The organism is Lysinibacillus sp. EB271-A1-10B (genome assembly GCF_058791335.1).
Genome location: NZ_JBYTDL010000005.1, coordinates 235,521 through 292,411, shown reverse-complemented (window position 1 = coordinate 292,411; position 56,891 = coordinate 235,521). Strand labels below are relative to the sequence as shown.

The following is a 56,891-nucleotide window of genomic DNA, read 5'->3' as shown; positions in this document are numbered from 1 at the left end:
TCTTAGAAGTAACAAATAAGAAGGGAACTACAGATAAAGAAGCCGAGGCGGCAGGTTTTAACCTAATTTATTCAATTGTACGAGAGCCTGACTTACGTGATAAAGAGTTACAAAAGGCATTCGAATGTGAAGAGCCTACCGATATTGTTGACAAGATTTTTTCTGATGGTGAGCTTCTTGATATTGCTGATGTTGCAATTGATTTAACAGGATTCCGAAAAGGTACAGTAAGTTTGGTTGAAGATCTAAAAAACTAATTAACAGTGATGATGAAATGTATTTCTATCATCACTACATTCAAAAAGGTTACAAAATAGAATATCTTCATGATTTAGATTTCTATTCAAAACAATTTATGGTTGCTAGTTTAGATATTGAGCTAGAAAAAGAGAATGAACGTATGCAAAAGCGAGAACAGATATTGAAAAATAACGGCGGTGCAATACCTGTTCTTTCAGTGCAAATATAGGACGGTGATACTGTGGCAAAACGTGTCATCTCAGCAATCTTAAAGTTTAAGGATGAGAATTTCAGCTCAGGTTTAAAACGAGCGAACGCGCAAGCAGGCGATTTTGGTCGTTACTTGAACGTGGTACAAAATAAAGTTGAGAATTTTAGTAGATCAGCAACTAGAGCATTTAAAGCAGTGGGTACAGGAGCTGCAGCATTAGGCGCTACAGGAATTGCTGCATTTGGTGCAGGCGTTGCGAAATCGATTCTTGATACTGATAGTGCTTTTAGTAGGTTAGAAGCTCGAACAGGCGCAACAGGGGCCGAACTGAAGGGGCTTGAGAATGTAGCTAAAGACGTGTTTAAGGCGGGTTTCGGTGAAAACATGGGCCAAGTTGCAGATGATGTTTCAACTTTAAGTGCAATGTTTTCTAATTTAAAAGGTGACGCGTTGACTGAAGTTGCAAAAGGTGCAGCTACTATCTCACAAGCTTGGGATGCAGAATCGAAAGAAGTCGGAAAAACCGTTAAATCAATGACGAGCAACTTCAAAGGGTTGAGCGAGACAAAAGCATTAGATTTAATGACACATGCCTTTCAAAAAACAGGCGATTACTCAGATGATCTACTCGATACTTTTAATGAGTATAGCGTGCATTTTGCAAAGCTTGGCTTATCTGCTGAAGAATTTACTGGGATCTTAATTTCTGGAGCTCAAAATGGAGCCTGGAACATGGACAAAGTCGGGGATGCTGTTAAAGAGTTTGGTATCCGTGCTATTGATGGTTCTGAAGGTACAAAAGAAGGATTCAAAGCTATCGGATTATCAGCCGACGAAATGGCCGGTAAATTTGCAGCTGGAGGAGACACAGCAAACAATGCCTTTGCAGCAACTATCGCAGGTTTAGCAGCTATGAAAAATCCTGTTGAACAAAATGCTGCAGGTGTTGCGCTTTTTGGTACCATGTGGGAAGATTTGCGCGAAGATGTCGTTCTCTCAATGTCTGATGGCGCGAAAGCTGTAGAAGGTTTTGAAGGTTCAACTGGACGAGCTGCAGATGCTTTACAGAATAATTTCCAAACGAAGTTGACCAAATCATGGCGAGAACTACAAACCGGGATTGCAGATGTTGTTAATGGAGCTGGAGCCCAGGAGTTTTTACAAGGTGTTGCGCAAAAAGCTGACGAACTTGTTCCAAAGATTCAGGGGATCGTTGAAAAGGCTTTTGAGTTTGGAAATACGATACGCGAAAACTGGGGGCCAATAAAAGAAACTGTAGTTGGGATCGGTACAGCTGTAGGAGCATTTGCAGTTGGTATGGGAGCCTTAAAAGTTATCACAACTGTAACAACTATGGTTCAAGGTTTCAGAACAGCTATGGGTCTTGCTACTGCAGGTCAATGGGCCATGAATACAGCCATGCTTGCAAGTCCACTCACATGGGTGGTAGTTGGTATAGCTGCAGTTATTGCCATAGGTGTAGCCTTATATCGTAACTGGGATACTGTCAAAGAAGCTGCGGGTAGCTTGTGGGCCAAGACCAAAGAAGTATTTGGTGGCATATATGATTGGGCGGTTCAAAAAATACAGCCAGTCACAGGTTTTTTTAAAGGGCTTTATGATAAGTTTATTGATTTTAAAAACGCAATATTAAGCTTTAAACCGCCCGAGTGGGTGAGTAAAATCGGCGGAGCTATAAGTGGTGCAGCGAGCAAAGTTGGAGGTTGGATTAGCGGTTCACACGCAACTGGTTTAAATTCTGTTCCTTATGACGGCTATATCGCTGAATTGCATAAAGATGAAATGGTTATTCCAGCTCGACAATCTGCAAGGATTCGTGCAGCGGGTGGATCTATCGATAATGTGGATAAGCTAGTAACTGGAAATCAAAGTGGTGCACAAAAAATAAATGTGACATCTACAACAACTGCAGGTGGAGGCAAATCAATTCAATTTGGGGATATAGTCATTCAGGGTATGAATAAAACAACTGCAGAAATAGTAGACGAGATTGTTTATTTATTAAAACTTAAATTAGCAAATATATAGGGAGGTTATGGCATGAATATTACTTTAAGCACTTTAGATCGTAAATTAGTCGTAACTTTTCCTGTAATACCTGAAGACATGGAGTGGTCCAGGACAACAAAATCGAATGTGCTATCTACTCTTACTAAAGACATTGATATGATGGAAAATCATGAGTTACGTAAAGTGAATATACAATCTTTCTTCCCTGACAATGGACGAGTTGCAGGGAAGAAATACAGCTTTCAAAAAGATACAACGTCAGGTCGTAGAGTTGTTGAAATACTTAATTGGTGGCAAGACCAAAAAACACCTTTACGACTTGTTATTACTGCTAAAGATGGACGCACATTAGTTAATCATGGTGTCAAAATCATTGAGTTTACAAAAGGGTTAGACAAAGTAAGTGACTATCCTTACACCTTGGCACTACAAGAGCACATAGTATTGAGAGGGATTTGATATGACATTTGAAGTTAGATCAAAAAACAAATCAATTTCTGAGTATATCGGAAATCTTACTTTTGGTACTTCTGAAGATACATTAGGAATGGAGGCATCATTCGATGTGGTCTATAGAGGCAAAGAAATTGTTAATGTAGGTGACATCATTCAGATATTCAAAGATAAATCACGGTTCTTTTGGGGGCGCATTGTGGATATACAAAAGAACGGTAATAATCCACGTAAAGTTACATGCTTTGATAATGCATTTTATTTAAATGAAAATGAAGCTATTATTCAATTTAAAAATATACAAGCCGACAAAGCTATTGCGCAATTACTTGATAAGTATGGAATTTCTTCTAGGAAAATTACTGCATTACCTTATAAAATTAAAAAAATTTATAAAGGTGTAAAAGTTAGTGAAATCATAAAAGATATTTTAGATCAATGCTCAAAAATTAGTGGTACCAAGTATTTTTTTGAGATGCAGGATAAGACCTTTGTTGTTGCAAAACGTGGTTACTTTGAGATTAAAAAGTATTTTAACATCATCATGAATCCAACAGTAAATGAATCAATGAAAAATATGAAAACTAAAGTCATAGTGACAAATAGTGATGGTGAAAGTACTAAGTCTTATACTTCCCTTGAAGATAAAAATGCTATAAAAAAATATGGGCTACTTACAAAAGTAGAGCAAATAGACGATAAGGAAAAGTCAAAAGCTAAAAAGATTGCTCAGGAGCTATTAAAGGATCTAAACAAGATTGAAATTACAGCTTCTTTAGATTTATTAGGAAGTATTAATATACAAGCTAATCGAGTCATTGCTTTAAAAGAAGTTACAACAGGTATTGTTGGAAAGTATTATATTAAATCGGCTAATCATTCGGTCAGCTCAGGTACCCATATTGTTAGTGTGGAAGTAGGTGAGTTTGGTGCCTGATGGAATTACAGAATTAGCGTTAATGTTTCAAGAACGTGATAACATATCGAGTGATCTAATTGTGGTAGGTAAAGTGGTTCAAGTGTCTCCTTTAAAGGTAGCAGATGGAGCTGAAATAACTGCAGATGAAGGAGATGAACTAATTGTAACCAAAACAGTTAGTACACTTATTCAAGCAGGAGAATTGAAAACAGGTGATAAGGTTCTCATGATTTCTGATAGCGGAATCTATGCTGCAATTGATAAGGTGGTGTAAGTATGTTTCCTGAAGACGATTTAGAATACATTATTGATGGCGAGCTTACTGACGAAGGTATTAATATCTTTGATGGTAAAGCTTTTTTATTTGATTATGAAACAGGCGATTTTGTGTATAAAAATGGTGCGCCTGTCCTATTAGAGGGAAAAGAAGCCCTTAAAGCATGGATAGAGAAAAGTATTCGAACTGTTAAATATCGAGCCATTGTTCACAAGAATATAGAATATGGACCACAAATAGACGATTTGATCGGCAGCGTTCTTCCAACTGATTTTGTAAAAGCTGAGATTGAACGAGAAATTACAGAGGCATTGTTGAGGAATCCTTTTATCACAGGTGTTGTTGACTTTTCTTTTGAAGTAGAGGGAAGTAAACTAATCGCCAATCTAACCGTCAATAGCACTTATGACGATGAGGTTTTGGAGGTGAATACATGAGTATAGATGTGATTCATGAACGTATGCTCAATAAGATTGACGACACTTTTGATAAATCAGACGGTGGATTCACCTATGATGTAACGAGATCCGTAGCGAATGTGGTGAGTGGACAGTCAGAAAAGTCGAATGAAACAATTGATAAATTGAATGTAGACAATTTAACAGGTGATGAATTAACTCGTTTTGTATTCCAACGTGCTGGCATTGTCAGAAAGGAAGCAACTTTTGCAACTACGCCTGTCAAATTAATAGGTAATGCTAATCAAACGGTGTTGTTAAATTCACTTGTGGCAGCTGATGAAATCTTCTATGAAACGAAGGAAACTGTTGATTTAAGTGGAAATGGAGAAGGTTATGTAGAAGTAAGGTGTCAGTTGTCTGGACCAATTGGGAATGTGCCTGTTGGCGCTATTAAAAGTTTTCCAGTAACTATTGGCGGAGTTACAAGTGTAATTAATGAAAACGCAGTAACAAATGGCTATGCTGCAGAATCGGATGATGATTTACGTCAGCGATACTATGATAAGCTGCAGCGCCCAGGGAAAGCAGGCAATAAGTATCATTATGAAGAATGGGCGAAAGAGGTTGTTGGAGTAGGGAAGGTTAAAGTATACCCTCTTTGGAATGGCCCTCTAACGATTAAAGTAGTAATTGTGGATGCCAATATTGAAATACCATCTGGGCAACTTATAAATGATGTTTTTAAGCATATAGAGAGCGAACGGCCCTTTGGCGCAATAGTTACTGTAGAAGGGGCTACAAGTCTTGAAATCAATGTTAGTGTTGATATAACAGTACAAGAGGGATTAACAAACGAAGATGTAAGAATGGCATTAGAAGCAAATATAAAACGGTATTTGAAATCATTAGCATTTGAATTGGATTATGTTTCGCGTGCTCAAATTGGAAAAATCATTTTAGAAACAGAAGGAATAGTTGATTATGTGGATTTAAGACTTAATGAAGGTACAAGCAACATAGATATTCCTGATACCAATATTCCGATTTTAGGGACGGTGACATTGGTTTGATTGAGAATTTAGTTAAATCACTACCTGATTATGAGCGTAAAAGTAAATTGATTAATCAAATACTGTTCGCAGCTGCTAAAGAATTAGAAGGTTTAGATCAACAAAATGTAGATAACTATGATGAATTGTTCATTGATACAGCAGTTAAAGCTTTGCAAATACACGCTAAGGATCTAGGAATAACGTTAGGAAGCGCAGTTAGTTTAAAACAACAGCGAGAATTGATTACAGCAAACTACAGAGCCTCTTTTGAACAAACAACAGAAGAAACGATTAAAAGTGTCGCCAGTGCGTTTAGTAATGGAGAAGTTGAAATTAATAATACAAATACGCCTGGTGTATTTGAAATAAAATTTGTGGGACGACTTGGGGTTCCTGACAATATTGAAGGATTACAACAAGTAATTTCGACTACTGTTCCAGCACATTTGATGTTCATATATACTTTTATTTTCAATACGTGGATGGCTATAGAAACACGTAAGTGGGAAGAGATTGAGCATCTTACATGGGATGAAGTTTTAAATGAGGAGTTGATTTAATGAGAGAAACAGCTAATTACAACTTTCCTGTACCTGAACGAGGTGATTATGCAAAGATTGATACTATAGCACAAACATTTGATGGAATAGATACGGAAATGAAGCGCATTGAAGAAAAGATTGATGAATCTGAGCAAACTGATACAAAGGTCGATAACCATATCAAAGATGATTTAGGTCATATTCGTTTTATTGGAGGTACTAACGCCCCTAACGCTTGGGTATGTACATCTGACAATATTCTTTGGGATACATCTACTCCACCGAAACCAAAACAAGGTAGTGCTTACAGGGTTTTTGTTAACCAAACTAATGCTAGCCCAATTATTTCATTGAAAGTACAAAGTTCAGACGGCACTAAAGTTAGTAGTACGTTCCAAGTATTGAACCCCGATGGAAGTCAATTATCAGCTAATGCTTTTGCGTCGGGAGCAATAGCAACGGTAAGTTTCAACGGTACAAATTTTTTCTTGCAGGGTAGCGGAAGCGGGGTGGTAGAGCATAATAGCGCAACATGGGCAACGCCTGGTACTTTTTATTGGACAGTCCCTAAAGGTGTATACAGAGTATTCTACAGAGCACTAGGCGCTGGTGGCGGCGGTGGTGGTAATGTTGTCGATTCATCTTACAAAGGAGGTGGCGGTGGCGGTTCTGGCGCTTTCTCTACTGGTTATTTTGATTGTAAACCAGGAGATGCTATTAGGGTTGATGTAGGTAAAGGCGGGGATTATGGACAGGCTACAGGAATTGTTGGTCAAGACGGACAAGCAGGTGGTAATTCTATTATTTTCCTTAATAATTCATCGTCTTCATTATGGATATATGGCGGTGGCGGTGGCGGTTGGGCTAAGGGTTCTTCTAAAGGGTACGGCGGAGAAGGTGCCCGAGAAAACGCTAGGGGTACCACGGGTATCATGTACCAGCCTTCGCTTTCTGTAGCGACAGGGAAATATGTAAAGAGAACGCCTCAAGCTGGATTTACAGAACTTTATTATATAACGGGTTCTGCTGGACGAGAGGGAGACCAAGCATCCAGCGCGCAATACGCTCCAGGTGGAGGGGGCGCTGGTTCTCCAGGAGACCAGGGTCCTGGAATGCCAGGCGGAACAAAAAATGGCAGCTGGGATTATTACTACGTTCCTGGTGACCCAGGACCAGGGTTCTACCTAACTGGCTACGTAGGTGGTAGAGGTGCGAATATCAATGACGGAAACCCGCACGGCGTCGAAGGGTCAAAAGGTTCTGGCGGTGGCGGTGGCGGTTGGCAATACTCTAACAGTGCTGGTGGTAGAGGTGGAGACGGTAGAATCGAATTTTATTGGTAGGAGGGGCAAATATGATAATTATTCCTAATTCAGAAAATGCAAAAGTCAAAGTATTAAGCGTGTTTTCGTTTGGCGAAATCGCGGTCGAGTATGACGCAAGCAATTTCCCACAACCCGAAAACATAAAAGGCAAAACACCAGAGTTATTCTATGACAAGGGAACCAAAGAACTGTATTACGAGTATATTGATATTCCTAAAACAGCATTAGAGATATTACAAGAAGAAACTCAACAATTGAAATTAGCAATTGCTGAAACAGCAGAAGTGCAACAACGAGATAAAACAGAGAATCAATTAGCTGTTGCTGACTTAGTAGATACATTAATAAACAAGGAGGTTTTATAATAATGGCTAAATTATATTGGGATTTAATTAAAGAGAATTTACGAACAGTTGACCAGGTGCCGTTGTTGTGGCGAGAAGCTGTACAAAAATTAATAGATGCAGATAAGTAAACGCAGCATAAGCTAGCGTTATTTTTATTGTCTAAAATAGCAGGAAATCCTTTCCTTTTGTCGAACTATGTTAAGGGAAGGGTGATTAACTAAGTGAACAATATAAGTGATATGCGAAAACTTGAGATATTAAAAAAAGTGACTTTTTATTTACTAATAATTTACATTATTTTATTTGTATTAATTTCTGTTGAAGGGATATATAAACTATGCATTCCGTTTGGGGTTACCACCAGCCTAATTATGATGTTAGCTTTAATAGGAGAATACAAAAAAAGAAAATTTATGAGATTGACTGAAAAACTGGAAATTAATAAAAAGGCGTCATTTTTTGTAATTACAACAGATGGAGTTAATTACGAATTAAATCAAAAAATAAAAAAAGAAAAAAGAAAAAAACGAGTGAATGCTATTTATCTTGTAAGATGTATATTAAAAAGATACGATGACAAGCCTTGCTTACCACCAGAGGTAAATAAATTGATATTGAAAGATTTATTAACAATTTCAAAGTGGTTAAAGCAAAGTGGTGATATAGATTTAATTACTTTTACCCATGGTGATATGCATAAAATTTTGAGCCGAAATTTTATATTAGAGCCAGTTTCTTCAGTAAAAAAAATTTCATGTTTGAGATGGTGTGCTATAACTTTAGAAAGTAGGGGACTTTTATTAGAGAAGCCGAATGACTATCGTTATTACAAACTTACAGTAAAAAATAAAAATTAATATGTGCTTGAAAAGCCTTCTACAGTTTATTGTAGAGGGCTTTTATATTGTGAAAAGGGAAGTGTTGTAATGGAAAAATGGATCGCTGCAGTAAGTGGAGCAATTGGCACATTGGTGTCATATTCAGTTGATGGTCTAGGAATGGCTGTAACTGTTTTAATCGGCTTTATGGCTATTGACTATATCACAGGAATTATGAGTGGGATCGTTAATCAAAACTTAAATAGCCGAGTAGGTTTCAACGGCGCTATGCGAAAAATTTATTACTTATTACTAGTAGGTTCGGTGTACATGCTTTCATTAGTAATACCAGGTATCGAGTACGCAGGGGATGGGGCAGCAATTGCATTCTGTGTGCTCGAATTTATTTCGATAACAGAAAACGGTACAAAGATGGGCTTACCAATGCCTGACTTTATTAAAAATATTTTAGCAATCGTTAAGGATAAAACAGGAGAGGGTGAAGCGAAATGACTAAAAGATACGTAGGTTCTAGTGGTCACGGATTAAAAATCAGAGGTGCAAAACATTTTATCGATGAGGTAGATGAGGCGCGTAAAGTAACAAATGAAGTACATCGTATCTTAACATCGGAGTACAACGGTGCTGGTTCAGTGTTCCATGATGATACTTGGACTACACAAAATCAAAATCTCCAAACCATCGTAAATTATCACAATAAACAAGCGCGAGAGCTAGATTGGAGCATTCATTTCAACGCTGCAAGTGTAACTGATGCTCCGCGTGGTGTAGAGGTACTGTATTATGATATGAAGGATTTATCAGCTAAAGTAAGTGCTGAAATTGCAAAAGTATCAGGGCTAAAAGATCGTGGGCCAAAACAACGTACAGAGTTATATTTCCTTAAAAACACCAACAAGCCTGCTATCTTAATTGAAGTATGTTTTGTTGACAGCAAAGCAGACGTTGAACTGTACCAAAAAAACTTTAATGCTATTTGTACTGCTATAGCAGATTCATTAGCTACTTATTTATGCTATACAAAAAAAGAGGAAGAAAAAGAGGCACAAGAAGCGAAAGTAATGCTAAATGATGCTAAGACTATCCCAGCTGTGATTATAGATGGTAGGACGCATGTTCAAGTACGTGATGTAGCCGAGCTATTAGGATTGAAACTTGTTTATAACAATGAGAGCAAAATAACAAAATTGTATGAAGTAAATTGATAACTCAAAAGCCCAGGTACTCAATTAATTTTGAGCGCCTGGGCTTTTTTTTGTTTATTCATCATATGGTCTAAACTTTTTTCGTAACGTTTCAAGTTCATCTTTTTTCTCTAGTAGCATGCTTTTTAAGAACATTTTTGGTTGTTCTTTAGCTGCTATTAACTTTCCGTCTTTTACTAATTTACCGAGACGAACTTTAGATATTTCCAATATCTCAGCTGCTTCAGCTGCAGAAACCAATTCCGCATTTAAAAATTCAAGAAGTTCCTCAGTTGATCCAAATGTGTATTCCATTTACCTCACCTCGCTTTAAACATAAACAGAATAAGTCTTGTGATGTGAATTAAGATTGTGATTACGTACAGTGCAATTAATACATAATCTAAAGCTGATGGATTCTGAAAATCAACGTATACCATTACTATGATTGTACTGGCAATTAATAAAGCAATGTTTGTGTAACCTAATCTTTGAAGCAATTTTTTCATACATGTAAGTGGATGTGATATAATTTGATTGAGAAGGAGGGTTTAACCTCCTTCCAGTGTTACTTGCGACGTTTCTTCTTGCCCGGAGAGCGTCGCTTTTTCTTTTTTCCTTGTGTCATGTCGTAAATGTCTTTAAAGCCTGATGTGATGGCTTTGAATGTTGTTGCGACAAGTGCGACTGTTGCAAGGATTTTCTCAAATTCATCCACTCTTGTTCACCTCCTTTCTATATTCTTATTATACTATACCTATTAAATAAAGTAAATAGCTTTATGTAAATTATTTTACTCTTTTGCTAAAAATTTTCAATAAAAAAGCCACTCAAATGAGTGACCTAGATTCCTAATAATTGCTTTTTCTTCGCGTCAAATTCTTCTTGATTAATTAATTCATCCTCTAATAGTTCCTTCAATTCTCGAATTTCATCGGCAACATCGTACATGTCCTTTTCCTTCTTAGCAGATGGAGCAGACGCAGTTTTTGCCATTGTCTTTAAGTTCTCGATACCTGATTTAATTTCAAGTGCAATATGCGCGGGCACATCGTCAATGATAGCTACGTTTCCAGTAGATACGATTTCAATTTTTGAGTAAACAAGTTTGTTAGAAATGTTGATACTACTTATTGAAGACAAAGGAATACTCGTTTCATCGTTAGATACGATCCCTTTGATTTCGTGTAATAAGATTCGTTGGTCAGTTACATAAAGCTGTTTTGTGCCTTTAACAGATGCACATACAGCAAGTAGTGCTTCACCTTGTTCTGTCAGTCTATCGTCAAACATTTGAATTTGTTTCGCCATTGCTTTCTTCTTTCCAAAGCCTGCAAATTTTATTGTTTCTGCTATTGTATCCATGTCATGCACTCCTTACAGAATAATGTAATTTAATTCTATAGAAAATCTTGCCAATAGTACATATAAAAAAAGACAGACAACCGTAATTAGTTATCTGCTTTAAATCTTCGTACCGTCTTCCATTATGAAATTAATCTCCAATTTAACGTCCAAAGCCTCAGCGATCTTAATTAAATCTGTTATTGAATATGATTCGTTTTTCATTTTGCGAGATAGATTGGATTGAGTTGTTTCAATCTTTTCTGCTAATTGAGTTGCGTTCATATCAGATTCAACCAGTAATCTTTTTACCTTCTTTGTAATCTCCATGCATTCACCTCATTTAATATTATTTCTAAACATATTATAGCACATTTTGAAAATAAATATGCATTAAAATCATAAAACAGTTGTAATATACATTTTAATCATTTATTATGTATTTAACAAATAATTTATCGAAATGAGGTATTTTAAATGCAAACTTATGAATCGCACACAAAAGAATATTGGGTAGGTGCATTAAATTTAAACATCGATTTGGAAAGAGATTATGCAAGTAAGGCTGAACAGGTAAAACCTACAGCCATTGAATCTATGAGAAAGTATCAAGCTGGACAAATAACACTAAAAGAATTTAGTGAGGAAATTTCTGAATATAGCTTCTGCCAAAAGCGAGCAAATGAAGCTAGCCAAATAATCAATAAGAGCCAGAAAGCGCTCGAATGGTTTGATTCTTTAATCACATGTTCAATCTGCAGTAAAACTTTTGAGGAATCAGAAGTGAATATCGTGGATTATTCAGATGATGTTTGTGTAAATTGCGAACCAAATTACAAAGGTGTTTAAGGACTGAACAGGGAGCATTCATTGAGTGCTCTCGATTGAGTTTTTAAATAAAAGGTAGGTGAATAAATTGAAAACCATTCAACAACGTCAGAAATACCTTCAAGCAAAAATGAACCAACATAATGAAATTACGGATGCTCATAAGTATCAAAATCGATTGAAGTGGATTATTAGATATCATAGATTGCTTACAGATTTAGAAGTAAAAGAGATACGTGAAAATTTACGTAAAGCATTTAAGTAAAAACGAACAATATTCATTCAATGGATCCTAGAAAGTTCGGAATTAGAAAGCGGGGTGAAAACGATGGCATTTGAATACTTAGCGACTTACAAATCATTTGAATCAATAGTAGATATGGACACAGCTGTTGAGGAACACATGGCGGCACACTATTATGATTTGACTGAATCAGAACGTGCCATCGTTTTCAAGCTTGCTAGTCACGCTTTAGAACATCCAGGGGCTTGTCACTTAAAGGCTGCAACAATTGCTGCATCATTGGAGATTAGCACAAAGACAGTTTATCGAGCTATTTCAAAGTTGGAATCACTAGGAATCGTTAAGAAAGAAACGACTGTTAAAAGCAAAGGTGGACAAGGAGCAAGTATTTATATCATTTTGCCTTACAATGTCCCAGCGTCAATGTCCGAGCGTGAAAATGCTGAAAAACCTTGTGAGAGTAAGGTTGAAGTGCAACAATCTGAAAACCTATCTTTAAACTCTTTTAATCTTTTAAGTTCTAAACAAGCAAATAATATTATGAGCCTTGAAAATGAATTGGCTTTGCAAGCTGAAAAGAAAAAAGAATACATGAACGAGTACCAGGTGATGTTATTCGATTTCATGAATAGCTTGCCTTTAGCAGATAACTTAAAAGATGAATTACATAAATGTGTATTAGCTACTCAGGTTCAAAATGCACCTGACTTCATTAGAGCTAAGAATGTGATATTCAAAATCGCTATGGATATTAAGGAAGGTGTACTAACAATTGCAAGCACTTTAAGAGCTGTGTTTGTAGGGGCATATAGCAAGGCTGTAGAGCGATTAAGTAATAAATCGAATAAATCATCATATATAGAAGAGACGCAACATAGAGAACGTCCTGTACAGTTTTATAACTGGCTTAATGAACGTGATGATCGTACACAAATAAATAGCAGACCAAACTTAGAAAATTGGCTGGAATGGTAGAGAGGGGAAAATAAGATATGAAAGAACAAAAGCAAATGACTATGTATGACATTTTGGAAGAACCAATTAAAAAACCTTCCACAGATGTTAATAAAGCTGTTGATAAGAAGGGATATATAGAATCTCGTGTAAGAGTGTATATTGTGCGGAGATAAGAAAAAGACCACCTTATTATCGGTGGTCTTGTGTGAAAAAATGTGTAAAAAATGTGTAAAAAGATTTGATTTTAATTGTAGTGATACGCACATTGGGAAATTCATTAAAATGTTATAAATACTGATATACCAATGTTTAAAGAGCATTTCAATTTTTCTTGTGTCGTCAGATGTATTCATAATTTATTCGTGGGATGGTTACGAACCACGTGAAGCAAATGCAATCATATCAATGTTCATGCTTATTTGTAAATAGCTACGTGTAAAAAATTATAGTGCTAACGATAATAATTTGATCTTGTTCAAAGTTTTTTAATGACAATGCCTATGAAAAGGGGCTTGTACACTTACTAGAAAATTATGCAGAAATAGCAGATGAGAAGTAACCTCGAAAGGTTTGAAGTCGTGGATATGTCTGGTCACTTGTTAAAACAGTACTTTTAACAAGTGACCATTTCAGTAGTTTAAAACGCTAAATAATTAAGCGGATTTTGGGGCAGGGTGAATGGAGGCTCTATTGATAGTGGGGGAGGGATATATCCAATGATTATGAACAGCACTTTTAGAAATTACTCCTCTAAAGTATTTTTAATTTCTTCTATTTCAAAAATTAAATCGTTAACTTGTTTCTTGAATTCATCTGTATATTCTAATTCCTCTTCCATTTCTTTCGTATACTCTAAGGCATTTAGAGTGAAATCCAAAGCAAAAACAAATAGACTGTCACATAGATTAGAAATGATTGTATCAACATTTCCTATAGTTGCATTTTGATGTTCTTGTGAATAAGAAGATTGGTTTAAATCGATTTTATCATTATTCATGGTATTCCTCCTTTTTGGGAACGGCACTAATCTCATATGCATCATATGCATTAAATGTAAAAAGGGGGACTAAAATGAACATTTTCTGTAGATTTTTATTAGCAAGAAATAAATGAGTATTGCACGTCTAACCATAAAGGGAGTAATACTTCTAAAGCACTCGCGGGTTGTTTTTATTCAGCAATTCAAGACGTTACTCAAACTTCCAAAATATCCTGTTACTCAAAGTAGTGGGCTAGTAGAAAATTTAAAAAAGTAAGAGCGAATTAAACCTGTTATGAGGTACTGACATTTTCACTGTCAGGTTTTTTAGTTTTTACATATATTACTTAAAATTAGATGTCAGAAAAATAACTTCGCTAAATTGTAAAAAAATTTTTTGTTATGTTAGAAAAAGAAATCAAATTGTAAAAACAGCGTAGTTTAGCGGTTTAAAGCGACAAATTGATTGAAAAGAAAAAATATTTTGCTGGAATTAATAGTCAGAAGATTCATAATGTTGTTGACGAACCTTGCTAATAGCGATAATATAGCGATACGTTCACACTTCGCTTGGATAAAGTGTGATAAATATCAGAGATTAAAATCGGGGGGATTATTTGTGAAAAGCAATTTAAAAAAGCTTTCGTTCCTGTTATTTGGATTAGTTTTAATGCTTGCTGCTTGTGGTAGCAGTGGTTCTAGTTCGTCGGATTCGAAAGGGAACGAAACGAATAATGCAAGTGAGGGCGGCACGACAGATGATAAAACATATAAGATCGGGATTACTCAAATTGTGGAGCATCCATCTTTAAATGCTGCAACTGAAGGTTTCAAAAAAGCGATTGAAGAATCTGGCTTAAAAGTAGATTACGATCAACAAATAGCGCAAGGTGATAACAGTCTTAACACGACGATTGCAAACAATCTAGTAAGTGCCAACGTAGATTTAATCTTTGCGAACTCTACGCCGTCTGCACAAGCGGCAGCAACAGCAACTAGTGATATTCCAATTATCTTTACTTCTGTAACAGATGCTGTTGGCGCACAGCTCATCGATTCTATAGAGAAGCCAGGGAAAAATGTAACAGGAACAATCGATTTACATCCTGATACTATTTCGAAAACAGTGGCGTTCTTAAAGGATTTGGGTGCGAAAAAAGTAGGTATGGTTTACAACGCTGGTGAGCAAAACTCAGTAGCACAAGTAAAAGAAGTGAAAAAAGTGATGGATGAGCAAGGCTTAACAGTAGTTGAGGCATCTGCGGCAACGTCTGCAGAAGTAAAACAAGCTGCTGAATCGTTAATCGGTAAAGCTGATGCATTCTATATTATTACTGATAATACAGTAGTTTCGGCACTTGAGTCTGTCATTGATGTAGCAAATGCTAATAAATTACCATTAGTTGTTGGAGAGCTTGACTCTGTGGCACGTGGTGGCTTAGGTGCATATGGTTTTGAATATTTTGACATCGGTTATGAAGCAGGACAAATGGCTGTGAAGATTCTAAAAGGTGAAGCAACTCCTGCTGATATTCCAGCTCAATATCCACAAAAGCTAAAACTATTAATCAATAAAAAAGTAGCAGATGATTTAGGAATCGACATTAAAGATTCTTGGGGTGCGGAGCTTTTAGAAAAGTAATGACCTGACATGATCATCTTATGGAGCGAAGCGGGGGAGAACTAAAACTGCCCCCGCTTTATCTTCTTTTAGAATAAAAAAATTTAAAGGGCTTTTATGTAAGAAAGAGTCCTATAGTAAATCGTATTAGATCAGGAAATGCCCATTAAATTAGTACATCATCATAGCGTAGGGTTGATTTCCGTTCCGACTGGGCGCTTTGTTGTTGCTGTCGCTACGCTTTCGCACAGATAAAACATTTGCTGCCGCTACGTTAACACTACGCTTTCGCACAGAGCAAAGCTTCCTGGGGGCGTCCGATGAGCCGCTTCACTCGCTCCAGGGTCTCATCTGTGACGCTGATCCCCAAGGAGTCGTCCAGTCTCCACTCCAATCAACTTATATACATTGAAAGTATTAATAAATATCATCTCCAACTTTTGGTGATGAGCCATTATTGAACAAATGGATTTAGTAAAGCTTTCTACAAGTGAGCACGGAACATACTTCTAGCAATATGAACGTTGGAAGAAGATTTTATCACAGACGTCGCGCTAAATCCTTAGATTATATTATGTATGGCTTTCAATTATCTTAATTTTGAGCTCCATCGTTTTAGAGAATGGATCTCAGATAAGAATTTTTAATAAAAATTTGTTTAAGAAATTATTAGGAGATGATTCAACTATGTTTATAGCAATATTTGGCGCAACGGAGCAAGGAATCATCTATGCGATTATGGCACTTGGTGTGTATTTAACATTCCGCGTGTTAGATTTTCCGGATTTAACGGTTGATGGAAGCTTTGTAACAGGGGCGGCTACAGCGGCGACGATGATTCTGCTTGGCTACCACCCGATCTTAGCGACTTTAGTGGCAATTGTTGCTGGATTTATTGCTGGATGTATGACAGGAATTCTTCACACGAAGGGGAAAATTAATCCTCTATTATCGGGGATTTTAATGATGATTGCTTTGTATTCTATTAACCTACGTATTATGGGATCCACTGCAGAGAATACGATAGGTCGTCCGAATATTCCATTATTAAATTCAGAAACTTTATTTTCAAAGTTTCAAGCATTTTGGAGTAATTTGGGAATCGATACGGCATTAAATAACTTACTAAAAGGCTTCGGCGTTCAGCAACTACCTTCAACATGGAGTACGATAATCGTAGTATTAATTATCACGATTTTAATTAAGTTCATTGCAGACTGGTTCTTGAAAACAGAAATCGGCCTGGCTATTCGAGCAACTGGTGATAATAAGCGTATGATTCGTAGCTTCTCGGCAAACACAGATACTCTTATTATTCTTGGGCTAGGACTTTCTAATGCACTTGTCGCATTTTCGGGAGCTTTAATCGCGCAATATTCGAAGTTCTCAGATGTAAGTATGGGGATCGGGATGATTGTTATCGGTCTGGCATCTGTTATTATCGGCGAAGCAATCTTCGGTACAAAAACAATTATGCGTACAACTTTCGCCGTCATTGCCGGAGCTATCATTTACCGCATTATTTTAGCGCTGGCATTACGAGTAGATTTCCTTGATTCAGGAGATATGAAATTAATAACAGCTATCATTGTTATTATTGCGTTGATTTTACCTCAATTAATCAATAAGAGTAAGGAGCGCAAACGTAGGGTGAAGCGCGCAGCGGAGAAAACACGAGTAAAGACGGTTGAGCAGGGAGGGAAGGGCCTTGCTTAAATTACACGGTATTAATAAGGTTTTCAATGAAGGTACGCCTGATGAAAAAATTGCACTTGCAGAAATTAATTTGCACTTAAAGCCAGGGGATTTCGTCACAATTATCGGCAGTAATGGTGCTGGTAAATCGACTATGATGAATATGATTTCTGGCGCACTAACACCAGACTTCGGTATGGTTTCAATTGATGGAAATGAGGTTACGTCTTTACCAGAATATAAGCGCTCCCATTACATCGGTCGCGTATTCCAGGATCCGATGGCTGGTACAGCACCAACAATGACGATTGAGGAAAATTTAGCATTAGCTTACTCACGTAATAAGACTAGAGGTATGCGCTTCGGCGTAGATAAAAAGCGTCGAGAATTTTTTAAGGAGTCGTTGGAGATGTTGGGCTTAAATTTGGAAAATCGTCTGTCTGCAAAAGTTGGCTTACTGTCGGGAGGGGAGCGTCAGGCGCTGTCTCTTTTAATGGCGACCTTCACGAAGCCTTCGATTTTATTGTTAGATGAGCATACGGCGGCACTCGACCCATCTCGTGCCGAGTTAATCACACGTATTACGAAATACTTAGTTGAAAAAGATAACTTAACGACATTAATGGTCACGCACAATATGCAACAAGCTTTAGACTTAGGAAATCGACTGATTATGATGGATAAAGGTCAAATCATTTTAGAGGTTGGCGAGGATCGCAAGCATGAATTAACCATCCCAGATTTAATGGCAGAGTTCGAACGTATCCGCGGCGAAAAAATGAACTCAGACCGTGCGTTACTAGGATAATAAATGATAAAACGCTCATACATTTAGTGTGGGCGTTTTTTGATGGGTGCCGATATTTTTGGGAAGTTGGGTGAATTAAAAACTGAAAATTTAGTTAAGTTCAAGGGAGTGCATTATAATCTAGCTAAAGGAGGTGAAAATATGTTACTTAAAAAGCGCGAAGTTTCATCAAAGCAACGCGTGTTAGAAATGATCGAGAGGCGTTTACCGAAATCTCACGCTAAGTATTATTATTTTCAAGAAATGCTAGGAAGAACAAGGGCTGGCATTGTTGGCGAGCAAAGAGTAGATCGAGAATGGCGGGAAATCTATTTGGAACATACGTATTATTTATTGCATGATGTAGAGCTTAAGGCTGAGAGTGCTGCTGGATCGACACATCAAATGGACACATTATTTATGTCCCAACATTTTGTGCTAATCGTTGAAATCAAAAATATCGTTGGGCGTGTAGAATATATGGAAGATAAGCATCAATTTATTCGAATTACGTCTGATGACAAAGTAGATGGTTTTCGCAATCCTTTTGATCAAGTGAAGCGACACGCCAGAATGTTGCGTAGATTATTTCAAATGAGTGGGCATCATATACCGATTGAATATATAGTCGTTTCTTCAAATCCGAATATGATTATGACGTCCAGTTTGTCCGCGCAACCGATTATTCATGTGAGTGGCTTGGCTGAAAGGATAGATCAACTGTTCAAGCAGCATCAACAAGTCTGTCTAAGTGAAAAAAATTTGAGAGAAATATCAGAGCATATTTTAAAGATGCATACACCAACTCAATGGACCCTAGATATTATGGTTGATGAATTGAAGACGGGGGCACTATGCTCGCAGTGTCATTTTGACCATGTCCTACGTTACACCCATGGGAAATGGCTTTGTAGCAATTGCCAATCGATTGATAATCAATCAATGCTAATCGCATTACATGATTTTCGATTAATGCTGAGCAACAATATTACAAATGCTCAGTTTCGTAAGTTTTTTGATATTGACTCAGAGAAGGCGGTTTATTATTTATTAAAAAAGTTAAAATTTGAAGAGATAGGTGAAAATAAAAATAGGGAATATGTAATTCCTGCCAATTTATTAGAGTAATTGTAAGCGGCGCAAACTATCGGTGCGGTCAGATAGTGTCGCTTGTAAGGTAAATGTCGATATTTTCTTAAAGTTAGTCGATAAAACTATGAAAAGTCTCGATAAACAAGAGAAAAGTTTCGATAAATCTCAAAAGTGTCTCGATAAACCTCTCATCCACACAAAAAAGCCACACTCACATAGCAAGTGTGACTTTTTATTTTAGACTAGTAAGCCGAATAATTGAATGTCGTTGTTTACTTCTTTGTATTTGAAGCCGAATTCATTCATGCGTACTAGTAATCCTTCGTAATCTTTGCGATTGCCGAGTTCGATGCCGACTAAGGCAGGACCACTTTCTTTGTTGTTTTTCTTTGTATATTCGAAAGTTGTAATGTCGTCATTTGGTCCTACAACGCTTGTTAAGAACTGGCGAAGGGCGCCGGCACGTTGTGGGAAGCTTACGATGAAATAGTATAGTAAGCCTTCGTGAATTAAAGACTTTTCTTTAATCTCCTGCATACGACCGATATCATTATTACCACCACTAATGATGATAACGACTGATTTGCCTTTAATTTCCTCTTTGTAAGAATCGAGGGCTGCTACTGATAATGCTCCAGCAGGCTCTGCGATAATGGCGTGTTTATTGTAAAGATCTAAGATTGTTGTACATACTTTTCCTTCTGGTACTAGTACGATGTCGTCTAAGTAGCGACGACAAACATCATATGTGTGATTGCCGACGCATTTTACCGCGGCCCCATCTACGAATTTGTCAATCCAATCAAGTGCCACCGTACCGCCTTCTGCAAATGCAGCTTTCATACTGCCTGCTCCAGCAGGTTCTACACCGATAATTTTGCTATGAGGAGAAAGATTTTTCACATAGGCAGAAACACCGGACATTAAGCCACCACCACCAATACTACCAAATACGTAGTCAATTGGCTCCTCCATGTCATTCATAATTTCAACAGCGACCGTACCTTGACCAGCAATGACATCAAAATCATCAAATGGGTGGATAAAGATTTTATCGTGCTCTTCACAGTAAGCTAATGCACCTTCTGCAGAATCATCAAAAGTATCACCTGCTAAAATAATTTCTACAAAATCACGACCAAACATACGAACTTGGTCGATTTTTTGTTTAGGTGTTGTTTGAGGCATAAAAATGCTTGCTTGAATTTTCAATTGTGCACAGGCGTAGGCAACACCTTGAGCATGATTGCCCGCACTTGCGCAAACAACGCCAGTTTTACGAGCTTCTTCTTCAATTTTTTTAATCTTATAATAGGCACCACGAAGTTTAAATGAGCGTACATGCTGTAAATCTTCGCGTTTAAAATAAATATTAGCTCCGTATTTCTCGGATAAATAGTCATTTTTTTGTAGCGGTGTGTGCACCACTACGTCTTTTAAGAAATGATGTGCAATCAAGATATTTTCTACTTGCACGGTTCTAGTGTCAGCAACTTCCATAATATTCATCCTCCGTATACGTATAAAACATTTATCTATGATAGCACACTTTATAAGCTTTTTGTCATTAATTTTTAGTAAATTCTAAATTTTCGGTGTCTATTTAATGCAAAATAGATTTATTCGAGAATTTTTTGGAGAAATAAAGGATGCACACATTTCCTCATAACGGGAATGGTCCAGCATATACTAGAATACCTTAGGACAAGTAGGAGGGTATGTAATTGGAAATCATTCAAGGAATTCTATCTACATACATTCAATTTTTCGATTGGGAAATGTGGAAAGAAATTTTGACTGACCCTGTATCGTGGGGGTTAATATCAACACTTATTATAATAGAAGGTTTGCTTTCGGCTGATAACGCACTTGTATTAGCAGTGCTAGTGAAGCATTTGCCAACCAAGCAACGTAAACGAGCATTAATGTACGGAATGTTTGGGGCCTATTTTTTCCGATTTTTATTTATTGGGATAGGCGTTTACTTGGTAGAATTCTGGTATATTAAATTGCTAGGAGCTCTGTATTTAGGTTGGCTATGTGTCGCTCATTTCTTACAGATTGGTGAAGCTGATAGTGCTAAGGAAATGAAAAAAACAGGGTTGATGGTTCGCATTTTTGGAACGTTTTGGGCAACCGTTATTTCTGTAGAACTGATGGATATTGCCTTTTCAATTGATGCGATTTTTGCGGCCTTTGCGATATCCAATCAAATTTGGATATTACTTATCGGGGGAATGTTAGGTATTTTAATGATGCGAACGATTGCAGGCTTATTTTTAATCATTATTGAAAAAATACCAGAATTAGAGGCAACGGCATTTATTATAATTGGCATTATTGCACTGAAAATGCTAGCTAGCGTCATCGGTATTCACGTTCCACATTATATGTTTTTCGTTGTGCTAATTATTATATTTGCTATAACCTTCATGATTCATTTCTTAAAGAAAATGAGGACCGCTTAACATAAAAGCGGATCTGTTCTCCATTTAGAAAGAGGACAGATCCGCTTTATTGTCAATTAAAGCTTTTATTTTACATAATGATCAGGATTCACAATATAGAACTTTTCAATATTAAGCCAGCTTTCGCTCATTGGTTCACCGTCATCGACGCGTTTTTCTGTTTCTTGCATCATCCAAGCAGTTTGGGATGCATGTGCTTGCAAGGCATTAATTTTATCTGCCTTCATTTCACTTATATTGACGACAACATGTGGCTCCCCATTTTTTTCAATCGTATCATTTGCAAAGGCACAGCCCAATACTTGTGGACGGGCGGCTTTTGGCATACGACGAACAGCTTCTACTACGGCACGTGCTGTTGCCTCATGGTCAGGATGCACTGCAAAACCAGGTAAGAATGTAAAGATAAGAGAAGGCATTAACTCTTCTATTAAACCTTCAACAAGCTTCACCATTTTTTCATCGTCTTCAAATTCAATTGTTTTATCACGGAAACCAAGCATACGTAAATCTTGTATGCCCATAGCATCTGCCGCTGCAATAAGCTCCTTACGTCGAATTTCTGGTAAGGATTCACGTGTTGCAAAAGGTGGATTTCCTAAATTACGACCCATCTCGCCTAGAGTTAAACAGGCATATGTAACAGGTGTATTCATTTTCTTCGCATAGTAGGCAATTGTTCCAGCAATTGAAAAAGCCTCATCATCTGGGTGAGGGTAAACAATTAAAATATGACGTTGTGGTTGTAAATTCAAAAAGTCGTCCCCCTTAATAAGCAAATGGCGTTTCGCTAATTTCAAGTGCAATCGCCAATTTACCTGAGTAATCTAGTCCAGCCATTAATAAACGGCCTAAATCATCTAATTCAAAATGTGTGATGCCCTGTGCATAAACCCAGCCGTGCGCCATTTTCAAGCCAACACGATGGGGTGAATCATCTACCACTTTAGCAAGTTCATAGTTGATTTTAGCATTACGAATAAAAGCACCTGCATTAAAAAATTTTTCATCAAAGTGTGCTGCATAAGAACCGTTCGTCGTCTCAAGATGGATATAAACGTCTTTGTTGGCGAAAGAATTCAATAATTCCTGTAACGTCTTTACTTGTACCTCTTGCATCTTAACACTCCTCTCGATTATTTCTCCTTTAAGTATAGTAAAAATAATTCACAAAGGGAAATTGAATGCCTCTAGAAGGCTTGGTCATTTTCAGAGGATATTCAAAAATCTCCTGAATTAGAGGCTCAGTCTAAGACGCCATGTCCTATGTAACGACTGAGCGACAAACATCATGCCGCTACGCTTTCGCGCAAAAGATATTATGCTGATGTATAATTGATGGCATCCTTTATTCTATGAAGATTTATCAAGCAATATTCTTGAAAAAATTATTGAAATATATCAATATAATAAAGGTGAACGCAATTTTGTACAAAATGTGTCGTTTTGTATTGTATGCGGTTTCACAAACGAAAAGATACTGCGACCACGATTTCTTCCTTAATTGACGGATAAGCAGCTCATAATTGTTGAAGGGAATTTTAAACTAGGTAATAACGAATTCTATCTTGGTACAATAGATGACGTTCCTTTAACATTTTATGCATGGCCACGCCAAGGGAAGAAGACGTAAAGCTCATTATCATAATATAGTAAAAAGCCGCGATTCTCTTTTATGACGGAGAATCGCGGCTTTTTATAATGTTTGGTTTTTGGGAGTATGTATTTGTTAATATCGGTTGAGTTTTCGTTCAATGGAATCTAGACGATTGTTGAGATTTTGTAGATGCTTATGCATGTGTCTAAACTGTAAATTTTGATTTTGTGCGTTTGAGGTTCTTGCTTGTTCCTGTTGCTCTTCCTCCTGCAATGCTAAAATGGTGGAGAGGGTTGCTAATGAATATCCTATTGTTAAAATCATTGAAGATATTACTTCTACTTTGGTAGAGGTTATATCTCCAGCTAGAATACCTGTACCTTCACCTAGGAGACCTGCTTCTTGACCACCCAGATTAGTTGGATCAACATTTATGTTTTGTTGTTTACGTCTTTTCATTTTTCTCCCTCCCATATACAGCTAATATATGGCATAAGAAGAAGTAGCGTATCTTGTCCTGAGCTTTTTACATTTGAGTAATAATCCCCTAGGTTCTAAGTGTAAATTTCTTAATCTTCCGTCAATTTATTTGATTTTTATGAAAAAGTAGAGGAATATAGTAAAAATAAACAATCGTTTTTAGGGGAGGATAGATGTGAATAAAGACTTTAAATATTGTAAAGAATCAAGGGTCATGCGTACAAGTCGTGTTTTTCCGAATGATATTAACAATCATAATACACTGTTTGGTGGTCGATTAATGAGTGATATCGATCAAGTAGCTTCAATTTCTGCTGCGAAGCATAGTCGTAGAGATTGTGTAACAGCCTCAACGGATTCAGTAGACTTCTTGCACCCAATACGCCAAACTGATTCTGTATATTTCGAATCGTATGTATCGTGGACAGGAACATCTTCAATGGAGGTTTTCGTAAAGATTATTTCTGAGAATTTGAAAACGGGTGAACGAAAGGTAGCGGCTACAGCATTATTAACCTTTGTTGCTTTAGATGAAAATAATAAACCAACTCCTGTTCCATCTGTCATTCCGGAAACAGTAGAGGAGACAAAGCTACATGAAACCGCGGCTTTACGAGCAAAAGCGCGTGCAGAACGTAAAAAGGAAAGTAAGGCTTTGGCCAAATTCATTTCGATGAACAATCCATGGGATTAACGGATCGAAATGATGGAGAACCACTATATGTAAAAGAGGCATCTGATATTCAGATGCCTCTTTCGTCTTTAAATTTCAGTCACGGTTACTTGTGGTGCGCCAAAACGAGATTTAGCACCGTGCATAACAGGTCCTACATAGTCATTTAATGCCCAACCGTGAGCGATTGCAGCTGAAACAAATTCTTTTGCTTCAATTACAGCCTCTTTTACTGAAAGACCGTTTGCTAAGTTAGCTGTTACTGAAGCGGCAAATGTACAGCCAGCCCCATGGTTATAAGTAGAAGCAACTTTTCCAGATTCTAATAAGTAGAATTTTTCACCGTCGAAAAATAAGTCAGTCGCTTTTTCAGTAGCTAGCGCTTTTCCACCTTTAATCACAACAGCTTTAGCACCAAGTTCATGGATTTTACGAGCTGTTGTCTTCATTTCCTCGATTGTTTTTGGTGTTCCAGTCCCGGCTAATTGTCCAGCCTCAAACAGGTTAGGTGTAGTAACTGCAGCTAATGGTAAAAGATGTTGAATCATTGCATCTGTATTACCAGGGTTCAATACTTCATCTTCTCCCTTACATACCATTACAGGGTCAATAACAACATTTGTCGTACCAGATTTCGCTATAGCATCACCTGCAATACGAATAATCTCTTCCGTTGACAGCATACCAGTTTTTATTGCGTCAATGCCTGTTGACAGAGCCGTATCGATTTGTTTTTGCAAAAGCTCTGTCGGTAATGGCGTTACGTTATGAGTCCAACCGTTTGGATCCATTGTTACGACAACCGTTAATGCCACCATGCCATATGTGCCGTGCTCTTGAAATGTTTTAAGGTCGGCTTGCATACCTGCGCCACCTGATGTATCTGAACCAGCAATCGTTAAAGTTTTTTTAAGAACCATGTGGAAGATCTCCTTTATAGATGGAATTTTTAAAATTATCATCTAGTATAGTCTTATTCTGGGTGCATAAAAATAGTCAGAAATATATATTTTTACAAGGTCAGTTTAACTTTTATCAGTAAAAGTCCCCCACCTTTATATAGGAAGGGAGTTCACAAAGGGTGTTAGCGTAGCATCATCGCATCCATCTATAACTGACCTGCATGAAGCAATACGGTCCTAATGATGGCCTAAACTAAAAGCTGATTTTGGACTTAATGATGCCAAGGCATAATTGAATTGAAGCTTGAATTCGACATTGTTTTTTTGTACCGTTGTAAGAAGAGAAAGGGGCTTATATTAAGATGAAACAAGCATTCCCGAATGATTGGCAATCAATACTTACAGAAGAAATAGAAAAAACATACTATACAAAGCTATGTCAATTTGTAGAACATGAATATTCAACACAAGTAATTTATCCGCCGGTGAATGATATAATGAATGCATTTTATACAACAGCTTATCAAGATGTGAAGGTCGTAATTTTAGGTCAGGATCCTTATCATGGACCAAACCAAGCACATGGCTTAAGCTTTTCGGTCATGCCAGGAATCCCACATCCACCAAGCTTACGAAATATGCTAAAAGAGTTACAGGATGATCTTGGCTGTCCAGTCCCTGCAGACGGAACATTAACAAAATGGGCACAGCAAGGAGTAATGTTATTAAATACTGTATTAACTGTTCGAGCAGGCCAGGCGAATTCCCATAAAGAACAAGGCTGGGAGCAATTCACGGATGCGGTCATCGATAAATTAGCATCTAGAGATAAACCCGTTATTTTTGTACTTTGGGGTAGACCAGCACAACGAAAAAAACAATTAATTCGTCAATACTCAACGCAACATATTATTTTAGAAGCGCCTCATCCTAGTCCACTAAGTGCTTATCGAGGCTTTTTTGGCAGTAAACCATACTCGAAAATCAATGCACAGTTAGAGGAATGGGGAGAGCAACCGATTGATTGGTGCCTAGCTTAGTAATCTTTATCTTTATTCAGTAAATACTTTTGTAGCGATAGCTATAATTGTTTTCTGTGCCAAAGCGAAATTGAAGCGCTTATCGTTTCGTGTTACATTTAATAATAGAAGAAAGTGGGGGACAACGATGAAGGTGAATTGTTTCAAATGTCAATATTTTAAAGTAACATGGGACCCACAAACTCCACGGGCTTGTGTAGCGTATGGCTTTAAAACAAAGCAAATACCATCCGTTGTCGTTAAACAATCCTCTGGCACGGACTGTCTGAAATTTGTGCCAAAAGCAGAAAGTAGGAGAATGCAATGATTCCTTATCAAGCCGTTATTCAACAACTTGAAAAACAATTATCCGGTGTCAAAAATACTAGAGATGAACAGCAAATTCGTGAAGCCTTAACAGCAATCCGAGCATTATGCGATGTGGTATTAGACGCATCTGACGGCATTGCTAAAGCGCAGTCAAAACATTTGCCACAAATGCTAGTGTCAGAGCCGAAGCAACCAAGTTTATATTCAGCAAAAATTGAAGAAGAAGACGGAGCGAATGGCGATTCAATTTTTGATTTTTAATTATCTTCATTTAGCGAATGCTCCCACCGCTGAAGGTGGCTAGATGAAAAGGAACTCAGTCTAAGAACGCCACGTCCTGTGGCAATTTATCTGTAGCGACAGCTACAATTACGCCAAGGCGAAATTGATAAAAGGTAGGGAAATGATATGAAAAAATTTATCGTGACAGGTGCACTTCATGGCTTTTTAGCAGTGGCACTAGGTGCATTCGGTGCACATGCTTTAAAAGAAGTTCTAGACGATTATAGTCGTGGGATTTGGGAAACAGCTGTGCAGTACCAGATGTTTCAAGCTACGGCTATCCTTATCATTGGACTATTGATGAGCTCTAAAATACTAGGTGAGGTGAAGCAGTTAAATTTAGCGGGAACCTTTTTCAACCTAGGGATTGTCTTCTTTTCAGGAAGCTTATATGTACTGGCAATTAGCGGCGTTAAAGTTCTAGGCGCCATCACACCAATTGGTGGTGTTCTATTTTTAACTGGCTGGGTTCTAATTATAGTAGCTGCGCTAAAACATGCTCGATAATATTACAAAAACACTCCTTTACACTATGTGTGAGGGGGTTTTTTTACGGATAAATACTAGTAAACAATCAAGAGAATTTTTCTTCCGGATCAACAATATAATTACTATAGAATGGTAGTTTTAATCCCTATTGTTTTTGTAAGGATTTATAGTACACTATAATTATCAAATAAGTTCGACAAATAAGAAGTGAGGTTTTGTGATATGGAGAAGCTTTTTACTTTACTAGATAATAATTATGATGAAATGGTAGAGATTCGTCGTCATCTACATGAATATCCGGAATTATCCTTTGAGGAAGTGGAAACACCAGCGTATGTAGCAGCTTTTCATCGCGCGTTAGGACATGAGGTTCGTGAGCATGTAGGTGGACGGGGTGTTGTTGCAACTTTACATGGAGGAAAACCAGGTAAAACAGTAGCATTACGCGCTGATTTTGATGCATTAGCCATTCAGGAGGAAAATGACGTTCCTTATAAGTCAAAAGTAGATGGTAAAATGCATGCATGTGGACATGATGGTCATACTGCGACGTTACTAGTGCTTGCTAAAGTGCTTCACGCAATGAAAGATGACATTGCGGGCAATGTAGTTTTCATTCATCAGCATGCAGAAGAAATGGCGCCAGGTGGAGCAAAACCTATGATTGAAGATGGCTGCCTAGAAGGAGTAGACGTTATTTTCGGTACACATTTATGGGCACCAACGCCATTGGGCGATATATTGGTGAGAGGTGGGGCAATTATGGCTGCCGCGGATAAAGTGGAAATTACGATTCAAGGTAAAGGTGGTCACGGTGCGGAGCCCCATCATTCTATTGATGCAGTTACTCTTGCGTCACAGTTTGTAGTAAATGCACAGCAGATTATATCTCGACGTATCGATCCATTAAAATCAGCCGTCTTAACAATTGGTCATTTTGAGGCCATTAATCCTTTTAATGTGATTGCAGAGCGAGTAGTATTAGCTGGAACAGTCCGAACTTTTGAGGAGTCGGTACGCAAACAAATGGAGCAAGAGCTTGAGGCCGTTTTAAATGCCACTTGTTTAGCCTTTGGTGCAAGCTATAATTATCGTTATACGAGGGGCTATCCACCAGTTTACAACCATGTGAAAGAAACAGAGTTTGTTGCACAACTTGCGGTAGATATACCAGGAGTAGAAAATATTATAACGTGCCCACCATTTATGATTGGTGAGGATTTTGGATATTATTTAGAGAATGTACCAGGTACATTTTTCTTCACAGGTGCTAAAAAGCCAGAATGGGAAGTGGCATATCCTCATCATCATGCACGCTTTGATTTTGATGAGCGTGCAATGTTGATTGCTGCCAAAACTTTAGGAAAAGCAACATTGCAATTTTTACATGAAAATCAGTAGTTAGCTCTCTTAGGGCTTTCAATAAAAATCGGCATGCTAGGATATCCTACCATGCCGATTTTTTTATTTAATGGTAAATGCCCACGTAGATTCCTCATTTCATACGAAAAACATTTGCGGGCAATCAAAGCATGAGACCTAATTGGGAGTCACAACGAAACTGCATTGCAACGAAGTATGAGCAAGAAGTAGCGAAGGAGCACCCCTTTGCTCGGTCCTCCTTGCTATTGAGGAGTGGAAATTTAGAAAATACGAACTTATGAATAGCTCATTTCAATTATGGATTTTGGTTAAAGTATGCCATTTCCTCATCATATTCAGCAAAATCAAAGTAAATCATTGGGAATAGGAAACGATGGTTCGATTTGAGTTCACGTAAAATAACATGATCTCGACCAGCAGCTTCTACAACGCCTCGTACTACTTTCGTGTTTTTCCCTGGCTCAATCGCATGCTCGAAGGAAAAATGGAAAGTACCAGGTTTTCCACGATTCAAACGGAAAATATTTTCAATATACGATTGCTCCCGTCCAGGTTGGCGTGCTCCAGGAAGTACCTGTGGAGGCACTTGAGGCATTTGTTGTTGTTGCGTTGTCGGTGTCCAATAATAAGGCATCATAAGTTATCAACCTTCTTTCTTTTAGATTTGAGGACAATCTTCTTCGGTTGGCGAGAAGAAGCAATGAGCTTTGAATCTTCCCGTGTTCCACTGACCATACCATTGTGCTGGATAATCTCCCTCAGGTCTGAAAAACCATAGTAAACGAGTTGCTGGATGGAATCTTTCGCCTTGAATAACTCTCCTTGCTAATCGAAGGTCTTGATCACGTGCTCGCTGATAAAAGTAGCCTTTTAGTGTCGCTTCAAAGCCCCCAGGACGCTGATATACCATTTGTTCAATTGTACGAACATCCGTAAAATCTAAACAATCTGCTCGTACACGATTGACGCCCACATTGCCGACCATTAGCATACCTAAGTTCCCTTCACCCTCTGCCTCGGCACGCATAAGCCTTGCTAGCATGGCTGTTTGTGCATCATTCGTTTTGATAACAGCGATTTTCACTCCTCCTCGCAGACAGTATATGCATGATGGTATCGTAGACATGTTCAATTTCGATGAAAGAAATTCACAATTAAAAATGGCTTAGCATATATTAATAATGACGAGTCGTATGTAAAAGAAGCGAAAAAAATTTTTTGATTCATGACTATAACGTGGAGTTGAATCGCACAGGCCGTGTATGTTTATCCTTCATTTCTTTACTACGTTAGTTCCAGAAATCTGTGAAGCTAATTCCCAAGGAATCTCCCAGCTATTAAATGGCATGCTTTTCAACTTTGGCGTGGCGTTACGCTTATAAAAATGGGTAAATAGAGAATAGAAAATATAGCGGGAAACGTGAGATGGACATTGCATGTGTATTGAATACATGTGAGGTGATAGGGTATGGAGATTGGTGTGTGGGTAGGCATTTTGTTGAGTGCTGTGCTGGCATTTTTAGTGGGGAGTTTTTACGGACAGCCACTCCATTGGTATCTTTTTATACTAATAATCATAGTCGGATTTTTCATCAATACGATTATATTAATTTTGAAGGTTAAAGATGAAAGGTCTTGAAGCGCAGCACAGGCATACGAAAATAAGAAAGTGTCATCCATTACGATGACACTTTCTTATTTTTTTGATTGAGTAGATGGAATCTGATGTTTTGCAAGTATATTAAAAATAAACGGTGACATACTAAAGTTGGAAATGTTTTTTTGCTTTCATAAAGGAGTGTTATAATGCATACTTTTGGTACGTTTGTAGCAATTATCATAAGTGCATTCATCGCCGTTGGGATAGCAGAATACTATCAGCAACCGTATAATTGGTATTTAGTTTTCCTAATGATTCTAGCTGGTTTTTTTATTCATACAATTATTTTAATATTGGAATCAGAGAACAGCGAAGAAAGCGAATATTAAAAAATGCGAGTCCGATTGGTGGACTCGCATTTTTATATTTAATTAAACAGTTAAGAATTTCACAAGTTTTTCTTGATCAAGAAGGTTACCAACGAAGAATGCACCAAACTCACCGTAGCGAGCTGAAACTTCATCAAAACGCATTTCATATACTAATTTTTTAAACTGTAGTACGTCATCTGCGAATAGTGTAACGCCCCATTCATGATCGTCGAAGCCAACAGAACCAGTAATGATTTGTTTAACTTTACCAGCATAGCCACGACCAATCATACCGTGAGAACGCATTAGCGATTTGCGGTCATCCATTGAAAGCATATACCAGTTGTCATCGCCTTGACGACGTTTATCCATTGGATAGAAGCATACATGCTTAGCGCGTGGAAGTTCAGGATATAGACGAGCACGCACATGTGGATTTTGGTATGGATCTTCGTCTGAATCACCTGCTAAATAGTTAGAAAGCTCTACAACAGATACATATGAATATGTAGGAATTGTAAAATCAGCAATCGCTAATTTATTGAATTCAGCTTCAAGCTCTTGTAGTTCTTCCATTGTTTCACGTAAAGTCATAATCATAAAGTCAGCTTTTTGACCAACGATTGCGTAAAATGCATGGGCACCTGTTTTAGCGATATCAGCTTCGTTTAATTTTTCTAAATAGGCAATGAATTCTTCTACTGCTGCTTGGCGTTCTTCAGCAGAAACTAGTTTCCATGAAGCCCAATCGATTGAGCGGAAATCATGTAAAGCGTACCAACCATCTAAAGTAATAGCTGCTTCATTCATTATTAAAAACACTCCTTTATAAGTGAATATCATTCGAAATTTAGTTTATCATAGTTTGTACAAAATCCCTAAGTTCATGATTGCATTTCACGAATTTGACACCTTCCATAGATAATGTATTCTAAAGAGAAGAGATGTAAATAGAGGAGCTCCAATCATGAAAAGTATTTTACAACAGCCGATTTGGCGTTTTTACGATCAATCTATTAGCGCGAAGCAAAGATCGCCACTTGAATCCTTTGCAACAGACGATACTTTATGTCAGCTAGTAGGGCAATTAGCCTCTCCGCCAACTATTCGTACATGGGTACATGATGCATCTGTTGTGCTTGGTATTCAGGATCACCGTCTACCATATGTGCAGCAGGGCATGGACTTGCTTAAAGCACAAGGCTATCAACCTATTGTACGCAATTCAGGCGGATTAGCAGTTGTGCTGGATGAAGGTGTACTGAATATTTCTATTGTATTATCTGAACAAACGGAAGCGCTAAGTATTGATGATGGCTATGATGTAATGGTAGCTTTAGTAAAAAGCTTGTTCCCAGAAGTAGCAGATCAAATTGAAGCCTATGAAATTGTAGGCTCTTATTGTCCAGGTTCCTATGATTTAAGTATTAAAGGAAAGAAATTTGCTGGTATTTCTCAGAGACGTTTACGTCAAGGTGTGGCTGTGCAAATTTATTTATGTGTTGAAGGAAGCGGTTCAGATCGAGCTGCACTCATTCGTGACTTTTATGAGGAAAGTCTAAAAGGAGAGGAAACGAAATTTACGTATCCTAATATTGTCCCTGATGTGATGGCGTCATTATCTGAACTAATGGATGTATCATTAACGGTGGAAGCTGTTGTTATTCGTTTACAGCAACTTCTTAACAATATGGCAGAAGAAATTCGAGTTGAATCTTTTCATGATGAAGAAATAACGCTATATGCGTTTTATTTACAACGTATTTTTGAACGAAATACGAAAATGCTTAAACCGAATTGATGAAGTGAAAGACTCCAGAAGATGTCAGTGAGATATTATGCAAAGAAAAAAGCGATGCTGCTAATTAAGCGCATCGCCATTTTCTTGAGGATAAGGGCTACTTACAACAAGGTTTCCGTTTTTCTCCATCTTGAAGACAGGTGCAATTCGTTCATCCTCTTCATCTAGTGTAACTAGTCGTCTAGCACGGTTCATAATTTGAACAAATTGCTCATAATCTTTTCGAATAGCTCTATTTTCTTCTTCTAGCTGTGTAATGGTTTTCTCTAGTTTTTTATTTTTCTCAGATGTTACGTGTACTAGTTGTCTCCATTTTGTAGACTCATTACCTATTTCACCAGAGTGCTGTAAACGTAATAAATAGGCTATGACAATATCAAGATTTAATGCAGATAGAGGAATTGATTTACCTTCTGCAGCACTACTATTAACTGTAAACATACTAGAAGCACGGCGTCTTGCCGGAGCTCCCAACACTCGCATTCTTTCTTTTCTTTCTTTTTTTGCTTCTGATAATTGTTCCTCGTATTCTTTACGAACAACAGCATTCCAACGAAAACCACATGCAGCAGCAGTACGGTTCAAAGCATCTCCAGCTTCTTCAAAGGCATTTAACTGTGTACTACCTTCCGTCACATGGCGAATGACCGCCTCTGCTAACAATTCATCGTTTTCTTCTAACCAAGCATCTTGTCTAACTTTACTCATATTAAAATCCTCCCACCTTTATTTGGAACTTTTTATTTACAACTAGCATGACCAATCTTTTAACCTTTTATTCATCCATGTGGAAGGAATTATGCTTGAATACAAGGGGAATAATGCGATACAATACCCGATGTAGGTTTGTACGTATGCTACATACTTAAATATGTGAAAGTCATACGTTCAATAGAAACAGATTTTTGATTTGAATCAATTATGCCTCGGCATAATTGCGTCCGGAATCAGCTTTGTGCTAGCACAAAGAACTCCATTTTGATTCCGTGACATCCGCCGGAGGCTTTAACTTCTTTCAGCGGGATGTTTGGACACCCGTTGAAAAGTGATTTAAAACCGTATTCATCTCGCCACCTGTAGAGGTGGGAGACTTTCTGCTGAAAGAAGTTAAAAAAATAATATATAGAAAGGGTTGTTGACAAAATGGCAAACGAATTTAAAGTTTGCGATGAATGTCAGGCCGTTAACTTAAAAACGTTAATTCCAAAATTAAAGGAAATCGATCCTGATGCAACCATCGAAATTGGCTGTCATTCTTACTGTGGCCCAGGACGTAAAAAAACATTTACCTTTGTAAATAGCCGTCCTGTTGCTGCATTAACGGAAGAAGAACTAATGGAAAAGGTTTTAGCAAAGTTAAAAAAATAGGTAAAACAAAAAGCTATCTTCGCTAGTCTAGTTGGAGATAGTTTTTGTTTGGATTTTTATTGTTGATGGATAGAATCGATGAAGTGACGGAAGGAAGAGTTAGAGCGACGGAAAGAATCGCCGAAGTGACGGAAAGAAGAGTCAGAGAGACGGAAAGAACCGGCAAAGCGACGGAAAACCTTGATGAAACGACGGAAGGTTCATGTTCACCGTCGCCTCATCACGTGGAAATTAGGTCAATAGAAACCTAAAATAAGACGAGAATACAGTGAGTTAGGTTGATAGTCTCTATAATTAAAAGGCAATATGTATGCTAGTCCTGTATTTATCGCATATAATAGAACAAATAGGAAACGGGGGTGCTGTACAATTGACACATTATGCAAAAGCTAAATTACAAGAGGAAAAAGTATTCAAGGATCCAGTGCATCGTTATGTGCATGTACGGGATCAAGTGATTTGGGATCTAGTTGGTACGAAAGAGTTTCAGCGACTACGTCGAATTCGCCAGCTCGGTACAACATTTTTAGTATTCCACGGAGCAGAGCATAGTCGCTTTAGTCACTCACTTGGCGTTTACGAAATTGTACGCCGCATAGTAGATGATATATTTGCAGGTCGTCCGGAATGGGATGAGGATGAACGCCTGCTTGTGCTTTGTGCAGCCCTTTTACACGATTTAGGGCATGGGCCATTTTCACATGCCTTTGAAAATGTTTTTGAGCTTGATCATGAATTTTATACAAGACAAATTTTGCTCGGTGATACAGAAGTGAATGCCGTATTAAAAAAAGTATCGGCTGACTTCCCGGAGAAAGTATCACAGGTCATTGAAAAAACATATCCGAATAAGCAGGTCGTCAGTTTAATATCGAGTCAAATCGACGCTGATCGTATGGATTACCTACAGCGTGACGCTTATTTCACAGGCGTAAGCTACGGTCATTTTGATATGGAGCGTATATTAAGAGTAATGCGTCCAAGGAAAAATCAGGTCGTTATCAAGGCAACGGGTATGCATGCGGTAGAGGATTATATAATGAGCCGCTATCAAATGTACTTGCAAATTTATTTCCACCCAGTATCTCGCAGTGCGGAGGTTGTATTAAATAATATTTTAAAACGAGCTAAGCAACTAAGCTTAGCTGGCTATAAATTTAAGCACGAACCTACACACTTTTTAGCATTTTTCCGCAACTCCATTACGCTAGATGACTATCTTGCATTAGATGAGAGTATTCTTTTTACATATTTTCAACTTTGGATGCAAGAAGATGATGTTATATTAAGTGACTTAAGTCGCCGCTTTGTTAACCGAAAGCTATTTCAGTACATCGATTTAGATCCAGGTGTAGAGCTAGATAAATATCAAAAACTACAAGAACTCTTCAAGCAAGCTGATTTAAATCCAGAATATTATCTTGTCCACGATACGACAGCAGATTTACCGTATGACTTTTATCGACCAGGAGAAGAGGAAGTCCGTGTTCCTATTTTCTTAGAAATGAAAAATGGAGAGCTACGAGAGCTATCACGTGAATCTATTATTGTTGATTCTATTTCTGGTCGCATGAAACGAGATCATAAAGTATATTTCCCACTAGATTTTCTAGAGGACAATAGTACCCATCCTGCTGTGAAGAAACAAATATTAGCCTTGCTGCAAGGTGAGGGGAAAAATTAATAAAAAATTTTTATGTATAAAAATATGTATAAAAAAATAAATGGAATTAATAGTATTCCAACGTGTCTATAGTGAAAAACAGTGAAAGTACTCTAATTGAGTTATTTTCACTGTTTTTTTGTCGTTGTATAAAGATGAAAAAAGTGGAAACTATATAGAAATTTTTAGAATTTTATAAATAAAAAGTCCAGGATTGTTTAGAATTTGTTTAGTATAATCGTTTATAATGAGTCGAAAACCCTAAAATCGGTTGTGCCTATTATTAAGGGTATCACAAAAGTACTATGGATATATTCTAATTGTACATCGCACATACATAAGTCATCGTAAGTGCCTATTCGTGAGTACTTATTCGAGTGTATTCATATAAACGACCATTGAATAGAAGGAAAGAGGGACCAACCTATTGTTTGCGGCATGCTTTTCGAGACGAAAGGATGCAACGTCGTCAGCAAACACCAATAGGTAACTCTCTGAACTTAGAAAAGGAGAGAAACATGCGAAAATTTAAAAAACTAAACATAGCAATAATCTTAATGCTACTCGTATTCCAAACAGTCCTTTCACCGATTTCGGTGTTTGCGATTGACGGAGCACAAACTTTAGCACATTCAGTTGAATCTGGAGATGTGGGTAGTAGTGATAACACGAGAGTAGGTGAATCGCCTGAAACCTCAACTGAACCTGAAAAAGGTGATGGTTCTATTACTGGTACCACGGGAGTAATTGAACTGCCTGAAACCTCAACTGAATCTGAAAAAGGTGATGGTCCTATTACTGGTTCCGAGGGCGTAGTTGAACTACCTGAAACCTCAACTGGATCTGAAAAAGGTGATGATCCTGTTACTGGTTCTACGGGTGTAGGTAAACTCCCTGAAACACAAACTGAACCTGAAAAAGGCGATGTTAGTGGTGAAGGAGAAAATCCAAAAGAAGATAAGGATGATGAAACTACACCCCCATCGTATGATCAAATTATGTCTGTTGATGTAATTAAAAATGTTGAGTTTACTGTGGATGGAAAAAAGGTAAGTCCAAATGAAAGTATTAATGTTTCTAACGGACAATCTGCAGAGTTTAAATTTCATTTAGAACTAGAAGCGGGACATAACTATGGTCCGGGTACAACATTAACGTACACTTTACCGGATATTTTTGAAAATATCACTTTCCCGAAAGGAACAGCTTACGGTGAGGTAGGTACAATTTCAAAAAGTGGAAATGACATTGTAATTACATTCAACGAAGCTTTACGAGATGATGTAGGAACGGGTGTAGCCCTTGAGCCAGGTGCGTACTTTAGCGTACAAGCGAACTTTGCAAGCGGTAATACGGAATGGGAAGAAACAATTAGTTTACCCGGCACTGAAAACATTAAGTTGAATTTCCAACCTAAAACGAGCGGTAAACCGGTGTCCAAATCAGGTGTAGCAGATAATGGTGGGAAAAATAGTAAGTTTATTGACTGGACAGTAGATGTTAATACAGATTTACGAGTTAATGAAGCATCAGGCACTTCAGATTTTGTTGATACACTAGAAGGGGCGCATACATTTAAGCAAGATTCTGTAAAAATTACAAAGTTAAATGTATCACCAAATGGCGCGATAACAGTCTCTAATGACCCTGTCATTGTGACTCCAATCTTCGATAACAATAAAATGACAATTGCATTGCCGAATGAAAAGCATACTGCTTACCGCATTACGTATCAAACAGAAGTTGGTGACCCAGGTAACGTTAATAATGCTATCTTTGAAAATGAGGCAACTTATAATGGGAAATCTACTACTGTATCAGTAAACGTGAGCTTTGGTGATCCATTAGCAAAAACGCATACAGGTCCTACTGCTAGTGATTTAAGAACATATTGGACAATTAAGTATAACTTCAATAACCGCAATATTTCACAGGAAAACGCAGTACTAACGGACATCTGGACTGATACTCAAGAATTAGTAGGAGAGGTACAAGTGTTTGAGGCAGATGGTAATACTCCTGCCGCTATTTCTTATAAAGTGGATAAAGATGGAAATAGTTTTAAATTAAAATTTAATGCTCCTGTAACAAAACCGTATGTTATCAAATATGTAACAAAGCCAAAAGATGGTGTGTATCCAACTGAGAGTTTTACGGTAAAAAATGAAGTATCACGCCCAGATATGTCAAAACCGGTAGAAGATTATTCTAATTATAATAAAATAAATCTATTACTAAATAAATCTGCAAATGGTATTGACTATCAAAATAAAACAATGTCATGGAAGATTGTGGCGAACCAAGCTGGTTATAATTTAGCTGCTGGAACTGTGTTTACTGATGATTTTACAGATCGAAACCTTACTTTAAAAGTTGATACTTTGGAAGTGAAAATAGGTAATAAGCCTTTAGTTAGTGGTAAAGATTATACGCTAACAAATAAAGATAAAGCTGGTTTTGAAATTACTTTAAACGATGAAATAAATGAGCCTATCGTAATTACGTATGATACTGAATACGATATTCGACATGCTGGATCAAATACAATTGAATATCATAATAAAGTAACAATGACAAATGATAATTTGCCGAAATCTCCTTCTGCTTCAGCAGAACAAGAGATTCGGACTGAACAAAAAACAAATGGTAAAAAAGAAGGTCATTATAATTACGAAACAAAAACCTTCTACTGGGATGTTGAATTTAACTTTAACTACAATTCTTTAAAAAATGCTGTATTTGAGGATAAATTACCAGATACACAAAAAGTTCAAAATATTGTAGTGCAAAAAGGTGAACTAAATGCAAGTGGTGTTTTCACAGGAACAGAAACAATAGAGATTCCAAACACTTCAGGTAAACCGAACGAAATTAAGCTTGAGCTAGGGGATATTAATAGTCCTTATAAAGTGACATATGAATCAGTAGATGAAGATGGCATATTCCCACATGGGAACCCAGTACGTATTACGAATACAGCTACATTAACAAGCGATGAAGGTGAGAATGCTTCGTGGTCAAAAACAGTTGATGTAAATCATACAGATAAAATTTTAAACAAAATGGGTCATCAAGCTGATCGTGGTTCTGCAGTAGCTAAGTGGAATTTTGAGTTTAACTACGCACAATCAAAATTAGACAATGTAGTCATTACCGACACAGTGGGTAAAGATGAAGATGGTAACCCAGAACAAATGATTTTAGAAGATACATTTAGAATTTATAAAGTTGCATTGTCTGGAACAACTCCAAGTAATCCAGCTGAAAAAAAGACACTTTTAGATCCAAGTGAGTATACATTAAATGTAGATATGAAAAACGGTACGTTCACTCTTAATTTAGGTGATGTAACTGCAGCATACTATATAGAATACGAAACAGTATTTACAGGAGAATCAGGCTCTGATGCTGAAAATGAAGTAGAAGTAAGCTATCAAGGTGGCAGTCAAACAAGTGGAAAAGATAGCTGGTCAATTGCTGATTTTAATTACGGTAACCAAGCATCAACAGTTAAAGTACCATTTGTCATTTTAAAAACGAATGCTGCAACAGGCGAAGTAATGCAAGATGTTGAGTTTACTTTATACAGCCAATACACAGGAAATAAACCATTAGTTAGCGCAAAAACAGATGAAAACGGTGTATTAGACTTCGGATTAAAATTAGCTGAGGGTAAATATACATTAAAAGAAACAAAAGTTGATGGTTTTGAAAATCCGGATGTAATCTTTACATTAAATCGAGATGAAAAAGCAACATCAGGTCCTTTTGAGGGTAAACAAATTGTTGAAATCGCCAACATACCAGAAAGTCCATTGAAATGTTCACTGTTTGAATTAACAGTATACGATATTGACGGTAAATTAGTGGATGGAACAGTAACATTAGTAAGTAAAGCGACGGGATTATCAGAAAATCATACTGTTAAAAACGGTAAAGTTACTTTTACTCCAGACCAAGTTAAAGCAGGTCAGTACGATGTTATTTATAATGGTGAGACGTTAAAAACGATTACTGTAGAGTACAGTGAAAACTGTAACGCGAGTATTCAACCAGCACCTAAGTGCGAAAACTTCACAATCGTAGTTAAAGATACAGACGGCAACATCCGTACAAATATTAAAGAGTTAACATTAAAATCAGGTACTACAGAAGTAAAGGCATCAACTGATGCATCAGGTAAGTTTATTTTTGAATCAAACAAAACTAATGTTGATAATGGCGTGAAGCCAGGTGAATATACTGTATACGAAGGTAACCAATTCTTGGGGACAGTAACTTTAACGTATACAAAAGACTGTGGGCATGAATTTATTGTTGAACAGGCACCAAAATGCGAAGAGTTTAAATTAACTGTAAAAGATGTTGATGGTAATAATATTACTGACGGTACTTCAACAATCATTGTTAAAGATGCTGACGGTAACGAAATTATTAGCACAAAAACTACGACAGGTGTTATTGAATTAACTGATTTAGAACCAGGTATTTATACAGTTGAAGTAAATGGTGAAAAAATTGGTACTTTCGAAACGAATATCGAATGTGAAAAAACAGTTCAACCAGCACCAAAATGTGAGCTATTCACATTAACAGTGAAGGATGAAAATGGCAATCCGCGTCCTAATGTTAGCAATATCACAATCAAAGATAAAGCAACAGGAGCAATTATTGCTACTAATCAAACGACAAATGAATTAGGTCAAATTACGATTCAATCTAAAGACATTCCTTCAGGTGAATATAGTGTATATCAAGGCGATCTATTCATTGGTCAAATAACAGTTAAATATTCAGTTAAATGTGAAGCAGAAGTATCAGCAGCACCTGCTTGTCCTTCATTTACATTAACAGTACTAACTGAACTTGGAACGCCTAATGTGAATGCAAAGATAACAATAAAAGATGCTAAAGGTAATATCGTTAAAGATGCAGACGGTAATGAAGTTCTCACAACTAGTATTGCAGGAACGGTTCTATTGCCAAATGAAGCTATTAAACAAGGTACGTACAATGTATATGATGGTACTAGTTTAATTGGCTCATTTACTGTAAAAGATACATGCGCTGCAACAGTAAAACCTAAATCAACAAGTGGCGGAGGCGGTGGTGGCTGGACACCTAACCCAGATCCAGGGAAACCAGTTGATCCAGATCCAGAAAAACCAGTTGACCCAAAACCGGATCCGGAAAAACCAGTTGATCCAGAGAAACCGACTCCAGAACCAGAAAAGCCGGTTGATCCAGAAAAACCAACAAAACCAAAACCAGATCCAGAGAAGCCAGTTAATCCAACAAATCCAGGTGGTTCAGGTAACGAAACAGATCCAAAAGATCCAACAAACCCAACAAAACCTGAAAAACCAACTGTAGAAGAAGTTATTGATCAAGGAAAAGAATTAAAGCCATACAATCCTTCTACAGCGGATAAAGATACATTAGATGAATATAATGGTTTCCTCGATAAATACAACAAGTTATCTAAAGAGGAACAGGCAGAAGTAGATAAATATCTGGATATTGATAAAATCAAAGCAGATGCAAAAGAAATGGAAGCGCAGTTAAACGCGCAAGGCAAGCTGCCACAAACAAATGGAGCAAACCAAACAGCTCTTACGCTAATTGGTGTAGCGCTTGTTCTAGGTGCATTATTCTTATTGCGCCGTCGCAATACAGAAGTGAAATAATTTTCAATAAGAAAACCCCAGGATCGTAAAAATCTTGGGGTTTTTCTTATGCTAGAAGGTTTCTGATAGTTTTGCAGGTGCTTTGTCGAATGGATATTGCTCGACAAATTCTGCTTGTACGGCAAGTCGTTTCGTACCCTCATCAGCACATGTAACGAGGGTTAGAAGCGTTTTATCAGGGATATCATCAATAACATAAACATCTGTTGCAGCGATGATTTCCTTAGTTGTGATCTTATACTCATAAATATTCGTTAAATCCGTTAAATATATCGTATCTCCTATGCTAGCTTTATATAAGGGGCCAAATAAAATATCTTTTTCTTCAAAATAATGACCTGCTAATGCGTAGTTTCCTTGTCCAAGTTTTTGAGTAGGCTTCATCGTGCCTGCTCCAACGGCAAGAGCGGCGTTACCAACTCCTTTGACGATAGGTAGTTTCATATCCACACTAGGGACTGCGATACTACCGATGACAGGCATTTTGCTGGCGGTTGTCTGCGCTTTTAAAACTTCCGCTATGGAAAGGGATTGCACGGCTTCAAATTCAAAATCGGCATCTGCATTTTTGTTTTTGGCCATCTCCTCAGCGCTGTAATCAGTTGTATTTAATTGTTTACTCAAATGGGCAATAGTTGCATGTTGAATGGGGTTAATAAAAATAAGTAAGAGGCCAACGATAAGCATACAAATGAGTAGTGGCAGTTTAAATTTATTCATGTCATAAAACACATCCTAGTATTGAAATTACGAGTTGCCGGTAGTGGTCCTATTCCGTATATAGAACCGAAAAACGCCTGTAACAAGCTTCTAAACGAAGGCTACCATACGTTAAAAATGGGTAGAGCTTTATATGCTCTACCCGTTCTAATCTTTATTTATCGCTGAAGCGTACGCCTGCAACACCGTAATGGTTTTTAGACATTTCTTCGATGAAGACTGTTACATTTTCTGGTGGCGCATTCACTGTACGAGAAACGGCTTCTGTTACTTCCTTTACGAGTGCACGTTTTTGTTCTTCAGTACGACCTTCAAGCATTTTCACTGTTACGTATGGCATAATATTGCCTCCTTTATTGAATAATGTTGTATAGTTAGTTTATAAGAAAGTATTATATAAACTTCTTACTTATATGTAGGCATTTGCGCTATGCTATTAGCGTTCATTACGACGCTAATACGCATAACAATGCTTTAATTTTATAATAGCAGAATGGAGGTAGTTAAAGTATGGCAAATGAAGAAAAACCAAAACAAAAAATGGGCTTTACTATTATTAAAAATGATCCAACAGACGGACATAAGGGATTTGGTATCGGTTCGCTTTCGCTTGAAAACGTATCGCCAGTCATTATCGATATAGAAGAGGGGACGGCATCAGTTGAAATCGGTGCTATGCATGCTCGCAGTGATGTGGAACGAGGTATTAAATTTACGACAGATCGCGCTGATTCAGAAGGTGGAAAAGCGTATTGGCTAGTATGGGTGACAATCGATCATAAAGCGGATGGACCTTACTATGCGGGTGTAACTGCGTGTGAAATGGTAGTTAATCGTGAAAAACGTCGTGGCTACAAAATTTTAGCTGATCATGTGAATAGAATGGATAAATCTATGAAGCGTCACATTATGGTAGAGCATATGGATGCGCCGTCTAAAAAGGTGTTAGCTTCTTTCTTAGCCGAGCTCAACCCTGACTTATGGGCACGCAGTGAGGAGCAATTGCGTCAAGGTTTATTTGTTTAATAGACCTACAATGATTGAACAATCTGTGACATTTCATAATCGCTTTCATATAAGGTTGAAAGTGAGTTTGAAACCAAGTAAACTTGATAAAGAACTTACATTTTAGTAAGCTAGGACACTTGGTTCTGCGAATGTGATGAGCGCTATGCGGCATTTGAACAACCCAAACCCAAACCCAAGCCAAATGCCCCATGATTCTCATCTACTTCGCGAACCATAAAAAGAAAAGCTTTCTGTTCCCACGGACACAGCTCCGGGGAAGAGAAAGCTTTTCTTTTTAGTTTATGTCTGTTACTTTGTCGAGAGCCTTCGCTAATAAAACGCTTATTGCAGATAAAGGTTCCGCATGATTCGTTAATTTTTAAAAATGTTGAATGGGAGCATATTCCAGAACTCTCCCCACGTATCGGTATCGAGAATATCAAAGTTTGAAGAACATTTTTCGGTTGGTACATCTTTAGCATCCATATAGATCAGACGTTGTTGAGGGCAGGCATTTGTCGCTAGTTTACCTGATTCAATATCGATGACCGCACCTTTAACGCCTTTCGGTTTTTTAAAATCCTCGTTCTTTGTTCCTTTATTGACAGTCTCCATAAAGTCGATCCAAATTTGCTTAGTAGCAGCGGTATCTTCTCTTTCTGTTAGATTTTTCCCTTGATCATAGCCGTTCCATACGCCGGCAGTTAAGCTAGGTGTAAATCCAATCAGCCACTGATCGCTATTAGTAGAGCCAGATTTTGCTGCATACGTATGCGTCATACGAGAGCGAATGCTAATCCCTGTAGCGGGAGAATAATCACTAAAGACTGGATCGAAAATACCTGTCATCATCTCTGTTAAGATATACGTATTTTCTTTTGAGAGAACTGTTTCAGCTTCTTTACTAACTTCTTTATTTTCGTAGATAGTATCGCCGTTAGCATTTTTAATAGAAACAATAGTAGTAGGCGTAGTTTTTTTCCCTTGCGATGCTAAAATATTATAAGCATTCGTCATTTCATATAATGTTGTTTCGGTCGTTCCAAGTGCCATGGATAAATTGTCCTTCTTACCAATAGTCACGTCGAAGCGATCAGCCATTTCGTGAAATGGTTTAAAGCCAATCTCCTCTAAAGTTTTAACAGCGTAAATATTATCAGAAATAGCGATAGCTTGTGCCATTGACATATCATGGTTTGCAAATTGACCGTTAACATTTTTAGGTGAATATGTGGCCCGTCCATGATCATAAGTGAAAGTTGTCTCACCTACATCTAAAAGTGTTAATGGTGTATAACCATTCTCTAAAGCTGCCGCATATAAAATAGGTTTAATGGTCGAGCCTGGCTGACGTTTTGCCTGTGTAACCCTGTTAAATGAACTTGCAGCATAGTCACGACCTCCAACTAATGCTGTAACGGAGCCTGTATTGGATTTCATACTAACAAAAGCAGTTTGAAGATCATCAGCAGGCATATGTTTAGCTACAGCTTCTTCAGCTGCCTTTTGATGTTCTAGATTAATCGTTGTTTGGATAGTCCAGCCACCCTCACTAATGTCGAGATTTTTTGATTTCAAAATTTCACTAGCCTCTTGCCATGCTACGTCAAGGAAAAATGGTGCTACAGATTTTGTGGCTACCCAGCTATCATTCTTTAAGACAAGCTTTTCACTTTCTGCACGTGTTTTTTCATCTTGCGTAATAGCACCCTGATCAGTCATCAATTTTAAAATAACGTGTTGGCGATTAGTTGCCTTCTCTAAATTGACAATAGGGGAGTAAATACTTGGCCCTTTTGGAACACCGGTTAACATTGCTGCTTCCGCAAGTGTTAAATCTTTTGCAGACTTTCCATAATAAAATCGGCTTGCAGCTTCTACGCCGTACATACCGTGGCCGTAGTAAACAGTATTTAAGTAACCTTCTAGTATTTCATCTTTATCATAAAAAACTTCTAATCTATAAGCATACAGTGCTTCATTTAATTTTCGTGTCCACGATTTCTCATGTGAAAGATATAGATTCCGAGCATATTGTTGTGTAATTGTACTTGCTCCTTGAACTTTACTTCCAGCCTTAATATCAACTAATATTGCACCAGCGATACGAGAAAAATCCAAACCGCCATGCTTATAAAAATCTTTATCCTCAACAGCTACTACTGCTTGCTTTAAATAGGGAGACATCTCATCAAGACTAACCCAGTAACGTCGTTCATTCGCAAAGTGATCCCCAATTTGGTTCTCATTTTCATCTAAGAAAATAGAGGCTTTAGGTACGGTTAAAGGCGGGGCACCGGCCACTTGAACATAGACGCGTAAAGCTATAAATGCTACTACAATTGCGGATGTAAAGGCAACAAAATAGGTAAGTGCTTTACGTGTACGCTTTGAACGTTTTTGCTTACGTTGATAGCTTTTTCTCTTCATCCGACTTCACCTCGTTTTCTCACACTTGCGTATAGTATGTGTTTGAACATTCATATTTAATCGAAATTATTGGTAAAAACTATTGCACTTTATTCAAAAACATCTATACTTTTTTTGTACTGTTTGAAATGCTAGCATTCGACAAAAGAATAGCACATTGTAGATTTTAATCGAATTCTGCTAGACGTTCCAATAATGTATACGAGGATACAGGGATAGAGGTTTCATTACATTCCTGTAAGCCCTTAATAGAGGTTCATTATCACAAGTTATAAAATAGATATCATGTGGAAAAATGATTGGTGGGAGATTGGAAACCCCCAATTGGAACGGAAATCAATTTAGTAATGAACTGATGTAAATGAATGTAATAGGATTAATTTCTAAAAGTGGAGGTCTATTAATGAGATTTGATGAAGCTTATTCAGGAAATGTTTTTATAAAAAGTCATCCTACGTATGAGGATGCTCAGGCGGTCATTTATGGTATGCCAATGGACTGGACAGTTAGTTACCGTCCGGGCTCACGTTTTGGCCCTCAGCGTATTCGTGAAGTATCCATTGGTCTAGAAGAATACAGCCCATACTTAGACCGTGAGTTAGAAGAAGTGAAATATTTTGATGCGGGTGATATTCCGTTACCATTCGGCAACGCACAACGCTCGTTAGATGAAATTGAAAAGTATATCGAGACGCTTTTAGCGGATGGTAAAATCCCTGTAGGTATGGGTGGCGAACATTTAGTATCTTGGCCTGTTATGAAAGCTGTATCAGCAAAATATGATGACTTAGCAATTATTCACTTCGATGCACATACAGACTTACGTGTAGAATATGAAGGAGAGCCCCTTTCACACTCAACACCTATTCGCAAAATTGCTGAACATATCGGACCGAAAAATGTATATTCATTTGGTATTCGTTCAGGTATGAAAGAAGAATTCGAATGGGCGAAGGAAAATGGCATGCACATTTCAAAATTCGAAGTGCTAGAGCCATTAAAAGAGGTATTACCGTCTTTAGCGGGTCGCAACGTTTACGTAACGATTGATATAGATGTACTTGACCCAGCACATGCGCCAGGTACAGGAACAGTAGATTGCGGAGGCATTACATCAAAAGAATTACTAGCGTCTATCCATGCAATTGCAGCGAGTAATGTCAATGTAGTGGGCTTTGACCTAGTTGAAGTTGCACCAATCTACGACACATCGGAAATGACAGTAAATACAGCTTCGAAGTTATTGAGAGAAATGATTTTAGGCTGGGTAAAATAAATAAGGTTTTCTAGTGTTTATATAAACTGGTTGGAGTGGGGTTAGCAATAAGCTAGCCCCATTTTTCTTTAAACTTTGACTAAATACAGATACTGTTTGCACCATCATCTCCTAGAGAATGTGTCCATAAACTGTATGGATCATTTCAGCAGTATTTCCTAATCGTTCGGCAATGGCTTTTACTTGGATATCATTATTCATAAGAATTGTTGCATGTGTATGCGGAAATCCTTTTTTGCTTAGAGCAAAGTTGTCACCAACTCTGAAATTTAAGGTTAGTTGATAAGTGGGGAAATTTCGGACTGCAGACTGTTAATAACTAAAAAAATTATGGCGAGAAAAATACTCACAATAAGCGTATAGGGCTATAAGGAGATAAGAAAGGGGTTAATCCCTAAATCATTGTTTAATGACTTTTAGGATAACCCCGAAATATATTAATGTTTTGAAGTATAAACTTTACCGTTTATCGTTACTTTAGAAGCTGAGATTAGTATTTCTTTATTTGCTTCATAATATGGATTTAAAATTTTATCGAAAGCATCCCATTTTGCATTTGATTTTTCATAGTCACCTTTTTTAGCAAGAGCTGTTGCTTCTTCATATAGCTTTTTTAATTCTTTTTGATCATTTGACTTGATTTCGAAATCAAAGTTAGAAAAGAAATCTTCAAAGCTGATTGGCTTAAAATAAGGATCAAGCAATTCATTGAATTCACCCCATAGCTTGTCAGATAATTGTTCGTTTTTATCTGTATCAGCTTTTTTAGCATCATTGTATAAAGTTTTTAGTTTTGGCATAGCTTCAACCGGGATATCTAATTCCAAATCTGAGATGTATTCTTCAAATGTTATCGGTGGATTTAGAGCATCTAAGTAAGGCTGAAGAACCTTCTGGAATTCATCGAATTTTTCTTGTGCGTCCTCTTCTTTATTAGATTTTTCTAGTTTTATCCACTGTTTATAAATATCTTTCAGTTGCTTTTTATCTTTTTCTTTAATAACTATATTTTTTTCACTAAATCCATACTCTTCAATGAACTCTTCAAAAGATATAGGTACCCAGCTAGTTAAAATATACGGCTTTGTGATTTTATCCATTTCAAGATTAACTTTTTCTACTTCATCATATTTCTCTTCTTTTTCTAACTTCTTTATTTGATTAAATAACTTTTCTAATTTTGCTAGGTCTTCTTTTGTTATTTCTTTAGGTAAGCTTTTTTTATATGTGTCAAACGTATAGAAGTCTGAATAATCTTGTACTAAGCTACCTTCTACAGAGATTTCCTGACCTTCTACTAAGTTCATTTTTTCTAATTGCTTATCTGAAAATTTCTGAAGGTCGATATAATAGTTTTTGCCGTCTTTCCCTTTAATTGAGATGCTATCTCCGTAAACACTTTTAATAGTGCCTTTAATTTGTTGTTCAGCTTTAACAGTTATTTCGTTTGTTGTTTTCGTTGTTGTAGTTGCCTCAGCTTGATATGGCGTGAAGACAGCCATCCCTATTGTTAGTGCTGATACAATCATCCATGATTTTTTAGTTGTTTTTTTCATAATTATTTCTCCTCTTGTTTAAATGGTTTAATTACTAATTATTGGACGTCTTTCCAGCTATAAAAAGTTAGTTAAAGTTAAAAAATTTTTAAAATAGTTGGAAGTTATAGATTGATAATTAAATCGAAGGCGGAAAAAGAGGCTATACATTTAATGAATGCTGAGTTAGAACTAAGGAAATAATTCTCTTTAATTGTGGTGCTGGAAGAAGGTGCTAGTAAAGTACTTCGATAGAACCTTTATTTCGAAAAGAAGCGGGTGAGTAGGGGTAACTTTAAGCTCTAACTACAGAAACTATTTGTTCATCCAATTCCTAGAGAAAGTAGCCGTAAACTGTATGGATCTCATAGGAGCATATTGTTAAAAAAGAAAGGCGCCATTCCAAATACATCGGATAGCGCCTTGATATTTCATAGAGTTCTATTAAGGATTCGTTGACCAAAGTCCAGCATGTTTTAAGACAACACGTGGGTGAAGTTTTAGTTGTGCAACCATTAAATCTGCTAAATCTTCTGCTTGCATCACTTTTTCTGGATTGCCGTCTGTTAAGTTTAGTTCAACAGCCATATCTGTAGCAACTGTACTTGGCGTTAATGTTGTAACGCGAATATTTTTCTTACGCACTTCAAGCATTAATGACTCACTTAGTCCGATAACTGCAGCTTTTGAAGCCGAGTATGCGCTTGTAATTGGTGCACCTTTTTGACCAGCAGTTGAGGAAATATTAATGATATCGCCTGTGTTGCGCTCGATCATCTCCGGTAATACAGCACGTGTTGTGTAATACACACCTTTTACGTTGACATCGATAATATTTGTCCATTCTTCAGGCGTTAAGTCCATGAAGCCACCGAATTTAGAAATACCTGCATTGTTTACTAAAATATCAATCGCGCCAAGCTCACCGCGAATAGATTCAACGGCTGTAGTAATAGAGTCTAAATCCGCTACGTTTGCCGCAGCGATGGCTACCTTCACATCATATTGTTTTAGTTCCTCTGCTACTTGTTGTAAATTTTCAAGCGTACGTCCAACAAGACCTACGTGAATACCTTCTTGCGCAAATGCTACTGCTGTTGCGCGTCCAATTCCACGTCCAGCTCCTGTAATTAACGCCACTTTACCTGCGATTGCTTGCATGTTTTTCTCTCCTTTAGATAAGATCGTTTTATTTAGACGAAAAAATAGATTAAGATTTGTCTTTAAGACTAACCTCATTTTACTACGGTTTTCTACATTGTGAAGAGTGCACTTTTTTGTGCGGAGGTTACTAAAAGTTACTTATATGAAAAGGGAGTTAGCTTTATGTCAGATAAATTAAGAGAAGAGATAAAAGAGAGAATAATAAATAACGATTACCATTGTGAAAAAGAACTTACCTTATCGATCATAAGCGGTAAATGGAAAGTTGTTATTCTGTGGCATTTAGGCGTCGAAGGACCGCATCGCTTCAGTGAGCTTCAAAGACTTTTTCCGAAAATATCTCATAAGATATTATCAAACCAATTACGTGAACTGATGGAAGATGGGATTGTTCACCGAGAAGTGTTTCCAGAAGTTCCTCCGAAAGTCGAGTATTCAATGACTGAACTAGGGATGACGTTATTACCAATCGTTGAAATGATGTATGAATGGGGAAAACAGAGAATTAATCAAATTAAACAAGAAAGTGAATAAGGAAAATAAAGGTGATTTCGATTTGAATTGCCGTGCTGTTAGCGAAAGTGAAACGTCATCGCAAATACAGCTTGATATGAGGCTAAAGGTGGGGCGTAATGAGACCATTTTTAGCCCCAATTGCTTTTGTAATTTGGTTAACATGATCCGATAGATAATGGGAGTTTACGGACTTTCTTGGTGAAAAAAAGCTCATTTACAAAGTGAGTTTTTTTCATTTCTTTGGAAACTTTTTGATTAGTATTACATATCTTATTGCATAGCTAGGAAAATATTGTTATATCATAGGTAACTAATGTTACCTATCGAGGGAGGGGAATTTTTTTGGCACCTAAAGTACAGAAGAAATTTTAATGGATTGTGCTTTTGAAATGGCTAGAAAAAATGGGTTTGATAGTGTTAATGCAAGAGATTTAGCAAAAGAATTAGGGGTTGTTCGACAAAGCCTATATTTTATAGCGAAAGAATGTTTCGAGGCATACAAGAAAGTTCTTTTTGGGGAATGGGGTTAGCTTATATAAAGTTTGCGCGAGAGGAAAAAAAGTTATTTGAGCTGTTATTCCTATCCAATAAATATAAGATCACTAGCTTTTCAGAATTAGTAAATGAGGTAGAAAACCAAGGAATTATAGCGCTAATTTCAAACCTCTGCTAAGTCTCTATTTATAGATATATGGTTAACTACGCATGGTATTGCGATAAATACTTGCGATTTAGACAGCTCGGAAATTGAGGGTATTTTAAAAGACGTTTTTGAAGGTGTAAAACAAAAATTATTGAATGGAGAGAATAAATGAAAATGAAAAATTCACCTATTCTTTTATCGATACTATTCACTTTGCTTGCACTTGTTTTTCCTGCCATAGCTGGTGTAATTGTAACTGCCAAAAATATAAGTAGCTTAAGCTCTATATTTTTGATTCAATTTATTGCCACTGCAGGTGGTGTTCTAGTTACTCTTTGGATCATGAAAAAAAGTAAATTCTCTTTCCGGGATTTCGGATTTAGAACATTTAAAGCAGAGGCATGGATAGCTGTTATCATTGTTTCTGAACTGGTTGCATTCATTAATGGTATTACAGATCAAGATGGTTTTTCTGCGCAATATTTATTTATTTTGCTTCTACTTGTTATTGCCGTTGGTTTTTGTGAAGAGCTTATTTTCCGAGGTCTAATTTTTAACTATTTATCAGCTAAAGGGCTTAAAGTAGCTATTTTAGGTTCCTCTATTTTGTTTGGTATTGGACATCTTGCAAATTTAGCTTCCGGTGCAGATTTTTTAATGACATTATTACAAATTACTTATGCATTCCTCTTTGGGCTAGTTTGTGCAGAAATTGTTGCAAAGACAAAAAGTATTATTTTTCCGATTATCTGGCACGCTATGCACGATTTTATTGCATTCATGACTGATAAAAGTGAGCCGGATGTTCTTGCTGTTTCTATTTATGTCTTTCAATGTCTAGTGCTAATTGGTCTCGCAATTTATTTCTGGAGAGTTTTATTCTCTAAGAAAGATGGAGAGAGCAATAAAAAAGGGAAGCCTGAAAGCTACGTTTAAACAAGATAAAAAGGCATTTACTCATTCATTTGAGTGGATGCTTTTTTGATGAGCTAATGTTGAAGCGTCTTCTTTGTTTATCCGAATAGGTAAAGCTCCTTACAGGGCAGCGTCGATACTAATGGTGGAGGGAGGTTCTGTGAACATTTTACCCTCGGAGAGTAAGGTTTTTATTCAGATTGAACATCGACAAGTTGTTATCTATAAAGTTAGTAGGGCATCAGTGAAAGATTTTGTTCTGCTAAAAGCAATCTTTGGGGAGTTCAAGGACTTTCTTTGGAAAAAAGCTCATTTACCAAGTTGAACTCTTTTTGCTTTTTCAAAAACTTTCGATTAGTATCACATATCTTATTGACATAGACAGGAAAATATTGTTACTTTATAGGTAACGAGCGTTACCTATAAAGGGGGGCGAATTTTTTTGGCACCAAAAGAGAGATTTACAGAGGAAATTTTATTGGATTGTGCTTTTGAAATGACTAGGAAAAGTGGCATTGATAGTGTGAATGCAAGGGATTTGGGAAAAGAATTAGGTTGTTCGACAAAGCCTATTTTTCGATTATTCTCAAGTATGGACGATTTGAAGTATGCCATATATGAAAGAGCTAGCAATCTTTATAACGAAAGAATGTTTAAAGGCTTGCAAGAAAGTTCTTTTTTAGGAATGGGGTTAGCTTATATTAACTTTGCTCGCGAAGAAAATAAGTTATTTGAGCTATTATTCCTATCTAATAAATATAAGATCACGAGCTTTTCGGATTTAATAAATGACGTAGAAAATCAAGGAATTATAGCGCTAATTTCTAATTTAACGGGATTAACTCAAACCTCTGCTAAATCTCTATTTATTGATATATGGTTAACTACGCACGGTATAGCAACAATGTGTGCGACAAATACATGCGATTTAGATAGCTCGGAAATTGAGGGTATTTTAAAAGACGTTTTTGAAGGAGTAAAACTAAAATTATTGAATGGAGAAAATAAATGAAAATGAAAAATTCACCTATTCTTTTATCGATGCTATTTACTTTGCTAGCACTTATTTTTCCTTTCATAGCTGGTGTAATTATAGCTGTCAAAAATATAAGTAGCTTAAGCTCTATAACTTTGATTCAATTTATTGCCTTTGCAGTTGGTGTACTAGTTACTCTTTGGATCATGAAAAAAAGTAAATTCTCTTTCCAAGATTTCGGATTTAGAAAGTTTAAAGTAGAGGCGTGGATGGCTGTTATCGTTATTTCTGAGTTGACTGCATTCTTTAGTGGTATTACAGATCGAGATGGTTTTTCTGCACAATATGTATTTATTTTGTTTCTATTTGTTATTGCCGTTGGTCTTTTTGAAGAGTTTATTTTCCGTGGCCTAATTCTCAAATATTTATCAGCGAAAGGGCTTGAAACGGCTATTATAGGCTCCTCTATTTTGTTTGGAATTGGACATTTTGTAAATGTACTTTCCGGTCAGGATTTTTTATTGACATTAATGCAAGTAGCATTTGCATGCCTCTTTGGGTTAGTTTGTGCAGAAATTGTTGCAAAGACAAAAAGTATTATGTTCCCGATTATCTGGCACGCTTCGCATGATTTTATTGCTATTCTGACCGATAAAAGTGAGCCGAATGTTCTTGCTGTTTCTATTTATATCTTTCATTGTCTAGTGTTAATTGGTCTCGCTATTTATTTCTGGAAAGCTTTATTTCCTAAAAAGGCGGTTATGAATTTAAAAAATCCAGAGAGTTACGTTTAAACTCGACAGTCAAAAAGGCATCTACTCATTCATTTGAGTAGATGCCTTTTTGGCTAGTATCTTTAAGTCCAAGCCTCTAATCCAACATTGCCTCCTGTAATGAGGAAACATACTTTTTCGTTTTTATGAATAGGTAAAGCTCCTTGCAGGGCAGCGCCAATTCCAATAGAAGAGGAGGGTTCTGCGATAATTTTACCCTCGGAGAGTAAGGTTTTCATCCCACGTTGGATCAAAGACTCATCTACACTTACAACCTCATCGACAAGCTGTTGAACAATTGGAAAATTTCGTTCCCCTGGCTGTAAAGTTAGTAGGGCATCTGCCAAAGATTTGTGTTCGGCTAAAAGCAATCTTTCACCAGCTTCTAAGCTTTTTGTGTAACGCGAAACAACAGCGGGCTCCACACCAATTATTTTGATATGAGGGGCTATGGATTTGACAGCAGTTGCAATGCCACTTAATAATCCACCACCACCAATAGGAACAACTATAGTATCGACAACTGGAAGCTGTGCTACTATTTCCAAGCCTACTGTTCCTTGTCCTGCCATAATATCGTAATCATCATAAGGATGTATGTTGTAATAGCCATAATCACGACTAAGCTTTTCAGTTAGGGTATGTCTTTCTGTTAGCTTACACTGTACAACTTCTGCACCTAAGGCACGTATTCCATCAACCTTAACGGTAGGAGCTGAATCAGGTAGAACAATTGTTGCCTTACTATTTAACAGTTTGGCAGCAAAGACAACACCTTTGCCATGATTACCTGAGGATGCAGCAACTACGCCTTTTTGTAATTGTTCTAATGGTGTGGAAAGCATTTTATTGAGAGCCCCTCGAAGCTTAAAGGAGTTTGTTTTTTGCATATTCTCGGCTTTTATGTAGACGTGACATCCTAAAAGATGATCGAGACCGTTTAATTGAATAATAGGCGTTTCAAAAATATAAGGAGAAATTCTTCGTTTAGCAGCATGAATTTGTTCAAGTGTTAACATATAGCAACCCTCATTTCAACAAAATGATGAAAAATTCAGACTTTATAACATAACTGTAGATTTACTGGGGATTTGTGTCAATACTTAAATGGTAAGTAATTCTGAACAAACATCGGATAGAATACTTACTTCTATCTTGAAAAAATATGAGTATTCATCCTATAATAAAAAGGTTATAGTAAAAACATTAAAAGGGAGCGTCCATAATGGCGAACGAAGCAAGATCGCAGGTGAACATTAAGCTCATTTCTACGATTCGACCGATTGACGGGGAATCTGAAGGTTATGAAATGTTGCTAACAGGGCAGCTACTTGAAAAAGCAGGAAGCATATATTTGAAATATGAAGAGGTGCAGGAGGATAAAACCATCCGCACAACTATGAAGCTAGGCAATGAACAGGCATTAATTATGCGTAATGGAGCAATAAAAATGCGACTACCACTTAACATAATTAAACAACAAATGGGTCATTATGAAAGTGAATTAGGTTCAATGCCACTCGTCATAGACACGAAAGAAATGACGTTTACAAAGCAGGCAGTAAGCGGAGATTTCCATGTACAGTACGATTTACTAATGGGTGGGCAATCCGTTGGCAATTATACATTAGACATTACATTTACGGAGGTACAATGATGAACGCAGTAGAACAAGTACAACAAGCCATTAAAGTAGCAATTGCGCAGGCTGTTGAAAAAGCTGGTTTAGTCGAAGCTGGCACAGAGTTAAATATTCACCTAGAAACACCTAAGGATAAGGCGAATGGGGACTATGCAACAAACATTGCAATGCAATTAACGAAGTTAGCAAAAAAACCACCTCGTGCAATTGCAGAAGCAATTTTAGAAAACCTAGACACAGCAGGTACAGATATTGAAAAAATCGATATTGCTGGCCCTGGATTCATGAATATTACTGTGCGTAAAGATTTCCTAACAGGTGTAGTAAAAGCAGTGCTTGAGCAAGGTGTAGATTATGGCCGTTCAAATGCTGGCGCAGGAGAAAAAATTCAAGTTGAATTTGTATCTGCAAATCCAACAGGAGATCTTCATTTAGGTCATGCACGTGGAGCTTCTGTAGGGGATTCATTATGCAATGTGTTAGATATGGCAGGTTACGCAGTATCTCGTGAATACTACATTAACGATGCAGGTAACCAAATTAATAACTTAGCGTATTCACTTGAAGCGCGTTATAAGCAAGCTTTAGGATTGGATGCTGAGATGCCAGAGGATGGCTACCACGGTCAAGATATTATTGAAATCGCTGGTAAACTAGTAGGAGAGCATGGCGATGCAATTTTATCAAAATCTGAAGAAGAACGTTTTGCATTCTTCCGTCAACATGGTTTAGCGTTAGAATTAGCCAAGTTAAAAACAGACCTTGCAAACTTCCGTGTAAACTTTGATGAGTGGTATTCAGAAACATCACTATACGAAAACGGCAAAATCGAAGTAGCGTTAGATAAACTGAAAGCGAATGGCCATGTATTTGAAGAAGACGGTGCAACTTGGTTCCGTTCGACAACTTTTGGTGACGATAAAGACCGCGTATTAATTAAAAATGATGGCTCTTTCACATATCTGACTCCAGATATCGCATACCATGAAGATAAAATTGTACGTGGCTTCGATAAATTAATTAATATTTGGGGCGCTGATCACCACGGCTATATCCCACGTATGAAAGCTGCTATTCAGGCGCTTGGTTACGACCGTGATACACTTGAAGTAGAAATCATCCAAATGGTTCAACTTTATAAAAACGGTGAGAAATTCAAAATGTCTAAACGTACAGGGAACGCTGTTACAATGCGTGAGCTTGTAGAAGAAGTTGGCTTAGACGCAGTTCGTTACTTCTTCGTGAAAACTGCAGGCGATTCTCACATGGACTTTGACCTTGACCTTGCCGTATCTCAATCAAACGAAAACCCAGTGTATTACGCACAATATGCGCATGCACGTATTTCTTCAATTTTACGCTCAGCAAATGAGCAAGGCTTTGCTGCAACAACAGATCATTTAAGCCTTTTAACTGCTGAAAAAGAAATCGATTTACTGAAAAAAGTGGGCGACTTCCCGAAAATGGTAGCAGATGCTGCGAAGCACCGTACACCACACCGTATCGCCAACTACATTCAAGAAACAGCAGCTGCATTCCACAGCTTCTATAACGCTGAAAAAGTGTTAGATGCTTCAAATAAAGAGCTAACAGAAGCTCGTTTAGCTCTTATCACTGCTGTGCGTACAACAATTGCCAACGCACTACGCTTAATCGGCGTATCAGCACCAGAAAAAATGTAATAATCGTCTTTCCAGCCCCCGGCACGATCATGTGCCGGGGGTTTTTTTCTGTTTTAGGAAGCAAGAGCGGTTGAGGTGACGGAAAGAGTGGCCGGGGTGACGGAAAGAACGGTTGAGGTGACGGAAAGAG

General features: G+C 37.3%; 65 protein-coding genes (1 of these 65 only partly in view). 45 read left to right on the top strand and 20 right to left on the bottom strand.

Features of this window, described 5'->3' with window-relative positions:
* The 15 genes from AC3WSK_RS10260 to AC3WSK_RS10190 form a co-directional block, all read left to right on the top strand.
* Positions 1 to 257, top strand: the 3' portion of a protein-coding gene (locus AC3WSK_RS10260) for a phage tail assembly chaperone (RefSeq protein ID WP_492414677.1). Its footprint begins 145 nt before the window's first position; the window shows 257 of its 402 coding nt (coding positions 146-402); its start codon lies off the left edge, out of view; the stop codon is at positions 255 to 257.
* Between the two features lie 17 nt (positions 258 to 274).
* On the top strand, positions 275 to 469 hold the full coding sequence (locus AC3WSK_RS10255; protein WP_492414676.1) for a hypothetical protein: 195 nt from the start codon (positions 275 to 277) through the stop codon (positions 467 to 469).
* Positions 470 to 481: 12 nt separating this feature from the next.
* Positions 482 to 2,500 (top strand): phage tail tape measure protein, encoded by a 2,019-nt coding sequence (locus tag AC3WSK_RS10250; RefSeq protein WP_492414675.1) that lies wholly within the window; start codon positions 482 to 484, stop codon positions 2,498 to 2,500.
* A gap of 12 nt (positions 2,501 to 2,512) precedes the next feature.
* Positions 2,513 to 2,941 carry a hypothetical protein gene (locus AC3WSK_RS10245; protein WP_492414674.1) on the top strand — a complete coding sequence of 143 codons (429 nt, stop codon included), beginning with the start codon at positions 2,513 to 2,515 and terminating at the stop codon, positions 2,939 to 2,941.
* Position 2,942: 1 nt separating this feature from the next.
* On the top strand, positions 2,943 to 3,872 hold the full coding sequence (locus tag AC3WSK_RS10240; RefSeq protein WP_492414673.1) for an XkdQ/YqbQ family protein: 930 nt from the start codon (positions 2,943 to 2,945) through the stop codon (positions 3,870 to 3,872).
* Positions 3,865 to 4,128, top strand: coding sequence for a hypothetical protein (locus AC3WSK_RS10235; protein WP_492414672.1), 264 nt, complete (start codon positions 3,865 to 3,867; stop codon positions 4,126 to 4,128). The genes AC3WSK_RS10240 and AC3WSK_RS10235 overlap by 8 nt, the downstream gene beginning before the upstream one ends.
* Before the next feature lie 2 nt (positions 4,129 to 4,130).
* Positions 4,131 to 4,568, top strand: a complete 438-nt coding sequence (locus tag AC3WSK_RS10230; protein ID WP_492414671.1) for a DUF2634 domain-containing protein — start codon at positions 4,131 to 4,133, stop codon at positions 4,566 to 4,568.
* Entirely contained in the window at positions 4,565 to 5,602 is a 1,038-nt protein-coding gene (locus AC3WSK_RS10225; RefSeq protein ID WP_492414670.1) for a baseplate J/gp47 family protein, read from the top strand. The genes AC3WSK_RS10230 and AC3WSK_RS10225 overlap by 4 nt, the downstream gene beginning before the upstream one ends.
* Entirely contained in the window at positions 5,599 to 6,144 is a 546-nt protein-coding gene (locus tag AC3WSK_RS10220) for a putative phage tail protein (RefSeq protein WP_492414669.1), read from the top strand. The genes AC3WSK_RS10225 and AC3WSK_RS10220 overlap by 4 nt, the downstream gene beginning before the upstream one ends.
* Entirely contained in the window at positions 6,144 to 7,469 is a 1,326-nt protein-coding gene (locus tag AC3WSK_RS10215) for a glycine-rich domain-containing protein (protein WP_492414668.1), read from the top strand. Before AC3WSK_RS10220 ends, AC3WSK_RS10215 begins: the two co-directional genes overlap by 1 nt.
* An 11-nt stretch (positions 7,470 to 7,480) precedes the next feature.
* Positions 7,481 to 7,816, top strand: coding sequence for a hypothetical protein (locus AC3WSK_RS10210; protein ID WP_492414667.1), 336 nt, complete (start codon positions 7,481 to 7,483; stop codon positions 7,814 to 7,816).
* A 2-nt stretch (positions 7,817 to 7,818) separates the two neighbouring features.
* A complete protein-coding gene (locus AC3WSK_RS10205; protein WP_205756646.1) occupies positions 7,819 to 7,926 on the top strand; it encodes a CD1375 family protein in 108 nt (35 codons plus the stop codon).
* Positions 7,927 to 8,019: 93 nt separating this feature from the next.
* Entirely contained in the window at positions 8,020 to 8,655 is a 636-nt protein-coding gene (locus tag AC3WSK_RS10200) for a hypothetical protein (RefSeq protein ID WP_492414666.1), read from the top strand.
* A 69-nt stretch (positions 8,656 to 8,724) separates the two neighbouring features.
* A complete protein-coding gene (locus AC3WSK_RS10195) occupies positions 8,725 to 9,129 on the top strand; it encodes a phage holin family protein (RefSeq protein ID WP_492414665.1) in 405 nt (134 codons plus the stop codon).
* Entirely contained in the window at positions 9,126 to 9,842 is a 717-nt protein-coding gene (locus AC3WSK_RS10190) for an N-acetylmuramoyl-L-alanine amidase (RefSeq protein WP_492414664.1), read from the top strand. The genes AC3WSK_RS10195 and AC3WSK_RS10190 overlap by 4 nt, the downstream gene beginning before the upstream one ends.
* 54 nt (positions 9,843 to 9,896) lie before the next feature.
* Here AC3WSK_RS10190 and AC3WSK_RS10185 read toward each other — a convergent pair whose 3' ends face one another.
* The 4 genes from AC3WSK_RS10185 to AC3WSK_RS10170 all read right to left on the bottom strand — a co-directional run bounded on the left by AC3WSK_RS10185 (position 9,897) and on the right by AC3WSK_RS10170 (position 11,495).
* Complete coding sequence (locus tag AC3WSK_RS10185) at positions 9,897 to 10,136, bottom strand: DNA-binding protein (protein WP_492414663.1); 240 nt, start codon at positions 10,134 to 10,136, stop codon at positions 9,897 to 9,899.
* 253 nt (positions 10,137 to 10,389) lie between these two features.
* Positions 10,390 to 10,539, bottom strand: coding sequence for a hypothetical protein (locus AC3WSK_RS10180; protein ID WP_492414662.1), 150 nt, complete (start codon positions 10,537 to 10,539; stop codon positions 10,390 to 10,392).
* Between the two features lie 125 nt (positions 10,540 to 10,664).
* Entirely contained in the window at positions 10,665 to 11,186 is a 522-nt protein-coding gene (locus tag AC3WSK_RS10175; protein WP_492414661.1) for a PH domain-containing protein, read from the bottom strand.
* 99 nt (positions 11,187 to 11,285) lie between these two features.
* Positions 11,286 to 11,495 (bottom strand): helix-turn-helix domain-containing protein, encoded by a 210-nt coding sequence (locus AC3WSK_RS10170; protein WP_370080604.1) that lies wholly within the window; start codon positions 11,493 to 11,495, stop codon positions 11,286 to 11,288.
* A 147-nt stretch (positions 11,496 to 11,642) separates the two neighbouring features.
* Between AC3WSK_RS10170 and AC3WSK_RS10165 the strand changes: the two genes are divergently transcribed.
* The 4 genes from AC3WSK_RS10165 to AC3WSK_RS10150 all read left to right on the top strand — a co-directional run bounded on the left by AC3WSK_RS10165 (position 11,643) and on the right by AC3WSK_RS10150 (position 13,367).
* Positions 11,643 to 12,014, top strand: a complete 372-nt coding sequence (locus AC3WSK_RS10165) for a hypothetical protein (protein WP_492414660.1) — start codon at positions 11,643 to 11,645, stop codon at positions 12,012 to 12,014.
* 67 nt (positions 12,015 to 12,081) lie between these two features.
* On the top strand, positions 12,082 to 12,258 hold the full coding sequence (locus AC3WSK_RS10160; protein WP_492414659.1) for a hypothetical protein: 177 nt from the start codon (positions 12,082 to 12,084) through the stop codon (positions 12,256 to 12,258).
* 63 nt (positions 12,259 to 12,321) lie between these two features.
* Entirely contained in the window at positions 12,322 to 13,212 is an 891-nt protein-coding gene (locus AC3WSK_RS10155) for a helix-turn-helix domain-containing protein (protein WP_492414658.1), read from the top strand.
* Between the two features lie 17 nt (positions 13,213 to 13,229).
* Positions 13,230 to 13,367 carry a hypothetical protein gene (locus tag AC3WSK_RS10150; protein ID WP_492414657.1) on the top strand — a complete coding sequence of 46 codons (138 nt, stop codon included), beginning with the start codon at positions 13,230 to 13,232 and terminating at the stop codon, positions 13,365 to 13,367.
* A gap of 569 nt (positions 13,368 to 13,936) precedes the next feature.
* Here the strand turns inward: AC3WSK_RS10150 and AC3WSK_RS10145 are convergent.
* Positions 13,937 to 14,191 (bottom strand): hypothetical protein, encoded by a 255-nt coding sequence (locus AC3WSK_RS10145; protein WP_079559326.1) that lies wholly within the window; start codon positions 14,189 to 14,191, stop codon positions 13,937 to 13,939.
* Positions 14,192 to 14,792: 601 nt separating this feature from the next.
* Between AC3WSK_RS10145 and AC3WSK_RS10140 the strand changes: the two genes are divergently transcribed.
* From AC3WSK_RS10140 to AC3WSK_RS10125, 4 genes are all read left to right on the top strand, one after another.
* Positions 14,793 to 15,815, top strand: coding sequence for an ABC transporter substrate-binding protein (locus tag AC3WSK_RS10140; protein WP_079559327.1), 1,023 nt, complete (start codon positions 14,793 to 14,795; stop codon positions 15,813 to 15,815).
* 666 nt (positions 15,816 to 16,481) lie between these two features.
* Positions 16,482 to 17,510, top strand: coding sequence for an ABC transporter permease (locus AC3WSK_RS10135; RefSeq protein ID WP_427481597.1), 1,029 nt, complete (start codon positions 16,482 to 16,484; stop codon positions 17,508 to 17,510).
* A complete protein-coding gene (locus tag AC3WSK_RS10130; RefSeq protein ID WP_427481599.1) occupies positions 17,503 to 18,297 on the top strand; it encodes an ABC transporter ATP-binding protein in 795 nt (264 codons plus the stop codon). The genes AC3WSK_RS10135 and AC3WSK_RS10130 overlap by 8 nt, the downstream gene beginning before the upstream one ends.
* A gap of 141 nt (positions 18,298 to 18,438) precedes the next feature.
* Positions 18,439 to 19,404: a nuclease-related domain-containing protein gene (locus AC3WSK_RS10125; protein ID WP_492414656.1), complete on the top strand. Its 966-nt coding sequence runs from the start codon at positions 18,439 to 18,441 to the stop codon at positions 19,402 to 19,404.
* A gap of 201 nt (positions 19,405 to 19,605) precedes the next feature.
* On the opposite strand, the gene ilvA is transcribed toward AC3WSK_RS10125, so the two are convergent.
* Entirely contained in the window at positions 19,606 to 20,868 is a 1,263-nt protein-coding gene (ilvA, locus tag AC3WSK_RS10120) for a threonine ammonia-lyase IlvA (RefSeq protein WP_079559331.1), read from the bottom strand.
* A 224-nt stretch (positions 20,869 to 21,092) separates the two neighbouring features.
* On the opposite strand from ilvA, the gene AC3WSK_RS10115 reads away from it, so the two are divergent.
* Positions 21,093 to 21,836 (top strand): TerC family protein, encoded by a 744-nt coding sequence (locus AC3WSK_RS10115; protein ID WP_079559332.1) that lies wholly within the window; start codon positions 21,093 to 21,095, stop codon positions 21,834 to 21,836.
* Positions 21,837 to 21,901: 65 nt separating this feature from the next.
* Here AC3WSK_RS10115 and bshB2 read toward each other — a convergent pair whose 3' ends face one another.
* The 3 genes from bshB2 to AC3WSK_RS10100 all read right to left on the bottom strand — a co-directional run bounded on the left by bshB2 (position 21,902) and on the right by AC3WSK_RS10100 (position 23,892).
* Positions 21,902 to 22,591, bottom strand: a complete 690-nt coding sequence (bshB2, locus tag AC3WSK_RS10110) for a bacillithiol biosynthesis deacetylase BshB2 (RefSeq protein ID WP_492414655.1) — start codon at positions 22,589 to 22,591, stop codon at positions 21,902 to 21,904.
* 13 nt (positions 22,592 to 22,604) lie between these two features.
* Positions 22,605 to 22,955: a YojF family protein gene (locus AC3WSK_RS10105; RefSeq protein ID WP_079559334.1), complete on the bottom strand. Its 351-nt coding sequence runs from the start codon at positions 22,953 to 22,955 to the stop codon at positions 22,605 to 22,607.
* Between the two features lie 610 nt (positions 22,956 to 23,565).
* On the bottom strand, positions 23,566 to 23,892 hold the full coding sequence (locus AC3WSK_RS10100) for a hypothetical protein (RefSeq protein ID WP_240518152.1): 327 nt from the start codon (positions 23,890 to 23,892) through the stop codon (positions 23,566 to 23,568).
* A gap of 235 nt (positions 23,893 to 24,127) precedes the next feature.
* Here AC3WSK_RS10100 and AC3WSK_RS10095 point away from each other — a divergent pair, with 235 nt between their 5' ends.
* Positions 24,128 to 24,607, top strand: coding sequence for an acyl-CoA thioesterase (locus AC3WSK_RS10095; protein WP_240518172.1), 480 nt, complete (start codon positions 24,128 to 24,130; stop codon positions 24,605 to 24,607).
* 68 nt (positions 24,608 to 24,675) lie between these two features.
* On the opposite strand, the gene thiD is transcribed toward AC3WSK_RS10095, so the two are convergent.
* On the bottom strand, positions 24,676 to 25,506 hold the full coding sequence (gene thiD / locus AC3WSK_RS10090) for a bifunctional hydroxymethylpyrimidine kinase/phosphomethylpyrimidine kinase (protein WP_079559336.1): 831 nt from the start codon (positions 25,504 to 25,506) through the stop codon (positions 24,676 to 24,678).
* 344 nt (positions 25,507 to 25,850) lie between these two features.
* Here thiD and AC3WSK_RS10085 point away from each other — a divergent pair, with 344 nt between their 5' ends.
* The 5 genes from AC3WSK_RS10085 to AC3WSK_RS10065 all read left to right on the top strand — a co-directional run bounded on the left by AC3WSK_RS10085 (position 25,851) and on the right by AC3WSK_RS10065 (position 29,009).
* A complete protein-coding gene (locus tag AC3WSK_RS10085) occupies positions 25,851 to 26,528 on the top strand; it encodes a uracil-DNA glycosylase (protein WP_492414654.1) in 678 nt (225 codons plus the stop codon).
* 127 nt (positions 26,529 to 26,655) lie between these two features.
* A complete protein-coding gene (locus AC3WSK_RS10080; RefSeq protein ID WP_079559338.1) occupies positions 26,656 to 26,835 on the top strand; it encodes a uracil-DNA glycosylase in 180 nt (59 codons plus the stop codon).
* On the top strand, positions 26,832 to 27,098 hold the full coding sequence (locus tag AC3WSK_RS10075; RefSeq protein WP_492414653.1) for a YwdI family protein: 267 nt from the start codon (positions 26,832 to 26,834) through the stop codon (positions 27,096 to 27,098). The genes AC3WSK_RS10080 and AC3WSK_RS10075 overlap by 4 nt, the downstream gene beginning before the upstream one ends.
* Positions 27,099 to 27,245: 147 nt before the next feature.
* Positions 27,246 to 27,626 carry a DUF423 domain-containing protein gene (locus AC3WSK_RS10070; RefSeq protein ID WP_492535028.1) on the top strand — a complete coding sequence of 127 codons (381 nt, stop codon included), beginning with the start codon at positions 27,246 to 27,248 and terminating at the stop codon, positions 27,624 to 27,626.
* A gap of 204 nt (positions 27,627 to 27,830) precedes the next feature.
* Positions 27,831 to 29,009: a M20 family metallopeptidase gene (locus AC3WSK_RS10065; protein ID WP_492411950.1), complete on the top strand. Its 1,179-nt coding sequence runs from the start codon at positions 27,831 to 27,833 to the stop codon at positions 29,007 to 29,009.
* A 277-nt stretch (positions 29,010 to 29,286) separates the two neighbouring features.
* On the opposite strand, the gene gerQ is transcribed toward AC3WSK_RS10065, so the two are convergent.
* Together gerQ and AC3WSK_RS10055 are read right to left on the bottom strand one after the other, a co-directional pair.
* Positions 29,287 to 29,628, bottom strand: coding sequence for a spore coat protein GerQ (gene gerQ / locus AC3WSK_RS10060; protein WP_079559342.1), 342 nt, complete (start codon positions 29,626 to 29,628; stop codon positions 29,287 to 29,289).
* A 21-nt stretch (positions 29,629 to 29,649) separates the two neighbouring features.
* Positions 29,650 to 30,033 carry a cell wall hydrolase gene (locus tag AC3WSK_RS10055; RefSeq protein ID WP_492411972.1) on the bottom strand — a complete coding sequence of 128 codons (384 nt, stop codon included), beginning with the start codon at positions 30,031 to 30,033 and terminating at the stop codon, positions 29,650 to 29,652.
* A 764-nt stretch (positions 30,034 to 30,797) separates the two neighbouring features.
* Between AC3WSK_RS10055 and AC3WSK_RS10050 the strand changes: the two genes are divergently transcribed.
* The gene (locus tag AC3WSK_RS10050; protein ID WP_079559343.1) at positions 30,798 to 30,980 is read left to right on the top strand and encodes a hypothetical protein; all 183 of its coding nucleotides are present in this window, start codon (positions 30,798 to 30,800) and stop codon (positions 30,978 to 30,980) included.
* A gap of 42 nt (positions 30,981 to 31,022) precedes the next feature.
* On the opposite strand, the gene hemQ is transcribed toward AC3WSK_RS10050, so the two are convergent.
* Positions 31,023 to 31,772, bottom strand: a complete 750-nt coding sequence (hemQ, locus tag AC3WSK_RS10045; RefSeq protein ID WP_079559344.1) for a hydrogen peroxide-dependent heme synthase — start codon at positions 31,770 to 31,772, stop codon at positions 31,023 to 31,025.
* Between the two features lie 157 nt (positions 31,773 to 31,929).
* On the opposite strand from hemQ, the gene lipL reads away from it, so the two are divergent.
* Positions 31,930 to 32,763, top strand: a complete 834-nt coding sequence (gene lipL / locus AC3WSK_RS10040; protein WP_079559345.1) for an octanoyl-[GcvH]:protein N-octanoyltransferase — start codon at positions 31,930 to 31,932, stop codon at positions 32,761 to 32,763.
* A 60-nt stretch (positions 32,764 to 32,823) separates the two neighbouring features.
* Here the strand turns inward: lipL and AC3WSK_RS10035 are convergent, their stop codons facing one another.
* The gene (locus AC3WSK_RS10035) at positions 32,824 to 33,471 is read right to left on the bottom strand and encodes an RsfA family transcriptional regulator (RefSeq protein ID WP_079559346.1); all 648 of its coding nucleotides are present in this window, start codon (positions 33,469 to 33,471) and stop codon (positions 32,824 to 32,826) included.
* Between the two features lie 435 nt (positions 33,472 to 33,906).
* Between AC3WSK_RS10035 and AC3WSK_RS10030 the strand changes: the two genes are divergently transcribed.
* From AC3WSK_RS10030 to AC3WSK_RS10015, 4 genes are all read left to right on the top strand, one after another.
* Complete coding sequence (locus tag AC3WSK_RS10030; RefSeq protein ID WP_049667962.1) at positions 33,907 to 34,131, top strand: YuzB family protein; 225 nt, start codon at positions 33,907 to 33,909, stop codon at positions 34,129 to 34,131.
* Between the two features lie 44 nt (positions 34,132 to 34,175).
* Positions 34,176 to 34,382 carry a hypothetical protein gene (locus AC3WSK_RS10025; protein ID WP_492535027.1) on the top strand — a complete coding sequence of 69 codons (207 nt, stop codon included), beginning with the start codon at positions 34,176 to 34,178 and terminating at the stop codon, positions 34,380 to 34,382.
* A 59-nt stretch (positions 34,383 to 34,441) separates the two neighbouring features.
* Entirely contained in the window at positions 34,442 to 35,815 is a 1,374-nt protein-coding gene (locus AC3WSK_RS10020) for an HD domain-containing protein (RefSeq protein ID WP_427481615.1), read from the top strand.
* A gap of 497 nt (positions 35,816 to 36,312) precedes the next feature.
* Entirely contained in the window at positions 36,313 to 41,481 is a 5,169-nt protein-coding gene (locus AC3WSK_RS10015) for a collagen binding domain-containing protein (RefSeq protein ID WP_492411945.1), read from the top strand.
* A gap of 51 nt (positions 41,482 to 41,532) precedes the next feature.
* On the opposite strand, the gene AC3WSK_RS10010 is transcribed toward AC3WSK_RS10015, so the two are convergent.
* Positions 41,533 to 42,201, bottom strand: a complete 669-nt coding sequence (locus tag AC3WSK_RS10010) for a class A sortase (RefSeq protein WP_492411943.1) — start codon at positions 42,199 to 42,201, stop codon at positions 41,533 to 41,535.
* 154 nt (positions 42,202 to 42,355) lie between these two features.
* Entirely contained in the window at positions 42,356 to 42,541 is a 186-nt protein-coding gene (thmT, locus tag AC3WSK_RS10005; protein WP_053484500.1) for a 2-hydroxymuconate tautomerase, read from the bottom strand.
* Between the two features lie 170 nt (positions 42,542 to 42,711).
* Here thmT and AC3WSK_RS10000 point away from each other — a divergent pair, with 170 nt between their 5' ends.
* Positions 42,712 to 43,227: a YwhD family protein gene (locus tag AC3WSK_RS10000; protein ID WP_079559350.1), complete on the top strand. Its 516-nt coding sequence runs from the start codon at positions 42,712 to 42,714 to the stop codon at positions 43,225 to 43,227.
* A gap of 354 nt (positions 43,228 to 43,581) precedes the next feature.
* Here the strand turns inward: AC3WSK_RS10000 and AC3WSK_RS09995 are convergent, their stop codons facing one another.
* A complete protein-coding gene (locus AC3WSK_RS09995; protein WP_079559351.1) occupies positions 43,582 to 45,639 on the bottom strand; it encodes a transglycosylase domain-containing protein in 2,058 nt (685 codons plus the stop codon).
* A gap of 403 nt (positions 45,640 to 46,042) precedes the next feature.
* On the opposite strand from AC3WSK_RS09995, the gene speB reads away from it, so the two are divergent.
* Positions 46,043 to 46,915, top strand: coding sequence for an agmatinase (gene speB, locus AC3WSK_RS09990; RefSeq protein ID WP_079559352.1), 873 nt, complete (start codon positions 46,043 to 46,045; stop codon positions 46,913 to 46,915).
* Positions 46,916 to 47,352: 437 nt separating this feature from the next.
* Here speB and AC3WSK_RS09985 read toward each other — a convergent pair whose 3' ends face one another.
* Both AC3WSK_RS09985 and AC3WSK_RS09980 read right to left on the bottom strand, forming a co-directional pair.
* Positions 47,353 to 48,471, bottom strand: a complete 1,119-nt coding sequence (locus AC3WSK_RS09985; RefSeq protein ID WP_492411940.1) for a hypothetical protein — start codon at positions 48,469 to 48,471, stop codon at positions 47,353 to 47,355.
* Between the two features lie 423 nt (positions 48,472 to 48,894).
* Positions 48,895 to 49,611: a 3-ketoacyl-ACP reductase gene (locus AC3WSK_RS09980; protein WP_079559354.1), complete on the bottom strand. Its 717-nt coding sequence runs from the start codon at positions 49,609 to 49,611 to the stop codon at positions 48,895 to 48,897.
* A 165-nt stretch (positions 49,612 to 49,776) separates the two neighbouring features.
* Here AC3WSK_RS09980 and AC3WSK_RS09975 point away from each other — a divergent pair, with 165 nt between their 5' ends.
* From AC3WSK_RS09975 to AC3WSK_RS09955, 5 genes are all read left to right on the top strand, one after another.
* On the top strand, positions 49,777 to 50,148 hold the full coding sequence (locus AC3WSK_RS09975; protein ID WP_427481622.1) for a winged helix-turn-helix transcriptional regulator: 372 nt from the start codon (positions 49,777 to 49,779) through the stop codon (positions 50,146 to 50,148).
* A gap of 353 nt (positions 50,149 to 50,501) precedes the next feature.
* Positions 50,502 to 50,660, top strand: coding sequence for a TetR family transcriptional regulator (locus tag AC3WSK_RS09970; protein WP_079559356.1), 159 nt, complete (start codon positions 50,502 to 50,504; stop codon positions 50,658 to 50,660).
* A gap of 281 nt (positions 50,661 to 50,941) precedes the next feature.
* Positions 50,942 to 51,709: a CPBP family intramembrane glutamic endopeptidase gene (locus AC3WSK_RS09965; protein WP_492411937.1), complete on the top strand. Its 768-nt coding sequence runs from the start codon at positions 50,942 to 50,944 to the stop codon at positions 51,707 to 51,709.
* Between the two features lie 421 nt (positions 51,710 to 52,130).
* On the top strand, positions 52,131 to 52,700 hold the full coding sequence (locus AC3WSK_RS09960) for a TetR/AcrR family transcriptional regulator (RefSeq protein WP_079559358.1): 570 nt from the start codon (positions 52,131 to 52,133) through the stop codon (positions 52,698 to 52,700).
* Positions 52,697 to 53,458, top strand: coding sequence for a CPBP family intramembrane glutamic endopeptidase (locus tag AC3WSK_RS09955; RefSeq protein ID WP_492411935.1), 762 nt, complete (start codon positions 52,697 to 52,699; stop codon positions 53,456 to 53,458). Before AC3WSK_RS09960 ends, AC3WSK_RS09955 begins: the two co-directional genes overlap by 4 nt.
* A 62-nt stretch (positions 53,459 to 53,520) precedes the next feature.
* On the opposite strand, the gene AC3WSK_RS09950 is transcribed toward AC3WSK_RS09955, so the two are convergent.
* Positions 53,521 to 54,456: a threonine ammonia-lyase gene (locus AC3WSK_RS09950; RefSeq protein WP_492411933.1), complete on the bottom strand. Its 936-nt coding sequence runs from the start codon at positions 54,454 to 54,456 to the stop codon at positions 53,521 to 53,523.
* A gap of 206 nt (positions 54,457 to 54,662) precedes the next feature.
* On the opposite strand from AC3WSK_RS09950, the gene AC3WSK_RS09945 reads away from it, so the two are divergent.
* Both AC3WSK_RS09945 and argS read left to right on the top strand, forming a co-directional pair.
* Positions 54,663 to 55,094 carry a YwiB family protein gene (locus AC3WSK_RS09945; RefSeq protein ID WP_427481630.1) on the top strand — a complete coding sequence of 144 codons (432 nt, stop codon included), beginning with the start codon at positions 54,663 to 54,665 and terminating at the stop codon, positions 55,092 to 55,094.
* Positions 55,094 to 56,761: an arginine--tRNA ligase gene (argS, locus tag AC3WSK_RS09940; protein ID WP_079559362.1), complete on the top strand. Its 1,668-nt coding sequence runs from the start codon at positions 55,094 to 55,096 to the stop codon at positions 56,759 to 56,761. The genes AC3WSK_RS09945 and argS overlap by 1 nt, the downstream gene beginning before the upstream one ends.
* Positions 56,762 to 56,891: the final 130 nt, after the last annotated feature.

Coding starts and splice junctions, on each gene's coding strand:
- AC3WSK_RS10255 (WP_492414676.1), top strand. CDS start 275: ATGTATTTCTATCATCACTACATTCAAAAAGGTTACAAAATAGAATAT.
- AC3WSK_RS10245 (WP_492414674.1), top strand. CDS start 2,513: ATGAATATTACTTTAAGCACTTTAGATCGTAAATTAGTCGTAACTTTT.
- AC3WSK_RS10240 (WP_492414673.1), top strand. CDS start 2,943: ATGACATTTGAAGTTAGATCAAAAAACAAATCAATTTCTGAGTATATC.
- AC3WSK_RS10230 (WP_492414671.1), top strand. CDS start 4,131: ATGTTTCCTGAAGACGATTTAGAATACATTATTGATGGCGAGCTTACT.
- AC3WSK_RS10225 (WP_492414670.1), top strand. CDS start 4,565: ATGAGTATAGATGTGATTCATGAACGTATGCTCAATAAGATTGACGAC.
- AC3WSK_RS10215 (WP_492414668.1), top strand. CDS start 6,144: ATGAGAGAAACAGCTAATTACAACTTTCCTGTACCTGAACGAGGTGAT.
- AC3WSK_RS10210 (WP_492414667.1), top strand. CDS start 7,481: ATGATAATTATTCCTAATTCAGAAAATGCAAAAGTCAAAGTATTAAGC.
- AC3WSK_RS10205 (WP_205756646.1), top strand. CDS start 7,819: ATGGCTAAATTATATTGGGATTTAATTAAAGAGAATTTACGAACAGTT.
- AC3WSK_RS10195 (WP_492414665.1), top strand. CDS start 8,725: ATGGAAAAATGGATCGCTGCAGTAAGTGGAGCAATTGGCACATTGGTG.
- AC3WSK_RS10190 (WP_492414664.1), top strand. CDS start 9,126: ATGACTAAAAGATACGTAGGTTCTAGTGGTCACGGATTAAAAATCAGA.
- AC3WSK_RS10185 (WP_492414663.1), bottom strand. CDS start 10,136: ATGGAATACACATTTGGATCAACTGAGGAACTTCTTGAATTTTTAAAT.
- AC3WSK_RS10175 (WP_492414661.1), bottom strand. CDS start 11,186: ATGGATACAATAGCAGAAACAATAAAATTTGCAGGCTTTGGAAAGAAG.
- AC3WSK_RS10170 (WP_370080604.1), bottom strand. CDS start 11,495: ATGGAGATTACAAAGAAGGTAAAAAGATTACTGGTTGAATCTGATATG.
- AC3WSK_RS10165 (WP_492414660.1), top strand. CDS start 11,643: ATGCAAACTTATGAATCGCACACAAAAGAATATTGGGTAGGTGCATTA.
- AC3WSK_RS10155 (WP_492414658.1), top strand. CDS start 12,322: ATGGCATTTGAATACTTAGCGACTTACAAATCATTTGAATCAATAGTA.
- AC3WSK_RS10150 (WP_492414657.1), top strand. CDS start 13,230: ATGAAAGAACAAAAGCAAATGACTATGTATGACATTTTGGAAGAACCA.
- AC3WSK_RS10145 (WP_079559326.1), bottom strand. CDS start 14,191: ATGAATAATGATAAAATCGATTTAAACCAATCTTCTTATTCACAAGAA.
- AC3WSK_RS10135 (WP_427481597.1), top strand. CDS start 16,482: ATGTTTATAGCAATATTTGGCGCAACGGAGCAAGGAATCATCTATGCG.
- AC3WSK_RS10125 (WP_492414656.1), top strand. CDS start 18,439: ATGTTACTTAAAAAGCGCGAAGTTTCATCAAAGCAACGCGTGTTAGAA.
- ilvA (WP_079559331.1), bottom strand. CDS start 20,868: ATGGAAGTTGCTGACACTAGAACCGTGCAAGTAGAAAATATCTTGATT.
- AC3WSK_RS10105 (WP_079559334.1), bottom strand. CDS start 22,955: ATGCAAGAGGTACAAGTAAAGACGTTACAGGAATTATTGAATTCTTTC.
- AC3WSK_RS10100 (WP_240518152.1), bottom strand. CDS start 23,892: ATGAAAAGACGTAAACAACAAAACATAAATGTTGATCCAACTAATCTG.
- AC3WSK_RS10095 (WP_240518172.1), top strand. CDS start 24,128: ATGCGTACAAGTCGTGTTTTTCCGAATGATATTAACAATCATAATACA.
- thiD (WP_079559336.1), bottom strand. CDS start 25,506: ATGGTTCTTAAAAAAACTTTAACGATTGCTGGTTCAGATACATCAGGT.
- AC3WSK_RS10085 (WP_492414654.1), top strand. CDS start 25,851: ATGAAACAAGCATTCCCGAATGATTGGCAATCAATACTTACAGAAGAA.
- AC3WSK_RS10080 (WP_079559338.1), top strand. CDS start 26,656: ATGAAGGTGAATTGTTTCAAATGTCAATATTTTAAAGTAACATGGGAC.
- AC3WSK_RS10075 (WP_492414653.1), top strand. CDS start 26,832: ATGATTCCTTATCAAGCCGTTATTCAACAACTTGAAAAACAATTATCC.
- AC3WSK_RS10070 (WP_492535028.1), top strand. CDS start 27,246: ATGAAAAAATTTATCGTGACAGGTGCACTTCATGGCTTTTTAGCAGTG.
- AC3WSK_RS10065 (WP_492411950.1), top strand. CDS start 27,831: ATGGAGAAGCTTTTTACTTTACTAGATAATAATTATGATGAAATGGTA.
- gerQ (WP_079559342.1), bottom strand. CDS start 29,628: ATGATGCCTTATTATTGGACACCGACAACGCAACAACAACAAATGCCT.
- AC3WSK_RS10055 (WP_492411972.1), bottom strand. CDS start 30,033: ATGCTAGCAAGGCTTATGCGTGCCGAGGCAGAGGGTGAAGGGAACTTA.
- AC3WSK_RS10050 (WP_079559343.1), top strand. CDS start 30,798: ATGCATACTTTTGGTACGTTTGTAGCAATTATCATAAGTGCATTCATC.
- hemQ (WP_079559344.1), bottom strand. CDS start 31,772: ATGAATGAAGCAGCTATTACTTTAGATGGTTGGTACGCTTTACATGAT.
- lipL (WP_079559345.1), top strand. CDS start 31,930: ATGAAAAGTATTTTACAACAGCCGATTTGGCGTTTTTACGATCAATCT.
- AC3WSK_RS10035 (WP_079559346.1), bottom strand. CDS start 33,471: ATGAGTAAAGTTAGACAAGATGCTTGGTTAGAAGAAAACGATGAATTG.
- AC3WSK_RS10030 (WP_049667962.1), top strand. CDS start 33,907: ATGGCAAACGAATTTAAAGTTTGCGATGAATGTCAGGCCGTTAACTTA.
- AC3WSK_RS10020 (WP_427481615.1), top strand. CDS start 34,442: ATGCTAGTCCTGTATTTATCGCATATAATAGAACAAATAGGAAACGGG.
- AC3WSK_RS10015 (WP_492411945.1), top strand. CDS start 36,313: ATGCGAAAATTTAAAAAACTAAACATAGCAATAATCTTAATGCTACTC.
- AC3WSK_RS10010 (WP_492411943.1), bottom strand. CDS start 42,201: ATGAATAAATTTAAACTGCCACTACTCATTTGTATGCTTATCGTTGGC.
- thmT (WP_053484500.1), bottom strand. CDS start 42,541: ATGCCATACGTAACAGTGAAAATGCTTGAAGGTCGTACTGAAGAACAA.
- AC3WSK_RS10000 (WP_079559350.1), top strand. CDS start 42,712: ATGGCAAATGAAGAAAAACCAAAACAAAAAATGGGCTTTACTATTATT.
- AC3WSK_RS09995 (WP_079559351.1), bottom strand. CDS start 45,639: ATGAAGAGAAAAAGCTATCAACGTAAGCAAAAACGTTCAAAGCGTACA.
- speB (WP_079559352.1), top strand. CDS start 46,043: ATGAGATTTGATGAAGCTTATTCAGGAAATGTTTTTATAAAAAGTCAT.
- AC3WSK_RS09985 (WP_492411940.1), bottom strand. CDS start 48,471: ATGAAAAAAACAACTAAAAAATCATGGATGATTGTATCAGCACTAACA.
- AC3WSK_RS09980 (WP_079559354.1), bottom strand. CDS start 49,611: ATGCAAGCAATCGCAGGTAAAGTGGCGTTAATTACAGGAGCTGGACGT.
- AC3WSK_RS09975 (WP_427481622.1), top strand. CDS start 49,777: ATGTCAGATAAATTAAGAGAAGAGATAAAAGAGAGAATAATAAATAAC.
- AC3WSK_RS09970 (WP_079559356.1), top strand. CDS start 50,502: ATGGATTGTGCTTTTGAAATGGCTAGAAAAAATGGGTTTGATAGTGTT.
- AC3WSK_RS09965 (WP_492411937.1), top strand. CDS start 50,942: ATGAAAATGAAAAATTCACCTATTCTTTTATCGATACTATTCACTTTG.
- AC3WSK_RS09955 (WP_492411935.1), top strand. CDS start 52,697: ATGAAAATGAAAAATTCACCTATTCTTTTATCGATGCTATTTACTTTG.
- AC3WSK_RS09950 (WP_492411933.1), bottom strand. CDS start 54,456: ATGTTAACACTTGAACAAATTCATGCTGCTAAACGAAGAATTTCTCCT.
- AC3WSK_RS09945 (WP_427481630.1), top strand. CDS start 54,663: ATGGCGAACGAAGCAAGATCGCAGGTGAACATTAAGCTCATTTCTACG.
- argS (WP_079559362.1), top strand. CDS start 55,094: ATGAACGCAGTAGAACAAGTACAACAAGCCATTAAAGTAGCAATTGCG.